The sequence below is a fragment of the Bordetella tumbae genome, assembly GCF_054780995.1.
The window spans coordinates 286413-342838 of sequence record NZ_BAAGVG010000002.1 but is presented as its reverse complement, the minus strand read 5'-3'; the positions used below and the strand labels follow the sequence as shown (position 1 = coordinate 342838).

The window sequence follows — 56426 nt, the reverse complement described above, 5'->3', positions numbered from 1 at the left end:
GCAATGCCAAAGCTCGCGCCGGCATAGTCGAAACTGCACTCGTCAAAAGTATAGGTGCCGATCAACAGCGGTGCCAGACGACTGCGTATTGCATTGGCTGTTCCGTCCGGATTTTCGGGTTCGGACGGGGCGGCCAAGCCGATCACGACGAATTCGTCTCCACCAAACCGGCCCAGCATATCGTTGGCACGCAGGCTGGCAGACATGCGGCGGCCGACCTCGATCAGGAATTTGTCGCCAACCTCGTGCCCGTAGGTGTCGTTGATCGTCTTGAACTCGTCCAGGTCTATAAACGCCACCAATACCCACGATTGCGTTTGCTTCGCCACGGCAAACAAACGGTCCAATTTAGCCACCACCGCGCGCCGATTCGGCAGGCCGGTCAATATGTCATAGTTGGCTGCATACCGTTCGTCCTGGCGGCGTATCAGCATCTGGCCGACCACATGGCTGGACAGCAGGAGCAGAGCCAGGCCGACCACCGCCACCAGCCCCGCCGTCCATGCGTGCCGCTTCCCCATGGGCACCAAGTCATCCAGCGACGCCAATGTGAGCAACTGATATTGGGTATTGGGCAGCGGCTGACTGCGCAGCAGATAGGGCTTGCCGTCGATGACCCATCCGCCGGTATGGCTCTGGAGGTCCATTGCATGTACGTCCATGGCATCACCCGACTCCTCGCCGTCGGCCGATGGTACCGTCGACCCCGGTGGCAGCAGCGCCGCTACGTTGCGTAGCATGAATGGCTCTGACGAGCTGGTGATGACACGCCCTTGGCGGTTTATGACCAGCGAAATATGCCGGCCTGTCAGATACAGCGCCATGTCTGACGCGTCGAACTTCACCGTGACGGACCCTAGCGGCCTGTCGTTTGCGTCATCAATCCGGCTGGACACGAAATAGGATGGCATTTTGAGCAGGCGGGCAATACCGAATGAACTGCCATTCCCTGTGCGCAAGGCGTCCATGAGGTAAATGCGGCCCGTGTAAATCATCCCCACGATACTGTCGGGCGAGGCCCAGTTGCTGGCCGTCACGGTGTCGTCCGACATATTGTTCATATAGATGCGGCCATAGCGCAGATCGCCGGACAGCGCATTCATATAGTCGCCAACCTTGCGCACCAACGGGTCACGCGTAAACTGCGCGGCGCGTTGCTGGTGCGTCAGCTCGGCAAAGCCGGGCGGATCCGTGCGATAGCGGGTGGCCAGCTCCACCACCTGGCTTTGGCGTGCCACCATATTGGTCACGCTAACCATTTCCGTAAATAGCCGCTGTATGACGCGTGCCGTGGTTGTGGTCTCGTATTCGGTGCTGGCTCCCACGCTGCTCAGCCACGTGTTCACAGCCCGCTGCGACATCCACCAGCCCGCGCCAGCCACTAGTCCCAGCCAAACCACGCTCAGGCCCAGCGTTACTCGGCGCACGATCGGCCGTATCTGCCGTCCCCGCAGGCGTTGCGCAGGCGTTTCATTGTTCCTGCCGCTACTCCCGGCGATGTCGTGATTCCAGACGGCTTCGTTCATTATTTGTGATCTTTGGGTGTAATCATCATGGGGTTGGCAGCATTATTTCGTTAATGTAGCAATTTTAAAAAATTCGAAATGTTAGGAAATTATAAGAGCGGTGCGTATTTGGCAACACAGTGAGTCCTGTCGTATGCCTACCGGCCAATTTCCTTGCTACCTACCATGACGACATGCGGCCTTTTGCCGCGTGGGCCCAGACGATTGGGCCACCACCTTCAGGAGGGTTCATCATGTTAAGCGTAGACACCACCGTGCAGTCAGGTCAGCAGCAGTTCGACGAACAAGTCCCTTCACGTTATGCATTGCGTATTGGCGAGATTGAAGCGCTGGTAATCAGCGATGGGGTGCTTTTGTTGCCCGCTGAGACCATGTCTACGAATGTCGATCCAGTCGACCGGGCGGTCTGGCTGGACGACATGTTTTTGCCGCCGGATGCGTTCGATTGGCCGTTGAACGTGATGATGGTGCGCCGCGGCGATCGGAATATTCTGATTGATAGCGGCCTGGGCGCAGAATACCCGGACTTCCCGCGCGCCGGGTTGCTGCCGCAGCGACTGGCCGCCGCTGGTATCGATCTCGCGGACCTGACCGACATCATCATCACTCACATGCATATGGATCATGTGGGCGGCTTGCTGGTCGAGGGGATCAAAGAACAATTGCGTCCCGATCTGCGGATTCACGTGGCGGCCTCGGAAGTCGAATTCTGGAAATCACCCGACTTCTCTCAGGCGTGCATGCCAGAGCCCATACCCACCGTGCTGTGCTCGGCCGCGACACGATTCTTGAACGAGTACGGCAGCTATCTGCAGACATTCGACGAGGAGTGTGAGGTCGCGCCGGGCGTCACCGTCCATCGCACCGGAGGCCACACCGCCGGGCACAGCGTGGTATGTCTGGAGTCTAGAGGTGATCGGCTGACGTTCGCAGGCGACGCCATATTTCCTGTCGGATTCGATCATCCTGATTGGCATAACGGTTTTGAGCATTACCCCGACGAGTCCGCCCGCGTCCGGGTCGAACTGTTGAAGAAAATCGCCGCCACCGGAGAACTATTGGTGGCGACGCACCTGCCGTTTCCGTCCGTGGGGCACGTGGCCATCGACGGCGACGGTTTTCGTTGGGTGCCGGTCATTTGGGACTTCTGATTCCTGAGGATCGACTCGTTACGCGCTGCGCCGCGTTTCACCATGCGGCGCAGGCGCGCTGGGATAGAGCTTGCCCGCATGCAGCAATTCCAGCACCAGATCCCGTTTTCGCTGCAAGTGCTCGAGCAGTATCGCGCGCATTCCTGCCGAGTCGCGCTCGGACAATGCCTGCATCATTTGCTCGTGCTCTTGGATGGCGTGTTTCCATTTGGCAGCATCCTGGTTGGTGCGATAACGCAGTGACTGCACGCGTGCGTTGATCGAGTGATAGGTGCTGGTCAGCACTGGATTGTGCGCGGCCGCGTTGATGGCGTTGTGGATCTTTGCGTTGAACTCGTAATAGCCGGGCAGATCGTCCCGCTCATAACAAGCCAGCATTTCGTAGTGCAGGGCGCGCAGTTCGGCGAGCTCTTCTTTCGAGATGCGTCGCGCGGCCAATTCGCCGGAGGTGGCTTCGAGCACGCCCAGCATTTCAAAGGTATGCAACACATCGGCTTCGGTCAGCCGGACCGCCACAGCCCCGCGATTGGGAATCAGGTCGACCAAGCCCTCGGCTGCCAGCAGTTTGATCGCTTCGCGTAATGGCGTGCGCGATACGCGCAACTGCTCGCACAACTCGCGTTCATTCAGCTTGGCACCCGGGGCAATACGGCCCTCGATCAGCAAGGTGCGTAATCGCGTGACGACTTGATCGTGCAGTGCCTGACGAGATATTTCGAGAACTTCGGCCATAGGGTGGTCCGGACGGCGGTCCAGCTGAATTGCGGGAGTAGTCGAATTATAAATACAAAAATTCTGGTGATTTCAGGGAAGTATAGGGTAAACCATGACGCAAAAATGTATTTTGAATGCAAAAATGGATAAAAGCGAATAGTCTCTGCCGGACATTCTCGCTATTCACCACCTTGATCATTCGGAGGGGCGCCCATGATCCCACTCGATTTCCATCCTACAGGCCGTCATTTTTTGCAGATCCCAGGCCCCAGCCCGGTGCCGGATCGTATCCTGCGCGCGATGAGCCTGCCGACGATTGACCATCGTGGTCCGGAATTCGGCGCGTTGGGCCTGAAGGTGCTCAACGGCATCAAGGATGTCTTTCAAACCAAGCATCCCGTCATCATCTATCCCGCCTCGGGCACGGGGGCCTGGGAGGCGGCTTTGTCCAATACGCTCAGCCCCGGCGATCTCGTCTTGATGTACGAGACCGGCCATTTCGCGACCTTGTGGAACCGGGTGGCGACGCGCTTGGGCCTATCTGTCGAGTTTTTGACCTGGCCGGGCGCGGATGCCGAACTACCGAACGCGGCGGGGTGGCGGCACGGTGTGCAGGCTGATCTGATCGAAGAACGCTTGCGCCAAGACACGCAGCATCAGATCAAAGCTGTCTGCGTCGTGCACAACGAGACCTCCACTGGCGTGACCTCGGATATCCCCGCCGTGCGTCGCGCCATCGATGCGGCCCAACATCCTGCGTTGTTGATGGTTGACTCTATCTCAGGCCTGGGCTGCGCGGAATTTCGTCATGATGAGTGGGGCGTGGACGCCACTGTCAGCGGTTCGCAAAAAGGCCTGATGCTGCCGCCAGGGATCAGCTTTAACGCCATCTCTCCACGCGCCTTGCAGGCCGCACAACGAGCGAAACTGCCGCGCTCGTTTTTTGCGTGGGACGAGATCATTGACATGAACGCCACCGGCTATTGGCCCTATACGCCCAATACGAATCTGCTGTATGGCTTGTCAGAGGCTCTGGACATGCTGCAGGACGAGGGGCTGACGAATGTGTTTGCACGCCACCAGCGCTGGGGCGAGGGCGTACGCGCCGCTGTCAACGCATGGGGGTTGCCGATCCAGTGTGCAGACCCTGAGGTGTATTCCCCTGTGTTGACTGGCGTGATTACGCCAGAGGGCATCAACGCCGATGATGTGCGCCGATTGATTCATGAACGCTTCGATCTGTCGTTGGGCACGGGCCTGGGCAAAGTCAAAGGCCGCATGTTCCGCATGGGGCATTTGGGCGACAGCAACGACCTGACGTTGCTGGCTATGGTGGCCGGTGTGGAAATGGGGCTGAAGCTTTCCGGCGTCAAGTTGCAGCAAAGCGGTATTCATGCTGCGATGGATTATTTCGCGGCGCATCCGGTCCAGCGGGCACTGAACCGGGCGGCTTAGGGGTTGTCCCTGACGGTGGACGTCAATCGGACGTCCGCTCCATGATCTTTCATTCACGCGGGTTCACCGTGACGGTGGAGGATCAACAAGGGCGACGGTCGGTGGATACGTACGAAGGTATCCCGGGAAGGCGCGTTCGCGTGTTGGATAGGTTAGGCCGAATTCGACGAACATGACGGTTCAAAAGGCTAACCGTGCAGGCCTCTCTGCAGGCTATGCAGGCGCAGCGCCACGTGCAGTTCCAGAAAACGCCCTTCACGACGCCATCCCGTGAGCAGGTCGTCGACGATTTCCAGGCGTTGCCGTAGCGTGTTCACGTGTATCTGCAGGGCATCGGCGGTTGATTTGGCGTTTTGCGCGTGTTCCAGGTAAATCAACAGCGTGTCGGCGAGATGCGTGTTGCGACGCTCGTCGTGAGACACGAGTTTGCCAATCGTCGCATGGATGAAACCCGAGACGTCTTCAGCTTGCCGTTGTTCGAACAGCAGCGAATACATGGATAGCGTCGCCTCTGGCGCCATTTCACGTGAGCGGCCGAGCGCACTGAGGATGTTGATGCCGCGTTTGAGCGATCGGAAACGGCTAGGCAGGGCCTCTACATTGGAAAGCGAATCCGAGGCCACCCCTAGCGTTGTCAGGCGCTCGTCTGTCAGCAGCGTCCCTTGAAGTACGCGCTCCAGAGAGGCAAACTGACCCGCGTCACAAATGGCGACGATGAAACCATCCACCGTTTCCAACAGAATTCCGCGAGCGATCTCTGTGCGTACCCGGCGCAACGCATATTCGATGTCTCGTTCCTCGACACGTAGAACGGCCAGGCGCAGGGGGCGGGTTAAATCAATGCCGAATGGCTTGGCTCTGGTTTGCAGGGCCGCGATACTTTCCTGCTGCCAACTCACCAATGCACGGATGGTCGCGGCGGATTCGTTGCTGACGACCAGTTCGCTGCGCTCTTGCGAGAGCAGTACGACACCGGCCACCAGGGCGCCACGTTCGAACGTTCGGATTCTGGTGGGACTCATGGGCTGATCAGACGCGATTAGCATGGCTCCGAGCAGACGGTCCGCACCCATCAGCGCTGCGATGCGAACATGGAGGCCTTTATCGCTCTCGACTGCTTGCGATCGGCCTGTCTTGCGGCATGCTGACAGGGCGAGGTGGACGGCATCCTGCATCTTCGTATGTTGCAGTCTGTCCGCCAATTGACGGCCAGCGGCCATGACTGCCCCATGTGCGTGCGCTTGTTGGACGATTTGTTCTGCCTCGTCCAACAGCATGACGTGTCCGTCGATCAACGATGCCACCATGCTCAGAAAATCCGGCATGGTGCAGCCACGAGCGACCAGCTTGGTCATCTGTTCCTGGGCTTCTGCTGCCGCCTCGATTTCTTCGGCTTGGCGATGCAAGGAGGCATTGGCTTCGCTGGCGCGCTGCAGCGCGACTTGGGCTTCCTGGAATAGGCGGGCGTTTTCGATGGCGATGGCCGCCTGTGCGGCCAGGGTGGACAGCATCGCGATTTCCCATGGCGCATGATGGCGCGGATGCCTGTCGCAGATACACAGCACGCCAATGCAATGATTGCCCACCATGAGTGGCGCGCCCAGCAGCGATTGGACGCCCTCGTCCCGGATCGCCAAATCGATTCCGCGGTCATGGACAAAGCCTTGATCGGTCTGGTAGTCCGTGCAGTGATAGGGGGTCTTGTGTTTCAGGACATAGCCGCAGATGCCGTGATCGATCGGCACCCGCACGTTCTTGAATCGCTCCGAGATCGCGCCGTCCGTCGCACGAATATAAAAGTCGTTTTGTATGCGGTCGAAGTTCGTCAGATATCCAATATCTGAGGCGAATATCTGTTTGGCGCGGCGAACGATAGCTCCCAGCACGAGTTCCAGGTCGCGGATCGCCGTCAGGTCGTTGGCGCTTTCGAGGACGACGAGCAGGTTTTTCTCTCTGCGTTGTTGCTGTGCATGTTCTTCTGAGATGGCAATGGCAGCCCGGATACTGCCGACAAGTAAAGCGCGCACGCTCGCATCCTGAATGGTGGACTCGACGCGGACCAGCATCTGGTTGTAGTCCTGGGTCGTAGCATTGCGCTGCAGCATTGTCAGCAGTTCGGATTGCAGCTCGCCTGGATCGAGGGAACTTGTCTCGGTATCCGTGTGCTTTCCCGGCTTGTCGATCATTATCTCTTGTGTGTTTGGCATGGGACGTCGCTTTCGTTCAGTCTGCAAGACGGTTTCAGTGAAAACCCTGAATGGAGGTGCTGTACGGTCTGGCTAATGTAGTTTGATCACATAAATAAAGTCTATTTATGTTTGCATGATCCATAGAGTTCGCGCCAGTTAACACGCATCATGCATTCACTACAACAGGATCAGTCACCAGGCTGAGGAGACAACAGATGAAATTGCTGGCCAGAATACTGGGCACGGGCTTGCTCGCCGTATCAGCGGTGTCGATGGCGCAACCGGACCGGCCTGCTGAAATCAAGCTCGGCATGAGCACCTTTATGACAGGCTCGGCCTCGGTGCTGGGCGCACCGGCGAAAGTAGCTGCCGAGATGTGGATAGAGAAATTCAACGCCGCCGGTGGCATTGATGGGGTCAAACTCAAACCGACGTGGATCGACGAGGGGCAGGGTGCGGAAAAGTTTCTGTCGGAGTACCGCCGCCTGGCCTCGGAGCCGGGCGAAAAACTGATGCTCTCGGCGATCTCCAGCGGCTATTGCAACGCCTTGGCGCCCGTCGCCGAGGAAATGAAGGTCATCAACATTCTGTGGGAATGCTCGAGTGAAAAAGTCCTGGAGGCTCAGCGCTATCGTTACGTATTTCGCACAGGTCCGAACGGCACCATGGAGATGGTGGCTGCCGTCCTGCACCTATTGCGCACCAAGCCTGATTTCAAGACCCTGGCCGTGGTCAATCAGGACTATGCCTGGGGGCGCGATTCATGGGAGATATTCCGCAATACCCTGCTGGCGTTGAAGCCGAACGTCAAGATCGTGGCAGAGCTCTTTCCCAAGTTCGGCGCTGCGGATTTTTCTAGCGAAGTGACGCGCTTGCAGGCATTGCATCCCGATGTAGTGCTGTCGACAGCGTGGGGCGGTGATCTGGATACCTTCTTGAGGCAGGCTTCACAGCGCGGGTTATTCAAGCGGTCGCAATTCGTCCTGCCGTTGGCGGATTCGTCGTTGGAGCGTTTGGGTAATGCTGTGCCGCCTGGCGTCATTATCGGTTTTGTCGGTGATGGTTATTTTGCTGATCCGGCTTTTGCTGACGATCCAGAAGTGCGGGATTTCGTCCAGGCGTTCAAACAGCGCACGGGGGCTTATCCCAATTTCGCTGTCTACCACATGATCCAGGCGCTGAAGGCCGCGACCGGAACCTATAAGAAAGCTATCGCGGACAATGGAGGAAAGTGGCCGACGACCGAGCAATTGGTGGATACCTTGCATCAATTCGAGTATCGCGGCTTGTCGCGTCCCATCCGTATGCGTGAGGATGGGCAAGCCTTGCAGGGGCAGCTCTTGGGAGTGACGCGTCACGACAGTTCACAACCCTTTCCTATCGTAGGCGATCTGACGTTTTATCCCGCGGATATTGTCGCGCCGCCCGTGGGCCAGGTATCGGCCGAATGGGTCAAGACGCTCAAGCCCGAGCTATTGCAGAGCCAGCAAATTCAGCACGTAGGTCAGGGGAAGTAGATGCCGCATCATGTGACGCAGTTGCCGTTAGGTGAGGGCCCGTTGCGGGGACTGGTGGTGATCGACGTAACTCGGGTCGTGGCGGGCCCGTATTGCACCATGATGCTCGCGGATCTGGGGGCGACGGTGATCAAGATCGAGAATCCGGCTGAACCCGATTATGTGAGGAGTTTTCCGCCGTTCGTACAGGGCTCCAACGGCCAGGCCAGCGCATTTTTCGCCCAATACAACCGCCACAAATTAGGGGTGAGCCTGGATTTGAAATCTGAACAAGGGAGGGCACTATTGCGTGACCTGGTCAGCAAGGCCGATCTGCTGGTGGAGAATTTTCGTCCTGGAACCATGGCAAAAATGGGGCTGGACTACGATACGTTAAAAGACATCAACCCGCGTTTGATCTATGTGTCGATCAGCGGTTTCGGTCAAACGGGTCCCAATGCACGCCGCCCTGCGTATGACAACAGCGCCCAGGCGACAGGGGGCTTGTGGTCCATGAATGGCGACAAGGGAAAACCCCCGCTGCGCGTGGGTACCATCATCGGAGACCTCTCGGCGTCGTTCTATGCCGCAATCGCCGCATTGGCGGCAGTCATCGACATGAAGCAAACCGGTAAAGGGCAATGGGTGGACGTGGCTCAGCAGGATTCTGTGGTGACCTTGACCGAGCACGCCGTGGTGAACTACACCGTCGATGGCGTTATTGCAGCGCCTTTGGGTAATGATCATCCCTTTGTTCGGCCTTATGGCCAATACGCGTGCAAAGACGGCTTCGTTTTTTTCGGCGCGTATACCGACAAGTTCTGGACCGAGGCATGCCGGCTCTTTGGCGAGCCCCAATGGCTCACCGATCCTGAAATCGATACGATGGCCAAGCGTTTTGATCCAGAAATCTATGCCAGGCGCGTTCAGCCTATCGTGCAGCGTTGGTGCGCGACGAGAACGAAGGCAGAGCTGGAGGCGTTGGCCAGTGACCTGATTCCGATGACACCCATCAAGACGATGGCCGAGGTGGTCGATGATCCCCATCTGCAGGCTCGGGACATGTTTGTGCCGGTGCAAGTGGACGGCGTCGAGGTAAAAGCCTTTGGCAGTCCGATGAAGCTGTCTCGCACTTCCGTTCATGTCCAGGGGGCGGCGCCGGGTTTCGGCGAGCACAACGAGGTCGTGCTCAAAGGGTGGCTCGGTATCGATGAGACTGACTACGCGCGTTACGTGGGGGAGGGTATCGTCTGATGAGCATTGCTTACGAGGTCAGGGATGCCATTGCTCATATTCGTTTCAATCGGCCCGAGAAACTCAACGCGCTCACTTTGGCGATGTACGAGGAATTGGGTGATGCATTTCGCCGGGCAAACGACGACTCGGCGGTGCGGGTCATCTTGTTGAGCGGTAATGGCGATCGTGCCTTTTGTGTCGGCGCCGATCTGGGGGAATCGATTCCCGCCTTGGCAGAGGGCCGTTTTGATATCTCGGAATGGGACGGCGCGCACATCAAGCAGCCAGGGTTCTATAAACCTGTTGTCGCGGCCATCAATGGCATGTGTATGGGCGGCGGCTTTGAAATCATGCTGGCTGCCGACATACGCGTTGCTGCGGATACGGCGGTGTTTGCGTTGCCGGAGGCGTCGTTGGGGTTCGTTCCCGCAGGTGGCACGCTGGTGCGATTGGTGCGTCAGATTCCATTTGCATGGGCGATGGAACTCATGCTGACGAGCGAGCGCTTTTCTGCCACGCGACTCGCTGAAATGGGATTGCTGAATCGGGTGGTTCCTTTTGATCAATTGGAATCGGTGGCGCTGGGTTATGCGCGCGCGATCGCAGAGAAAGGCCAAGTCGCCGTCTCGGTGATCAAGGAGGCAGCCTTGACGTTGGGACATTTGCCGTTGGACGAGGCGTTTCGCCGCGAGGCGATACTCGGGCAGCGCGCGTTTACGTGCGATGAAGCCAGAGAGGGACTGCAGCGGTTCATGGCTCGCAGGCCAACTCTGTGATCAAGGTGGACATCAGTTCTGCCGCCGGCAGCTCTCGTGCCAGCGGCGCACCTTGCCCCGCCCATTGCGCGGCGAATTCGTTGTTGCCTTGTTTGGCTGCGGCGGCATTCAATTGCTTTGCTGCGTCGTACGCATAGGGATATGCGGCGGGCCCTGGGCTGCCGGCGGCTTCGCCAAATTCGATGAGGCGATTGACCATGCCGCGGGCTGGCCGTCCCGACAACACAGGCGTCAGTCGCGTGGCGGCGGCACGCTCGCTTTTCAAATTCTCGCGATAGCTGGCGTTTGCAGCGGACTCCGGGCACAACACGAATGCGGTGCCGAGTTGTGCGGCGGCGGCGCCTAGATTCAATACTGATTTGATGCCTTGGCCGTCCATGATGCCGCCGGCGGCAATGATGGGCAATCGAGTGCGTTGCACCAGCAAGCGGACGAGCACCGAGGTGCTGAGCCGTTCATCGTTCGCCTCCGGGTCGAACATGCCACGATGGCCGCCTGCCTCGATACCCTGGGCCACGATGGCGTCAATGCCGGCTTGTTCAATCAGTGTGGCTTCGTGCAGATTCGTGGCGCTGGCGATGGTATAGATTCCCGCTTGGCGCAGGGCCTTGATATGCTCGGCCGTCGGCAGACCAAAATGGAAACTCACGGCTGCCGGACGCTGTTGCAGCAGCATCTCGAACACGGCGTCGTCTTGCAGGAAGCTCTTGTAAATTTCCTTGAGCGTGGTGGGCGGTGCAATTCCAGCTTCTGCAAACAGCGGGCTCAGATAACGCAGCCACGCGGTGTCGCGTGCAGCGTCATAGTTAGAGGGAGCATGGCAGAACACGTTGACGTTAAAGGGACCGTCCGTCAATCGGCGGGTGTCTTCGATCGCTAGTTGCGCCTGGTCGGCGGTGTTGGCGCCAATACCCAGCGACCCCAGGCCGCCGGCGTTGGATACCGCCGCTGCCAATTGGGGAGTAGAGGTGCCAGCCATCGGGGCTTGAATGATGGGATGCTTGATGCCGAGCCGGCTCAGAAATGATGCAGACGTGTTCATGTGAGAAGCCCTCGATGTTTTAGCAGAATGACGGTATGGCGGCGGACTTAGGAACGCCAGCCTAAGCAGGACGCAAATTCTTTAATTTCAGTATTGGGAATATAATACATAAAACGTTCTCTAATTGGGAATTTAATGGATTCGGAATCGCTCAAGATTTTTTGTTCGGTAGCCAGTGAGTTGAGCATCACCCAGGCCGCTGTTCGCCTGGGCCGTGCGCCATCGAACGTCACCACGCGCATCCAGCAATTAGAGGCCGACGTGGGAACGAATCTGTTCGTGCGCACGGGAAAACGCATGGCGCTGTCGGCAGCGGGCGAGCGCTTTCTGGATTATGCGAAACGCTTGCTGGCGCTCGAGGATGAGGCGCGTCATGTGGTGACTGGCGGGCGAGAGGGCGGTGCGCTGCGCATCGGTAGTATGGAGAGTACTGCCGCGAGCCGCTTGCCGGCATTGCTGGCGCGCTATCACGCCTCCTATCCGACCACGCGCCTGACGTTGAGCACGGGGCCATCGCGCGCATTATTGGAACAGGTGAGAACAGGGCGATTGGACTGCGCGTTCCTTGCGTTGCCGGCGTCGTTGCAAGACGCGGCCGCATTACAAGAGGCGGGCCTGAAAGCCCAGCCGGTATGGCGCGAGGATCTGGTGTTGTTGCTGCCTGCGAGCGAATCCCGTGCGCGTAAGCCCAGCGACGTGCAGGTCCGGGCCTTGGCGGCTTTTCCGCAAGGATGCACTTATCGCAGCATGGCCGAGGAGTTGCTGGGAATGAACGGCGCGGCCGATTGGACGGTGCTGGAAATGGCCTCATATCACGCCATGATTGCCTGCGTGGCGGCAGGGGCGTGTGCGACGTTGTTGCCCCAAAGTGTGCTGGCGCTCACGAGCGCACCGGATACGTTAAAGACGCTATCCGCGGGGCGGGCAGATACGGTGCTGGTATGGCACGAGGGGTTTGAAGCACCGGCGTTTCAGCATCTGCTGCAGTTGCTGGATTAAGCGAGGGTGATGATTTTAATAAGGGTTTATACCTAATTGTAAGATAAGCTGATAGCGACGTATGCTGTCCACTCAAGATGGCGGCGGGGCACTGATCGACGGTCAGTTCGCACGCTGCGATAACAACGAGAGACAAGCATGTCCCTGTCAGAGTCGAGTGATCGTCGATCCCGGTTGTTGCGGCCGGGTCACGAAATGGACAGTCAACAGCGGGCGGAGCGCACGAGCTATTACCCGGGCTTGGCCGGGAAAGTCGTAGTGTGCACAGGCGCCGCGGCCGGCATCGGGCTGGCCATGGTGCGTGCCTTTGCGCGGCATGAGGCGCATCTGGTTTTGCTGGATGTGAATCCGGATACTTTGGCTGCGGCGCAGGCCTCGATCAGGCAGCAACATCCGAGTATCAATGTCGACGCGATCTGTGTATCCGTCGTGGACAGCGAGGCGGTCGAACGCGCATTCCAGGATGTGGATGCTCGTCATGGCCGGGTCGATGTTCTATTGAATAACGCGGGCATTTCGATGAACCGGCCCACGCTGACGCTAGCGCCGGACGACTGGCGGCGAGCGGTCGATATCAATCTGAATGGCCTGTTCTATTGCTGCCAACAAGCGGCTCAGCGTATGACCCGCGATGGTAGTGGGGTGATCCTGAATACGGCATCGATGTACGGCATCGTGGCCGCACCCGAACGCGCTGCGTATTGCGCATCCAAGGCCGCCGTCGTGGCGCTGAGTAAATCACTGGCCTTGGAGTGGGCGCCGCATGGGGTGCGCGTCAATGCGATTTGTCCAGGCTATATCCGCACCGATTTGGTCAACGATCTGGTGGCGCGCGGCGCACTCGATGCGGACGTGCTGGTCGCTCATACGCCGATGCGGCGATTGGGTACCCCAGAGGAAATTGCCGAGGCAGCCTTGTTTCTGGCGTCGGATGGCGCCGCGTTTGTGACAGGCCACGCCTATGTTGCCGATGGCGGATGGACTGCCAACGGCTATCTTTGACTCAACACGACGACCACGATTATGTCTGAACTTTGCCGCTTGACCCCTCAGTCTCCCTGGTGGGAACTGACAACGACTGATCAGGATTGGGATGAGGCTGACCCGCAATTGCTGGGTACCTTGCTGGCGCATTGTGCGCTGATAAGAGGGTTCGAGGAAACCGTATTGGATCTGGCGGCACAAGGCCTGGTGCATGGCCCGGCCCATTCGAGCATCGGCCAAGAAGGCGGCGCCGCAGGATCCATCGCAGGCCTGAAAGCGAGCGACGGTGTCAACGGCTCGCATCGGGGGCATCACCAGTTCTTGTCGAAAGCGCTGGCGTATCTGCACCCGCGCGGGATCGATCCGAAAGCGGAAATCGATGAGGCAGTGCAGGGTCTGCTACAGAAAGCGTTGGCCGAGATTCTGGGCTTGGCACAGGGATACTGCCGCGGGCGTGGCGGGTCGATGCATTTGCGTTGGGCTGAGGCGGGTGCGCTGGGCACGAATGCGATTGTGGGCGGCGGGGTACCGATGGCCGCAGGTCAGGCCTGGGCGTATCGTCACGCGGGTACGGACGATGTCATGATTACGTACTTCGGTGACGGCGCTGTCAATATCGGGTCGGTGCTGGAGACGATGAATCTGGCAGCGGCGTGGAAACTGCCACTGTGCTTTTTTATTGAAAACAATCGCTATGCCGTCTCGACGGCGATCGAGGACAGCACTGCCGAGACGCGATTGTCGTCACGTGGATCGGCGTTCAATATCCCCAGCTGGAAGGTCGACGGCATGGACCCGCTGGCGGTGCACGCAGCCATGCAGCAGGCATTGACACACATGCGCTCGGGACAAGGGCCGACGATTATCGAGGCGGACGTATATCGGTTCTTTCATCAGAACGGCCCCTATGCAGGCAGTGCTTTTGGCTATCGCACAAAGGAAGAAGAAGCCGCGTGGCGTCAGCGCGATCCGTTGTTGCTGCTGGCCCGCCGCATGACGGCACGGGGACTGATGACGGAATTGGATGTGCAGGCCTTGCATGATCGTGTCAAGGCGGCGATGAATGCGGCGGTGCAAGCCTTGACGGTTGTAGAGGGCCGGGCTGCAGGGGACGATGAGGCGCCAAATGTCTCCGGTTCGAACAACACTGCCACGCGTCATGCGGGCAAGCGCCAGATACGCGCAGCGTTGTGGCCCAGCCCGGATTTTCGCGATGTGGGTATTCTGGGGGATCTCTCTGAAATGCAGGGAGCGCGCTATGCTGCCGAGCCGGATAGGGCAGAGGCGATGAGCGGCTCTCCGGGCAGAGTTGATGGATCGAACCATGTCGCGGTATCCGATCGTAAATTTATCGACGTAGTGGCCGACGTGATGGCGCGCCGTATGCAGCAGGACGCATCGGTGATTGTGATGGGTGAAGACGTCCATCGCCTGAAGGGCGGCACCAACGGTGCGACGCGTGGGTTGAGCCAGCTGTATCAGGATCGATGCCTGGGAACGCCTATCAGTGAGAATGCCTTTGTAGGCTTGGCAGGTGGCATGGCACTGGACGGACGCTATAAGCCAGTGGTCGAGTTCATGTACCCTGATTTCATGTGGGTCGCTGCCGATCAGGTCTTCAATCAGATCGGTAAAGTGCGTCATATGTTTGGCGGCGATAGCGATGTGCCCTTAGTGTTGCGCACCAAGGTAGCAATGGGAACGGGCTATGGCTCGCAGCATTCGATGGACCCTGCGGGTATCTTTGCTACCAGTCCTGGGTGGCGCATTGTTGCGCCTTCCACGCCGTTTGATTACGTCGGGTTGATGAATACGGCCCTGCGTTGCAAGGATCCGGTGCTGGTCATCGAGCATGTTGATCTGTACAACGCGACGGCCTTGGGGCCGGTAGATGATTACGACTATTGCTTGCCTGTGGGCCGAGCCTGCGTGCGTCGAAGCGGGACTGAGCTGACAGTCATCACGTATTTGTCCATGGTTCACCATGCCGCAGAGGCGCTGGACGAGACCGGCATATCGGCCGATTTGATCGATCTGCGCTGGCTGGACCGCGCCAGCCTGGATTGGGAGACGGTGGGGGAAAGTATTCGAAAGACAAACAATGTGCTCATCGTCGAGCAAGGCGCGCGCGGGACTTCATACGGCGGGTGGCTGTCCGATGAGATCCAGCGCCGTTTTTTTGATTGGCTGGATCAGCCCGTACAGCGTGTGACAGGGGGCGAGGCCGCACCCAGCATTTCCAAAGTGCTAGAGCGCGCCGCCGCCGCACGGACGGAAGAGGTGCTCGAGGGACTGCGTGAGGTCATGCAGCAAAAAGGAGCCGCATAATGGCCAGTATTGTTCGTATGCCCGAAATTGCCGCAAATGCCGAGTCAGCGACGCTGTTGTCTTGGGAGGTCGAGGGCGGTGCCACGGTACATGCAGGCGACACCTTGGCGTTGATAGAGACCGACAAGGCGACGGTAGACCTCGTGGCCGAGCATGATGGAACACTGTCGCACATCCTGGCACCGGCGGGACAAGAAGTCGCCGTGGGAGCTGCAGTTGCTGTGTTGTTGGAGAATGGTGAGTCGGAGGAAAAAGCACAGACGCTGCTGGCTTCTCTTTCGGCCGAGAATGTGTCGATTGCTGCAGAGACGCCGTCTCGTGCAGAGGCATCATGTGCGCAGCCAGCGGAGAGCCTTACCCATCGACAATTCGCGAGCCCGCTGGCGCGCCGTTTAGCGGCCGAGCGTGGCATTGACCTGCGTGGTGTGCAGGGGTCGGGCCCAAATGGGCGGGTAGTGAAACGTGATCTGCCACAGGCTGCATCCCAGCCCGCTGCGACAGCGGCTGAAAACATATCCGCAGGCAGCAGCGTACGAACCGGGGCAAACGAGCATGCCGCCGCTGTTCGCGATGCCATCATCCGAGTACCTCATTCCAAGATGCGCAAGACTATCGCGCGGCGTTTGTCGGAAAGCAAAGCCACGGTTCCGCATTTTTATCTCGATGCAGAATGCCGTGCCGGGGCATTGTTGACGTTGCGGGAACAAATCAACGGCTCGATCGACGGGAAAATTTCGATCAATGACCTGATCGTCAAGGCCGTGGCTTGCGCGCTGAGAGACCTGCCAGAGATGAATGTCACCTGGGCAGAGGAGGACATGCTGCATTATCGCGATGTCGATGTCAGTGTCGCGGTGTCAACCGATAAAGGACTGTATACGCCGGTGCTGCGGCAGGTAGAAAAAATGTCTCTGACCGAAATCAGCCACACCATGAATACCTTGGCGCAACGGGCGCGTGACGATCAGTTGTCACCCAACGAATACCAGGGCGGTGCGTTCAGTATCAGCAATCTGGGTATGTTTGGTGTATCGCGTTTCAGCGCCATCATCAATCCTCCTCAGTCCGCCATTCTCGCCGTCGGCGCGGTGCAACGTGTCCCGATCGTCGTGGATGACCAACTCGCCATCGAGTCCGTGGTGAAATGCACCCTGTCTGTCGATCACCGTGCGATTGATGGCGCGCTGGCGGCCCAGTGGTTGAGCCGTTATACACGCTACATCGAGCAACCTTGGGCCATGCTGGTCTGAGTACCAACAAGCGATTGCATCATGGCTATCTACGATTTTTCCGGACGTACATTGGTGGTGACGGGGGCGGCCGGTGGTATTGGGCGTGCCGTGGCAGAACGCTTTTTCCGTTCCGGCGCCAATGTGTTCTTGCTGGATCTGGATCAGGGCGTGCTAGACGCCTTTGCAGCAACTTTGCAGAGCGGCATTGATGTGGCGCATCCGCCGGCCATCGCCACCTTTGCTGCCGATTTATCTGATGCGCATGCGGCCGCCAGGGCGGTGGATCAGATTGAGCAAGCATTTGGCGGCGTTGATTTTCTGGTGTCGTGTGCAGGGATTTATCTCGCCGAGCCGTTGGCCCAGATGATGGACGAACAGTGGCGGCGCACGCTGGCGGTGAATCTGGACGGCGTGTTTTACTTGACCCGCAGGGTGTTGCCGTTACTGCGCGATAACAGCGCGATCGTGAACCTGAGCTCGATGGCGGCGCATCGAGGCGCGTTCTACAACGCACACTACAGCGCCTCAAAGGGGGCACTGTTGAGCTTTACGCGCAGCATCGCACGCGAGCTGGGGCCACGCACCCGTGTCAATGCGGTTTCGCCTGGTATCATCGAAACCCCGATGACCTCGGCATTGCTAAAGACCCGAGCGGCCGAGTCGATCGACCAATCCATCGCAAAGCGCCTGGGGCAAGCCCAAGAGGTTGCATCGGCGGTGGCATTCTTGTGCAGCGATGACGCCAGCTTTATTACCGCCGAGGTCTTGCACGTCAATGGTGGACTGTATGTCTCAGGATGATCCTGTGGTGTTGCCTGATCCGTTGCGAGAGAGCCTGATTCCTCGCCCGGCAACTTTGCCGAGCGAGGTCGCCGATCGTTTGCGCCAGGCGATTTTGCAGGGCGATATCGTCGATGAGAATCACAAATTGCCGTCTGAGGCGGCGTTGGCTGCTACCTATGGTGTGAGCCGGCCTGTGATACGCGAGGCTATCTTCATGCTGAAATCGGACGGCCTGATCATCTCTCAGCAAGGCAGGGGACAGTTCGTCAATCCGCACGGCAGCAATGTGTTCCGCCTGGATGCGAATATGGGCAACGGCGACGAGATCGATGCGTTGTTCGAGTTCTTGTTATCGGTGGAGGTCTCGGCGACGCGTCTGGCTGCGCAACGCCGTACTGCTGACGATCTGAAACGTATTCGCGCATGCTATCAGCGGCTGTACGATGCCACCCGGGGACTGGCCGACGGCACGGAGGAGGACGGGCAGTTTCACAAGTCTATTGTGCTGGCCAGTCACAATCAGCATTTCATCGCTTTTGCTGGATTTTTGGACGGGCAAGTCCGCAGGCTCATACGCACGGCGCGCAAAAACACCCGTAATCGTTCGCATGATTTGATGTGGCAGGTGCAGGCCGAGCACGAGGCGATCCTGAAGGCGATCGAGGCAGGCGATGCAGAGCAGGCCGCGCAGGCGGCCAGCGCGCATTTGCAAAACGCATCTGCGCGACTGGCGTCATATCGATCTTAGACCTCGGCCCCGCCGTTGTTGGCTGTGCGAGATATGGTTCTTGGATCGACACGGCGTGGCTCGCTGCAGTAACGGATTGCGTTACGTCATCAGCCATCCACCGGCCACATCGAGTACTTGGCCGGTGACGAATCGAGCCTGGTCGGAAGCAAAATACAGGCATGCATCGGCCACCTCCTGAGGGGTGCCCAGGCGGCCCAGGGCCGTGACCTTGACCACGGCATCATTCATTTCCTGAGAGACGGTTTTTAATAGTGGTGTGGCGATACGTCCCGGCGCCAGCGCGTTGACAGTGACCTGGTGCGGGCCTAACTCGGCCGCCCAATGGCGGGTGAGGCCAATCAGCGCGGCTTTGGTCGCGGCATAATGTGCCGCCACGATATCGCAATACGCCCGGCCTGCGACTGACGACATATTGATGATACGGCCGGTGTTTTGCTGCACCATGTGGGGCGTGGCCAGGCGCGTCATGTAGAACACGCTGTTGAGGTTCACATCTACGACCTTGTCCCATTCCTGCGGGGACATTTCCCAGACATTCAGCGCGCGGCCATTCGTTTTCGGAGAGATCCCGACATTGTTGACCAGAATCGTGGCCGGGCCGAGGGCTGTAGAAATGGCCTCATAAGCCGTCTGACATGATTCAAACTGCGAGACATCTGCCTGCACAAAATGGACGCGATGTCCTTGTTCGCGCAGAACCTTTGCGTATTCCTGGCCCGTCGACGCATTGGTGTCGATCAGGCCCACGTGCGCGCCCTCGGCCAGTAGCCCCTCGACGATGGCGCTGCCGATGCCGCCAGCGGCGCCGGTCACGATCGCGATTTGATCGCTAAAACGCATGATGGTCAGTCCTTGATCTTCAGCATGATCTTGCCGATATGTTTGCTGCTTTCCATGAGTTCGTGCGCCTGCACGGCTTGATCCAGCGTGAATACCTGATGGATCAATGGCAGGCAACGGCCCGATTCCATCAGGGGAAAGACGCGCTCCTGCAGTGCCTGGCCGATCGCCGCTTTGTCCTCGTCAGTTCTGGGGCGCAGTGTGGAGCCAGTGAACGACAGCCGCTTTAGCATGATAGGCATGGCGTCGATCTGTGCCTTGCTGCCCTCCAGAAAGGCGATCTGCACCAGGCGGCCGTTCAGCGCCAAGCTGCGCAGGTTCTTGTTGATATAGTCGCCGCCTACCATGTCCAGAATGACATCGACTCCCTTGCCTTGTGTGGCGTCGCCCAGCACTTTCTCAAAGTCCTGGTCACGATATTGAATCGTGTGATCGGCACCGGCCTTTGCGCAGGCCGCGGCCTTGTCGGCATTGCCGACCGTGGTCCATACGGTGGATCCCAAGGCATGAGCCAATTGGATTGCCGTCAGGCCAATGCCGCTGGAGCCGCCATGCACCAGCAATGTTTCTCCGGGCTTTAACGCCGCGCGTTCGAATACATTGGTCCATACGGTGAAGTAGTTTTCCGGAATCGCAGCCGCGTGCAACAAGTCCAGGCCCTTTGGTATGGGTAGGCATTGCCGTTCGTCGGTCAGGCAATATTGCGCGTAACCACCGCCGGGTGTCAGTGCACATACGACGTCGCCGACGCGCCGGTCACGGACGTCCGGGCCTATGGCAATGATGCGGCCAGAGACTTCCAGGCCCAGGTGAGGCGATGCGCCGGGAGGTGGGGGGTACGATCCGGCGCGTTGCAGGATATCCGGGCGGTTGACGCCGGCGTACGCAACTTCGATCAAGACCTGCCGTCCCTGAGGTTCCTCCATGGGACGGGTGGCTATTTGCATGCAGTCGGGCGTTCCGCCCTTGCCGTGGTCGATATAGGTGCAGTTCAGCGACATGACGCCGGTCCTTATAGGAAACAGATTGAAGGTCAGTGGCCCAGGTAGGCTTTCTTCACGTGAGGATTGACCAGCAGTTCTTCGCCCGTGCCAGAGAGGACGATGGCGCCGTTTTCCAGCACGTAGCCGCGATCTGCCAGGCGCAGGGTGCGAAATACATTTTGTTCGACCAGCAACACGGTCATGCCATGCGAGGTGACGTTGCGGATGGTGTCGAACATCTGCTGTACCAGTAGTGGCGACAGGCCGAGCGACGGCTCGTCAAACACCAGCAGTTTCGGGTCGGCCATCATGCCCCGTGCAATCGCGACCATCTGCTGTTCGCCGCCGGACAGCGAGCCGGCATATTGATTCAGCCGTTCCTTGACGCGGGGGAAAATGGTGAGGACTTCTTCCAGCTTGCGACTCACAATCGGCCGGGCCGCGCGTTTGTACGAACCCATCACGAGGTTGTCGCGCACGGTGAAATGAGGAAATAGCTGACGGCCCTCGGGGATCATGGTGATTCCCGCATCGACAATGTCGTAGGGTGTGAGGTTGGTGAGGTCTCTTCCCTCGAACTCGACTTTGCCTGCCGTGCTGCCAATGACGCCGCACAGAGTTTTCAAGGTCGTCGTCTTGCCTGCGCCATTCGCGCCGATCAGTGTGACGATTTCTCCGGCATGGACTTCAAAATCCAATCCGTTCAGGACCTGAGTCTTGCCATAGCCCGAGGTCAGGTTCGATATCTTAAGCATCTTGATACTCCTTGCCGAGATAGGCTTCAATCACCGCGGGATGCTCGACCACTTCTTTCGGGGAGCCCGTCACGAGTACGGCGCCTTCGTTGAGAACGATGATGCGATCGGACAGCGCCATCGTGGCCTGCATCATGTGCTCGATCAACAGCACCGATACGCCGGAATCGCGGATGCGCTTGATCATTTGAATGGCTTTTTCGATGTCGGTAGGATTGAGCCCAGCCATGACTTCATCCAGCAACAGTATCCGTGGCTGCGTGGCCAATGCGCGGGCGATTTCCAGGCGCTTCATGCCTCCCACGGTCAGGCTGCGCGCTTCCGTGTTCAGGTGCTTTAACAGATCCGTCTGTTCGGCGACGGACAAGGCGATCTGTTCGGCCTGCTCGCGATCACGGGTGTTGATGAACGCCCCTAACATGATGTTTTCCAGCACAGTCAGGCCGGTGAAGGGCTTGGCCGTCTGAAAGGTGCGGCCCAGGCCTTGGTGCGCAAAGGCGTCTGGCGTGTTGCACGATATCCAGTTGCCGTTCTTGTCGCGCAGTGTGACTGAGCCTTTGTCCGGCGACAAGAAGCCCGACAGTAAATTGAATACCGTGGTTTTCCCCGCGCCGTTCGGACCTATCATGCCCAGAATCTCGCGTTCGTTCAGCTGCAACGACACGTCGTTTGTCGCGCATAGGCCGCCAAAGCTCTTGAACAGATTCTCTGCACGTAGGACGGGTTCGCCGCGATGAGGCGTGTCGGTATGTGCCAGACCATGCCTCATCGGCGGTTTTGATTTCGGAGTGCCGAGATAGGGTAGCCGTGCCATCAGACGCCCCAGCGCGGGACCAAACGCGCCAGCCAAGCCGCGCGGAATCGTCAACACCACCGCGACCAGAATCAGGCCATAGATCAATCCGTGCATGCCGCTGCCGACACTGCTGAGCCAGCCGCGAGCCAGCTCTGCGATCGGCAATACGAGGAATGTGCCGGCAATGGGGCCGCCCACAGTACCTAGGCCGCCGATCAGGGCGAACATGGCGATCTGTATGGACAGATCCAGAGAGAACGCCGAGCTCGGATCCACAAAGGTCAGATAGGTAATGTGAAAAGTGCCGATCAAGCTGGTCAACATGGCGGAGACCACGGCAGCCAGGATCTTGACGCGTACGGTATGGATGCCGACTGCTAGAGCAGCGTCTTCGCGTTCGCGGATCGCAATGAGGTAATGGCCCATGCGAGATTTGCGGATGAACCAGGAGGCCCAGACGACAAAGAGAAACAGGGCAAACGCGATGATGACGTAATTGATTTTTTCGCGGAACACGATCCAGGTCCAGCCGATGTTCAACGGCAGGCTGATACCGCTCGATCCGCCGGTCCAGCTTTCCTCATGGATGACCAACAACCGCACGACCTCCAGGATCGCGATCGTCGCCAGGGCAAAGAATGGACCACGCAGACGCAGGGTAGGATAGGCGATCACGATGGCGACCACGCCGGAAATCACCGCACCGGTCAACATGCCGATCCATGGCGAAATGCCAAAATTCTGCGTCAGCAATGTGGCGGTATAACCGCCTATGCCATAGAACACGGCGTGGCCCAATGACAATTGGCCTGCGTAGCCGCCGACGATGTTCCAGGCCACGGACAACGAAGCGAACACAAATAGTAGGACAAACAGGTTGGTCCAGAATGGCGTACCCATGATGACGGGCACGAGGAACATCACCAGGAACAGGATGAGGCTGGTGTAAACCTTGGGATGACGGATATCGGGAAACACGGCAGGCTCCTTGTTATTCTGTGCCGATGCCAAACAGGCCGGTGGGACGCAGGACAAGGATCAGCAAGAAGATCCCGAAATACACGACCTCTTTCAGGTCGGGGGCGATGTAATAGCCTGCCAGCGTATCGACTACGCCCAGAATCATTGAGCCGGCAACCGCGCCATAGAGGCTGCCCAGTCCGCCCAGCACCACAATGACAAATGCCGTGAGCACAAAATAGGTGCCTACGGTGGGAAAGACGGGATACTGTGGCGCCAGCAGTCCGGCCGCGACCCCGACAAATGCGGTGCCCAGTCCAAACGCGATGGCATAGACGGTATGGACGTTGACGCCCATCAACATGGCGGCGTAACGATGTTGGGCGACGGCGCGCAGCGCCCGGCCCAGATAGGTGCGATGCATGAACAGATGCAGCAGCACGGCTAAAGTCAGGCCGATAATGAACGTGATCAACTGCCCCGTCACCACGGTGTACGTCCCGACGTTCATCGTGGAGGTACCGAGCTCTACAGGGGCACGATAGACATTGGCGCCAAAGATCACCAGGGCCAGGTTCAGCAGTATTGTCGATACGCCCACGGTGGCAAAGATCTGTATATGTTCATCGGCGTTGAGCAGAGGCTGAATAATGGCCTTCTGCGTCATTGCGCCTAGCGCAAACAGAATCACCGCAACCGGGATCAGGCCGGCATAAGGATGGACGCCGAAATGCGTGGCGATCAGATAGACCATGTACATGCCTATCATGAGGAATTCGCCGTGCGCGAAATTCACCACTCGCACCACACCGAATATCAACGTCAGCCCCAGACTGATGATGGTGTAGGCGCCACCTAGCAACAGGCCATTGATGACCAGTTGAACAAAAATGTCCATTGTGCAACCTCTGTGATGGGAAGCCTCCCGGTGTCCCGCGCGGACCGGGAGGCTTTTGAGGGGCAAGGAAACGTGAGGCGGTCCCGCATTTCCTTGAGAGCCGCGGGCCGTTTCTTTTGAACGGCGCTGCAGCGGCAAATCATTTACTTGTTAAAGATGGGCTTGCCTTGAGCGAGATTTGACGGCGCGATGGTGACGAGTTTGCCGTCTTGCCACTGCATGACGTAGAACGTGGATGCCTTGTTCTGGCCATCTTCGCCAAATTCAAAGCCCCAGCCATTGGCTGTTTGTCCTGCAGGTTTCTTATAGGCCAGCACAGCCTCGCGGATTTTTTCGGGGTCGGTGGATTTGGCGTTGCCGATGGCTTCGAAGAATGCCTTGGCACCTACGTAGTTGGTCAGGCTGTGGCCGGATTGCGGGTCGCTTTTATAGGTGGTTTTATAGGCCTGCAGGAACTTGTCCAACCCCGGAGCGCCCGCCGGATTGATCGAGGATTGCGGGAAATCCAGATCAAAAACGCCGTTCATATCGGCGCCCACGGCCTTTGCGGTGTCCGCCAGCGAATAGCCGCCGCCCGCGCCGATGACGACTTTGGGTTTGAACCCGCCAGCGCGTGCTTGGCTGAAATACAGGATAGCGTCGTTCTGATAAGCCGTCTGCAGCACCACGTCAACCTTGGCGCCTTTCAGGCGCAAGATCAACGACGACAGATCGACGGTCTTGGCCGAGTAGGGCAGGACTTCTGCCACGGTATAGCCCAGCTCCTGGGCACGTTTTTTCTCGGTGGCTGCGACGTCCGTGCCGTATGGGCCGTCTTCGTGAATGATCCCTATCCGGATTTCTTTGGGGTTCAGCCCCATGCCTGGCGCGACGATGTCATGCAAGGCATCGATCACTGCGGCCCCGTACAGCCCTGTATTCGGATTGCTGCGGAACAGGTACTTGTAGCCGCGGGTCGTGATTTTGTGCGCGGTCGCACCCAGTTCGAAATAGGGGATGCCGGCAAGTTCGGTCACGGGCGACGCGGCATAGGAAATGCCTGAGGCATAGCTGCCGAATACTGCTGCCACACCTGAGGAGACCAGGCGTTTGGTTTCGGACACGGCCTGGGTGGGATCAACTGCGTCGGCCTTGAGAATCTCGATCTTTTCGCCGTTGACGCCGCCTGCGGCATTGATTTCATTGACCGCCAGCTCCAGGCCTCGATAGCTCTCCTGGCCCAACAGCGCCAGGGCGCCGCTGAACGGAAACAGGGCGCCAACCTTGATATCTGCCCATGCGGTGGTGGCCGAAAGCGCGCTGCATAACCCTAGTGCCAATGTGAATTTTTTGATTTTGAACATTGTCTCGCTCCATGCGTTGATGTGGGAGTGCGTGGGACTTTTCAGAGAGTCCGTCTTGGTTTTTATAATATATGATATATGAAATTTTGGGCTAAAAACGCCCTGTTCGATTCTAGTTGCCGAGGGAATGAGACGAATCGGGGATTTCCCTAAATCCGCATAAGCATCGGATTTTGAAAGAATTTTTTTCGTTATCCATCAGGTTCCTGTTCAAACTGGGGCGGCGGACGACGAGTTTGGCGTTGCAAAAATTTTCTGAGCATGAAGTGAAATTATCATATATCGTATATCGAAAATAAAGCGAGACACGTATAACAATTCGGAGACTCAGGTATGTTCGAAGAGGTTAATTACGCAGGCAAAAAGGTGCTGATCACCGCGGGCGCGGATGGATTGGGCCTGGAGATGGCCAAGGTCTTTCACCATGCGGGCGCGACCGTGTTCATCTGCGATGTGAATGACACTCGGCTGGCTGAGGCGGCGAGCCAGCTACCAGGATTGCATGCGGCGCATGCGGACGTGTCCGATGAAGTCAGTGTCGAGCGGTTGTTTGCCCAGGTTCGCAACGAGTTGGGCGGACTGGATATCCTCGTCAACAATGCGGGCGTGGCTGGGCCGACGGGATTCGTAGAGACACTCAGCAAAGCCGACTGGGATCGCACGCTGGCGGTGAATATCACGGGGCAGTTCCTGTGTGCCAGGCAGGCGGTGCCGTTGCTAAAGCAGTCGCAAGCCGGTGTCATGATCAATCTGTCGTCGGCGGCAGGGCATTTGGGCTTTGCCGGGCGCTCTGCCTATTCCGCATCGAAATGGGCGGTGATCGGTTTTACCAAGACGCTGGCGATCGAATTGGGAGCTTATGGCATACGCGTGAACGCCATATTGCCCGGTGCGGTCGAGGGGCCGAGAATCCGGGCAGTGATCGAGGCCAAGGCCAAAACGCTGGGGCGTCCGGTCGCAGAAATCGCCGAGCAATACGAGAGTCAGGCAGCCTTGGGCCGTATGGTGAGCGCGCGCGATATCGCCAACATGGTGCTATTCAATGCCAGTGAGGCAGCGCGCAGCGTCAGTGGGCAGGCAATTGTGATCGATGGTTTTACGCAAAAGCTCTATTGATCGAGGATCTCTCATGCGTACTGTTGCCGTTATTGGCGCCGGCCTGATAGGCCAGGGTTGGGCCATTGTTTTTGCACGCCGCGGTTGGAATGTCAGGCTGTACGATGTGCAGACCCAGGGCTTGGGTCAGGCTCGCGAATTGATTGTGCAGCAATTGGCAGAACTGCAGCGCTATGGTTTGCTGGACGACGTACAGGCAGCTGCTGATCGCGTCAGTATTGCCGAGTCGTTGCAGGCTGCATTGTCGGGTGCGGATTATGTGCAGGAAAATTCGCCGGAACGGCTGGAAATCAAGCGCGCCGTCTTTGCCGAGCTGGACCAATATGCCGAACCCCACGCCGTAATCGGCAGCTCGACATCCAGCTTGCCGGCCAGTGAATATACGGAGTCGTTGGCCGGCAGGCATCGCTGCCTGGTAGTGCATCCCGTCAACCCGCCGTATTTGATTCCATTGGTCGAGTTGTGCGGCGCCCCGTGGACGTCACCGCAAACGATAGAAACCGCACGGCAGATCATGCAGGAACTGGGACAGAAGCCCATCACGGTCCGGCACGAGATCGAAGGCTTTGTGTTGAATCGTTTGCAGGGCGCGCTATTGCACGAGGCGTTTCGGCTGGCGGCAGCGGGGGTGGCCAGCGCCGAGGACATCGATACCACGATCAAAGACGGCCTGGGCCTGCGTTGGTCATTCATGGGGCCATTCGAGACCATAGATCTGAATGCGCCTGCAGGCCTGGCAGACTACTGCGCCCGTTATGGCGGCCTGTATCAGTCGATTGGTGCGACGCAGTCTCAATCCGTGCCGTGGGACGAGGCATTGGTGGGATCGCTGGAGCAGCAGCGCCGAGAGCAATTACCGGCGAGCCAATTGCAGGAACGCCGATTTTGGCGCGATGATCAGTTGATGAAATTGATGCGTCACAAGAACCAAACTGGAGACGAGCATGGCCAGAGCTAAACCGAAGATCGTTATCACGTGCGCCGTGACAGGCGCCATTCATACGCCCAGCATGTCGCCGCACCTGCCGGTGACCGCTGACGAGATTGCGGAGGCGGCGATTGGCGCAGCCGAGGCGGGCGCAGCAGTATTGCACTTGCATGCGCGCGATCCGCAGACTGGCAAGCCATCCCAGGATCCTGAATTGTTCCGGCCGTTCCTGCAGAAAATAAAGGAACGTACCAACGCCATCATCAACATCACGACGGGTGGCAGCCCGCATATGACGGTAGAGGAACGCATGCGTCCGGCGACGACGTTCAAGCCCGAACTGGCATCGCTGAACATGGGGTCGATGAACTTCGGGCTGTTTCCCATGCTGGACCGGTTCAAGGAGTTCAAGCACGACTGGGAGCGCGAGCATCTGGAAAACAGCCGTTCGCTGATTTTTCGCAATACGTATCAGGACATCGAGTCCATCCTGACCTTGGGCAATCAAAACGGCACGCGTTTTGAGTTCGAGTGCTATGACATCAGCCATTTGTATAACCTGGCCCATTTCGTCGACCGCGGCCTGGTCAAGTCGCCACCGTTCATTCAGTCGGTGTTTGGCATCCTGGGCGGCATCGGTCCCCATCCGGAAGACCTGATGCACATGAAGCGCACGGCGGACCGGCTATTCGGCAACGAATACGAATGGTCCATCCTGGGGGCGGGGCGCAATCAGATTCCGCTAGCGACTATCGGCGCCGCCATGGGATCGAACGTGCGTGTTGGGCTGGAGGACTCGCTATGGATCGGGCCGGGTCAACTCGCCGAGTCAAATCGTGTGCAGGTCGAACGGATTCGCACGATTGCAGAGGCGTTGAACCTCGATATCGCGACGCCCGATGAAGCGCGAGAAAAGTTGGGACTGAAAGGCGCAGACAACGTGGCGTTCTAACGTAGAGCACCACGAGACGCAGCGTCCTAACGCCGCCGCAGCGCGTCGACCAACTCTTGCTCGGTCAGCGTGCGATCGAAATTGGTCGCATGGCGCGCGGCCAATGTCAGCGTGGCGGCTTCGTGCAACACCGCATCGTCGATGGTGCCCGCCGCACCTAATTCGCTCAGTCGCGTTGGTAATCCTACCTGCGCATACCAAGCCAGTAGATCGTTCAGCATGGTGTCGGAACGATGCTCCAGATCCAATTGCACCAACAGTCCCACGGCGACTTGCAGGCCGTGCAGGGCCTGCCCTATGCCTGGAATACGTGGCAGGCCGCGAGTCAGCGCATGGGCGATCGACAGGCCGCCGCTCTCGAATCCGAGGCCGCTCATCAGAATCATGGCTTCAACGACCCGTTCGAACGCCGCTGTCGGGCGGCCGGTGCCTGCCGCGTCCAGTGCGGCCGCACCATCGGTCAGCAGCGTGCGCATGCAGCCCTCGGCAATCAACTGCGCCGTCAGTGTCGACGCCGCGTTGAACATGTTTTGTCCTTGATTGCGGAAACACTGTTCGGCTTCGAATTTTTTCGAGATGGCATCGCCCATGCCGGCACGGAAAAACAGGGCAGGGGCGGTGCTGATGACCTCGGTGTCCACCAACACAATGGTCGGATTGAACAGCATGTGTTCGACCGCCAGCAGATTGTGATGCGCGTCGTACAAGACGTAGTTTTTGCTGGTGGGGGCGTCGTTAGAGGCCACTGTCGGCACGGTGATCAAATGCTGGTGTTGGGCTTTGGCCACGGCTTTGCCCGCGTCCAGTGCCTTGCCTCCGCCCACCGCGATCACCATATCTACCGATTGCGCCTGCGCCTGGGCCCGCAGCGAGGCAATCGTATCGGGCGTCATTTCGCCCTCTACGATCAGGGGGATCAATTCCACGTTTGCGGGTTTGCAGAGATCGGCCAATCGCTCATGCAGTACGCCATAGACATAGCTGTCGATGACAAGTGCGGCGCGCCGTCCGAACAGGGCAGCCGATTCGCCAAGCGTGCGCAATGCCCCGGGGCCCTGGAAATAGCGGCCCGGACCTCCGAAAACCTTCAGCATGGTGTCTCCTTATTTACGTGGTGTCGTGCTGAGAAATTGTTGTTCTTTTTCTTTCTCGACCAACCAGTCGATCATGATCTGTCCGCCCCATACCAGGTCGGCCTGGATCGCTGTGCGGGCAGCCTCGGGATCACGGGCGATCAAGGCGGCCAGCACGGCCTCGTGGCGGTGTTCGTCGGTCGAATAGTCCAGCCCGGCGGTCTTGATATGAAAGACCTTCAGAATGGGGCCCGTGATCACCCAGAACGACTCCACGGTAGCGCGCAGGATCGGTTTGTTGCTGGCCTCGAGGATCGAGAAATGGAATTTGCGATTCAGGGCGCTGGCACGCTTGGGATCCGTCGAGGTGCAGGAAATGAATTCCTTTTGCAGCGCTATCAGGTTGTCCAGTTGTTTGCGGGTGATGTTTTTGGCTGCCTCGGCCGCGCCCATGCCCTCGAGGTGAAAGCGGATCTGCTGGATTTCCCGCAGCTTTTCCGAGTTCACATAGGGCACGTAGACCGCCGTTGCTGCCTGCATTTCCAGGCCTTGCTCGCTGATCAGCCGAAAGATGGCCTCGCGCACAGGCGTAATAGATACCCCCATTTCCGCGGCCAGCTCTCCAATGATCAGGCGCTCGCCAGGCTCGTATTGCCCATTGATCAAGGCATTACGGATCTCGTTATAGACCTTGACGGAGAGGTTTTCTTTTTTGACCGGTTTCAGGCTCGACATGACGTGACAGCGCTTGCAAGTGACGGGACGGTGAATTCTAGCTTGCCATAGCGTATTATCCGAATTTGAGTATATTATATATCATATATCTTGAATAGAAGAGGAGACAGGCATGGCATCGGATGAGCAGTGCCCCGTGGCGCAGCCCCCCACATCACAGCAAATTGCGCTGCTGCGCGACAAAGCACGCTATATACGACTGGAAACGATCCGACTGATCGAGATCGCAAAAGTCGGTCATTACAGTTCCGTGTTTTCCTGCGCCGAGATATTTGCCGCGCTGTACTACGACGTGATGCGCCTGCGTGCGGGTGAACCCGATTGGCCGGATCGCGATCGATTCCTGATGGGCAAGGGCCATGCGGCCGTCGGTCTGTTCCCCGTGCTGGCGGACCACGGATTCATCTCGCGCGAGTTGCTGGATGGTTATACGCGGCTGGGCAGCCCGTTGGGAGACCATCCGGACATGACCAAGGTGCCGGGCATTGATTTCAGTTCTGGCTCGATTGGGCACGCGCTGTCCAACGGTATCGGGATAGCATTGGGTGGGCGCATGAATCAGCGTCCCTATCATGTGTTCGTCATGCTGGGCGATGGCGAGATGCAAGAAGGCCAGGTATGGGAAGCCGCATTGTTCGCTGGCCATAACAAGCTCTCGCGATTGATCGCCATCATTGATCGCAATGGCTATCAACTGGACGGCAAGGTCGACGATGTCGTGGGGGTAGAGTCGTTGCGCGATAAATGGACCGCGTTTGGATGGGAGGTGCACGAGGTCGATGGTCATGACCTGAATGCCTTGACGCACACCTTGCGCAAACTCAAGGCCGATGGCACACGTCAAAAGCCAGCTTGCCTGATCGCCCGCACCGTCAAGGGCAGAGGCGTGTCGTTCATGGAAACCGAGCCCGGTTGGCATTTGGGGTATCTGGCGCCCGCCGACGCACAGATCGCCATTGACGAAATCCAATCGCAGGAGATCTGAACATGACACATACCCTGAGTCCAGAGTCTTGGCAGTATCGCGCACTGAATGCGATGAATCCCGGACTGAGCTATTTGTCCAACGCCCTCATTGAGTTGGCCCATGAGGGGCATCCCGTGGTAGCGGGGTCTGCCGACCTGCAGTATTCGAATGGCCTGAATCGTTTTGCCGCCGCCTATCCGGATCGCTATGTGCAGTTTGGCATTTCCGAGCAAAACATGGTGTCCGCCGCGGCAGGGCTGGCGACGACGGGGGTGATGCCGTTCGTGGCGACATTCGCGTCGTTTCTGGGATTGCTGTGCTGCGAGCAGATACGCATGGATGTCGCGTATACGAAACTGCCAGTGCGGCTGATCGGCCATCATACGGGGATCAGCCTGGGGTTCTACGGCACGTCGCATCACGCTACAGAGGATATTTCGACTATGCGCGCGATCGCCGGACTCACAGTGGTGTCGCCGGCGGATGGCGCGCAATTGGCGTCGGCCATCAAGGCCTCGGTCGATTGGCCCGAGCCGATTTACTTTCGGATCGGCCGTGGCCGAGATCCCGAGGTTTATCCAGATGGTGTTCCGTTTGAGTTCGGCCGTGCCATTGAGCATAGCCTGGGCAGTGATTTGAATATCATCGCATGTGGCATTACCGTCAGCGCGGCATTGCAGGCTGCGCAAGCGCTGCGGGATCAAGGCTATTCCGTGGGGGTGATAGATATGCCGACGATCAAGCCCCTGGATCGTGATGCCGTACTCAAAGCAACGGGCGCGTCGTCGCGTTTGTTGACGGTAGAGGAACACAATGTTTTGGGTGGCCTCGGATCGGCGGTAGCGGAAGTCCTGGCCGATATCGGCAGCGGGACGCGGCTGCGGCGGCACGGCATCTATGACGAATACAGCTTGATTGCGCCGCCGACCACCTTGTATGCCCATTACAAGCTGGACGCTGAGGGGGTAGCGGCCGTTGCGTTGGAGCAATTGCGGTCTTGAAGTTTCGATTTTGGTTGCGCCATGCGCGGTATCGCTGCATGGCGTGCGCTGGCATTGATAAGTGCACAAAGGAATGACAACGTGAAAGAAATCACTGGTACGACCCGCCTGTACGGCATTCTGGCCGATCCCATTCATCACGTAAAAACGCCTCAGCGGTTGAATGAGTATTTTGCGCAGATCGGTCACGATGGCGTGTGTGTGCCGTTTCACGCGACTCCGGACAGTTTGGCCACCGTCGTCGCGGGCTTGCGGCAATTGCGCAATCTGGGTGGATTCATTGTCACCGTGCCGCATAAGACTGCGATTTTGCAGCTGGTGGACGAGGCCTCCGATGCGACGACATTGATTGGTGCGGCCAATGTCGTGCGCCGCGAACCCGATGGGCGGCTGGTGGCGGACATGCTGGATGGCGAAGGCTTTGTGCGTGGCGTACTGGCCGCTGGTCATGAGCTGCGGGGCAAGACCGCCTATATGGCCGGAGCAGGCGGAGCGGCAAACGCGATTGCCTTTGCGTTGGTCAAAGCTGGCGTGGCCAATCTGACTATCGCAAATCGCACGAGTGCCAAGGCCGAGGATCTGAAGCAGCGTATTCTCACGCTGTATCCCGATGCACGGATTCATGTGGGCACACCCGACCCGTCAGGGCACGAGATCGTGGTCAACGCCACGTCGCTGGGTTTGGCCGAAGGCGATGCCTTGCCATTGGAGGTCAATCGCCTGACGCCGGACCAGCTCGTGTGCGAGATCATCATGCAGCCCAAGGACACGGCCTTGTTGCAGGCCGCACAGGTGCGAGGATGCCGTATTCATTATGGTGCCCCTATGTTGGCGTGCCAGATTCCGCTGATGGCTCAGGCCCTGGGCGTGCCGGGGGCAGGGCAGTGATGCATCAGTACGACTTCATCATCGTAGGGGGCGGGACGGCTGGCTGCATTCTGGCCAATCGATTGACGGCCGACGGCAAGTATCGCGTGCTGATGTTGGAGGCTGGCACGGATGCACGCAGCATGTGGATTTCGATTCCCGCCGGTTTTAGCAAGCTGTTAGTGAATCCGGTGTTCAACTGGCGGTTTCAGACTGAGCCGGAGGAAAACGTACTGGGTCGAACCATTGCGGTGCCGCGCGGCAAAGGACTGGGCGGTTCTACCTTGATCAATGGCATGATCTATGTGCGCGGCCAAGCCGGCGATTATGATGCCTGGCGTGATGATGGCGCGACCGGTTGGTCGGCGGCGGATGTCGCGCCGTATTTTCAGAAGATCGAGAACTATGCGCTGGGTGGTCCGAATCGCGGTACATCCGGGCCCATGCATATTGAGCAGGTTTCCGAGCGCTACCCAATCGCCGATGCCTTTCTGGCGGCGGCGCAAGAGGACGGTCAGCCCATCAATGCCGACTACAACGATGGCGATCAAGAGGGCTTTGGCTATTATCAGGTGGTGCAGCATCGCGGGCGTCGCTGGAGCGTGGTCGACGGCTATCTGAAACCCGCATTGGGACGCAAGAATCTGACAGTGATCAGCGGTGCGCACGTGTTGCGCTTGTTGTTTGAGGGGCAGCGTTGCGTGGGTGTGGTTTACCAAAAAGATGGCCAGCAACACACCGTGCGCTCGAGCCGCGAGACGCTGCTGTGCACGGGGGCGATTCAGACGCCTCAGGTGCTGGAGCTATCTGGTGTGGGTGATCCCGAGAGATTGCGAACGCTGGGTATCGACGTGGTGCATGCACAGCCCCGCGTCGGAGAGAACTATATCGATCATTTCGCCACGCGGATGAACTGGCGTGTGCGGGGCACGGTGACTCTGAACGAAATGTCCAGAGGATGGCGCCTGGCCAATCAGGTCTTGCGGTACTACGCGTCTCACAAAGGCATACTGACGCTGGGCACGGGCCTGGTGCATGGCTTTGTAAAGTCCGCGCCGGATCTGCCGAGCCCCGACGTGCAGTACTTTTTTGTGCATGCCAGCTATGCGAACGCGGCCGAGCGCATTCTGGATCACCATCCCGGCATGACCATAGGGGTCGCGCAACTGAGGCCCCAGTCTGTGGGCAGCATCCATATCAAAAGTGCTGATCCGTTCGATGCCCCCGCGATACGTCCCAACTTTTTGAGTGCAGAAGAGGATCGCGCGAGCTTGGTGGGAGGGATGCAGGTGGCGCGGCGTATTGTGGGGCAGCCCAGTATGCAGCGATATATCGAACAGGAAACCAGCCCGGGGGCGGCGGTGCGAACGGACGATGAATGGTTGGATTTTGCGCGCCGGAACGGACAAACCATTTATCACCCCATAGGCACATGCCGCATGGGGTCGGACGCCACCGCAGTGACGGATCCCCGTTTGCGCGTACGGGGGGTAGCCGGCCTGCGTGTGGTGGATGCGTCAGTGATGCCGCGTATGGTGTCGGGCAATACACAGGCCGCGGTGATGATGGTGGCGGAAAAGGCGGCGGATCTTATTTTGGAAGATGTGCGTGTGTCGGTGTGACGAATAGCATACGTGGGAAGGGGAGCAACGACGAGAATTACAGGGATATATCAGTCTAAACTGATGCCGCCCGCTGCCTGGCGACTTGGTTCAATTTCACCTGGAGTTCAGCGCATGCCTCCATCAGTTCGTGGAAGGGTAAAGCATGCCCTATCATCACGTCATCCGCGAGCATGGCGGCATAATCGTCCTCTAGGGCTGCTCGCGCTTCTCGCTCGGGGACGATCTTCAAATGTCCACCGGTTGCTGTACCGTAGTTGATGGCTTGGCCGCTCGGATCCTTTTCGATGAAGAAGCAGGATTTATGATGAGCGACGGTCTCCGCTACTGAATGATCAGCAACGACGCTTTCAAAATGAGGCCCGCTAGCTATCGCGACCAGATCGTGCCAATGCCGCGAGTAGCGTTCGCTGCGAATGCGGCCTTGCGCACAGAATACGTGGGCCGCCGTTGCTTTCTCCCAAAATGTGCGCGAGATGCTCATGACCAGTGGCGAGGAGGTGGGGAATGACACATCGGGCAAGAAAGCTGCGACATCGCAATTCACTGGGAAAACTTGGTGGGGCTCGCCTGTAGCGCGGCCACCGAACTCCAGAGTTACAACCGGCGCGACGTAGCCGGTGCCCAGCGTTAATGCGGGATATCGTAGGAATAGCTTGTCTTTTTCGTGGCCGCCCAGCTCAAGTTGGCCGGCCAGGTGTTCGCGCGCCAACGCTGCCTGAAGCACAGGTTGTATGTTTTCCATGATCCAGTTTGGCAGCCGATGGCGAACCGCTTGTGTCCACTTGGTTGCTTGACTGCGGCTTGCGGGCAGGCCGTTGCCTGAGCCGATTAAGTCCGGTATCAATCTGCGAATGTCATAGGTCAGGTCGATGTCTTCGGAAAATCGGTCGATAACTTTATAAACCTTTGATAGCGAAGTGCCGCCCTTGAATGTCAGGTGGGCTGAGAGGGGCGATTCAAATAGACAGCGAAGGGTCCATACAACCCATATGTCTTTTTCTAAGAGGTGTGCCGGGCGACTGCTATTGGCACGGGCATACTCCAGAGCTTCCCGTTGATCCTTTTTGCTTAGATCGAAGAAGTACTCAGTCACGGAATGCTTCTTTTCCAATCGCCTGCGCCATCCACGCTGGAAGGGTTGCACGTGCTGAGGTTAGCGCCTGCCATTCTGAGCGTGGAAGCGTGCGATGTAGTGAGGCTAACGACTCTCTCGCATGCGCTGGTCCGATCCAGGCTAGTGCACGTACAGCGGCTCCGGCCGGGCGTGAGCCTAGTGCCAACATCCAGCGCGGTGCGCGTTTTACCTGTATCTCAGATCGTCCTAGCTTCAGTGTGATGCTACGGCCCGACGTCAGGTAGACCTCACGAATTGGTACTTGTTGAGTCAGCCCTAAGGCATTGGCCGCGCTGGCACCATGCGGCATGACGATTTCGCCGCTGTGTTCGGCCAACGCCTGGACGACTTTTTCAGGCGACGGGGCACGCGAACCAAATCGACTGGAAACGGGGGAAGAGTAGAGGCCACGAGCGACGCGTAGTAGTTTGCCGGCCCTGCATAGCCGCGAGAATGCTTGATCCACCGCTGCCCGGCTGCCCAGATGCAAAAATTCCTTAGGCGAAAGTACCCCTCCCTCAGGAAGAGCCCGTGCTTGTCGAAGGATCGTTTCCGGTAGCGTGTCCATGAGATACTCTCATTTAATGTCAGAAACAGTATAACAGTTTCTGACATTGGCAATGTTGCAAATTCTGAGAAAACAGGCGGCTCGGTCGCCTGAGGCCATTCTTCTTAACAGGTGCTTGTCTGGGCGACCGCGCGACTATGTCGAAAGGCTTGCATGCATTGTGGCAAATCGACAGAGCAAAGCGTGGTGTTGACTAAACAGTCCCTCAGAATCGGACACATATCCAATCCCTGAGGCTGTTTGTCAGTATTTTTTCTAGTTCGTTAATGGGATGAGGTAGGCAGGGCCGTTCCGCCCGGCTTGTCATGCGTCGCGTATTTCTCGATCATCGTCGCGCTGGCGCGGTTCAGGCCTGTGACGGTCACTTCGATGCCATTGCGGCGGAATTTATGAACGATGCGATCCAGTGCCTCGATCGCGGTAATGTCCCAGAAATGGGCGTGCGATAGGTCCAGGTGTACGGACGAAATTGTTTCTTTGAAATCAAACTCCGACACCAGCGCCTCGGACGAAGCAAAGAAGACTTGGCCGCGTACCCGGTAGTGGCGCTCGCTCGTTTGTGAATCCAGCGTGGATTCGACCGTCAAAATGCGACGGGCTTTTTCGGTAAAGAAGATCGCGCTCAGCAACACGCCCAGGCCTACGCCAATGGCGAGATTATCGGTCGATACCACCGCAGCGACCGTGGCGACCATGACTACCGATGAGGTCTTGGGGTTGGTTTTCAAGCGGGTAATGGAGCGCCAGTCGAATGTACTGATCGACACCATGATCATCACGGCCACCAATGCGGCCATGGGGATCTGCTGGACCCAGGGGCCCAGGAATACAACAAGCACCAGCAAGAAAGCGCCCGCGATAAAGGTGGACAGACGACCGCGGCCACCGGATTTCAGGTTGATGACGGTCTGGCCGATCATGGCGCAGCCAGGCATCCCGCCTAAAAATCCCGCGACGATGTTGGCGCAGCCCTGGCCCCGGCATTCGCGGTTTTTGCTGCTGGGTGTGTCGGTGTAGTCATCGACAATGCTGGCCGTCATGAGCGATTCGAGTAGACCGACCAAAGCAATACTGACCGAATAAGGAAAGATGATGCGCAAGGTGTCCAGCGAGAACGGGACCTCGGGAAAGGCAAAGATCGGCAGCTCGTCCGGGAATGCACCCATGTCGCCGACGGTGGGCACATCCAGATGCAGCGTCATGGAAATGGCTGTCAGGACGATGATGCAGATGAGCGGCGAGGGCACGGCCTTGGTCAGGCGGGGCACGAGATAGATAATGGCCAGGCCGCCCGCGACCATGGCATAAACGTAGGGCGGGACGTTGTGCAGTTGAGGCAACTGAGCCAGAAAGATCAGAATGGCCAGCGCATTGACAAAGCCGGTGATGACGGAGCGGGACACGAAGCGCATCAGCGATCCCAGCCCCAGAAAGCCGGCGCCGATCTGCAGCAGTCCGGCCAGGATGCCGGCGGCCAACACATATTCCACACCGTGATTCTTGACCAGGGATCCGATCAGCAGCGCTACGGCGCCAGTTGCTGCAGAGATCATTCCCGGGCGGCCACCGGCGATCGCGGAGACGACGGCAATGCTGAACGCTGCATAAAGGCCGACTTTAGGCTCAACGCCTGCAATGATGGAAAAGGCGAGCGCCTCGGGAATAAGTGCCAGCGCGACCACAATGCCGGCCAGGATGTCGCCTCGAATGTTGGAGAACCATTCGTCGCGTAGAGAATGCGTGTGCATGAAAGGGCCTAAAGAGAAAATATGAAGCAGGCCGGCAGGAGGGCGTGATGGGACGTGAGTAGCGCAAACGAAGTGATTTCGTCACAGAAGGGGCAAACGACCCTGAAACTCATCAGATGCTGAGGGAGCGTCACGACGGCGCCGATGTAGGCGCACGCGAACCACGAACGTCCTGTCCGGTCAAGGAGATGACAGAAAAGGGTTCGTGGCGTAGTTACATGGGTAGAGGTGGCAGGCGGGTTGGATCGCACGCGGCGCAGTAAGCGCCAGCGTTTTCAAGTGGGCCGGATTTTAGGTGATTGTGTGCAATGCGTCCAATTCACGCCGGCGAGCAGAGGTAATCCGTCAGTCGAGACAGCATCAAATCGCAGGCCGCGATTTGCGAAACTTCCACGTATTCGTCGGCTTTATGTGCGACTTCGATGCTGCCGGGGCCGCAGACCAAGACGGGCGTCTGATCCCATTGTTGGCGAAACAGACCGCCCTCGGTGCCAAAGGCAACCTTGGTGCGCGCGGTGTCTGGAGGCAGCAGGGAGGTGAGCAAGCGGACTGCCGATGAGTCTTCGTCGGTGGAGAGGCCTGGATAGGCGTTGATCAGTCGAACATCGGGCGGGGCGGCATCGGGATGGGCGTTATTGGCCGTCATCCGTGCTCGCGTGACCTCCAGAATGTGGGCCAGGATTTGCGCGGGGTCGTCTTCTGAAACGTTGCGGATTTCAAAATCGAGTTCGCATTCTTCAGGAACAATATTCAGCGCACGTCCGCCGCGTATCGTGCCTACATGCACGGTCGAGTAGGGAATGGCATAGCCGTCTTCTTGAGGGCCTGACTCGGCAAGTTCCTGCTGGACTTCGCGCAACGCGGTGATGAGATCAGTTGCGGTATGAATGGCGTTGACGAATCGCGGCGCCAAGCCGGAGTGGCCAGCTTGGCCGCAACACATTGCACGATAGGCGGCTTTGCCCTTGTGGCCTGTACCGATTTTCATGAGTGTCGGTTCGCCGACGATGCACAGCGAGGGCGCGGGTAGCTTACCCTCCAGTGCGCGCAAGAGATGGCGTACGCCTACGCAGCCGATTTCCTCGTCAAAGGACAGCGCCAGCAATAACGGGCGTTTCAGGGGTTGACGCGCCGCGTTGATCATGGCGACGACGGCACAGGCGACAAAGCCTTTCATGTCCGAACTGCCCCGTCCATAAATGCGGCCATCGCGTTCGGTAGCCTCGAAGGGCGGAAAGGTCCAGGGCTGGCCTTTTGCCGGGACGACGTCGGTATGGCCTGACAGCAGGACCCCGGGGGTGTCCTGCGGACCGACGCTGGCGAATAAATTGCAGCGCGAGGCGTCTTGCGGATCCGATACCAGCGTTGACGCGATGCCGGCCTCGCTCAATAACGCCTGTACGCGTGCCATCAGATCCGCATTCGGAGTCAAGGATACTGAGGGAAAGGCAATCAGTTCGCGCAGCAAGTCAAGGCTGCTCAAGGACGAAGTGTTGTTCATAGAGGGGCGCGTAAAGGAGGATAGGACGTCAAGAATGCTGTGATGATAGATCAGGATTTTTTGCTTTCGGTCCTGTTGGATAAATGGGGGTCGAAGAAACTCGCCGCGCTCATCCCAGGAATGTATTGATCGGAGATATAGGCGCGGCAGCGTTGCATGAAGGCTTGTGTCAGTCGGGATGGCTTCATCGGCTTGTATGTGGCCAGGCCGAGCAACATTGGTCGTTGTTCGCCCACCAGGCGCAGGCGTACGAGCCGTTTTCCATCTAGAGATTGCGTGGATTTGGGGCGTACGTTGAACAAGGCGTAGCCGATGCCATTGGCGACCATGGATCGGACAACGTCCTCCGAGCGGGAGCGTGCGACGATATTGGGCTCGACGCCGGCCTTGGAGTAGAGCGATGTGAAATACTCCTTGCTCATGGGCAGGTCCAACAGCACCATGGGTTGCGGGGCCAATTCCTCAAGCGTGACCGCCAGTTGTTGCGCCAGCGGATGCAGTTCGCTAACCAGCACGTGCGGCGGCAGACGTGCCAGCGTCTCAAAGCCAATTTCTTCGCCCAATTGCAGGTCATAGGTGAGGGCGATGTCGATTTCCAGCGTGTGCAGCTTCTGAATCAGGTCTTGCTGATTGCCTTCGGCCATATGCAATTCGACCGTGTCAAAGGCACGCGAAAAGCCAAAAATGACTTCCGGCGCAATCATGGCCGCCAGTGACTGAAAGCATCCCACGCGAAGTACGCCGCGCAGGGTATCGCTGGAATCCGAAGCGATTTCGTACAGGCGGGAGGCGCGCTCCAGCAGGTCTTCGCATTCCTGCATCACTTGAGTGCCGACTGTCGTCAGCGCCAGGCCCTTGGACGGATGCCGTACAAATAGTTGCGTGCCCAATTCGGTTTCTATGTGCGCAATGGCGGCCGAAATAGAGGGCGGTGAAATATGGATCTGGGCGGAGGCCGAGGCGATGCTGCCGTGTTTGGCAGTGGCCACAAAGTACTCCATCTGACGCAGAGAAATGCGATTAAGCATGATGGCAACGGAATGGAAGCGAGTGCAGTGGATGGGGGCGGTACGTGCGCCGTGGCTGAGATGTCGTCAGCGTTGACGCCGGGCGCCGGCGGCTGTGATACCGCAGTGTATCCACTCTGCTTGGTCCGAGGCGATGGCGCATTTCAAGGGTGCCCATGCCCTGCAGGCTCTGCGCGCAATCAGAGGTCGCCGGGAACGCCAAAGCTCGGCGCTGCGCGTGGGTCCCGTGCTCGCGTGATGTAGTCCTGTACCTGCGGCTCATAGATCTTCCAGGTCGCATAAAGCGCCTGGACAGGATCTGCATCGAGCCAGTCCAGGCGCAGGTCGATCATGGGCCAATCCAGTTCTCCATAGACTAATAGTCCGGCGGAATGGACGGGGCCTTCTTCCCCTCCAGCCTCCTGTCCGGCCAGCATCGCCTGCATCAGCCGCTCGGCCAACGAACCCTGTGCGCTCTCGAAAGCCGACAGCATGACGGCGGGCACGTCCAGCGACGCCAGCATGTTGCCCGCGCAAGCTGCGTGTTCGCCCGCTGCGCTGGCCAATGTTCCGAGGGCGCTTTCACCCGTAAAAATCGCCGGCGGGTGAGTGGCGTTGATGGCCATCAGTTGGCGGTAGGCGATGAAAGGGCGCTGTTGCAACGCTTCGAGCGCTTGCTCAGGAGTATTTCCAGCAGCCAGTAAGTCCAGGACCATAGGTCCCAGGCCCGGATCGGTAATGTTTTGACTGACTGCGGCACCCACACCTGGCCGGGCGCGAATGCAGCGTGACGCGACGGCAGGGGAAGAGGAAGCGACGGCTGCGCCGAATTGGCCCGTAGCGGGGCAGCGCGCAATGATCGAGAAAGTCATGGTCAGCGCCTGGTAGGGGTTAATCCGGAATGACGGCAGTAGCGTCGATTTCCACCAGCCATTCCGGGCGGGCCAGGGCGGAGACCACGATCCCCGTGGATACCGGAAAGACGCCTTTGAGCCAGCGTCCGACAACACGATATACCGCTTCCCGATAGCGAGGGTCAATGAGGTAGATGGTGATCTTGCACACGTGTTCGAGTTCGCCGCCGGCTTCTTTGAGCAGCATGGCGATGTTTGCCATTGCTTGCTCCGCCTGGCCTGCGGCATCGCCGATGCATACGCTTTCCGAGGTTTCCAGGTTCTGCCCTATCTGGCCGCGCAGGAAGACCGTGCTGCCGCGTGCGACCACGGCCTGGCAGAGGTCGTTGTCCAGATTCTGTTCGGGATAGGTGGCCTTGGTATTAAAGCTGCGTATGCGGGTGTGTTTCATGGTCGTCCACCGTGAGTGAATGCGTGCGATGCGCGTTGTGAGGCTGGTGTGCCGCTGAGGCGAGGCCCTTCATAGTCAGCTCAGGAGTGGATCACGCCAATTTGTTTTTTCCGGTGGGTGGTCTCGGAATTTCCGACCGTGAACGCGGCGGGCCAGCCGAAGGCCGCGTCAGGAAAGGCGAGTCATTCCTAAGGAAATCGCGAATTGGCCCGGTGGGCGGCGGCTCTCATACTTGTTTGCGTCTGAGGGGAAGCCACCTGATCACAAGAGGAATTTAATGATTCAAGAACACACAATGCCGGGATTTCGCTATGACGGTGCAGGGAGTATGACCCGTATTGGATTGATTTACATCGCCTCTAGCGTGGTCATGGAAGAAGAAATGTGGGCCATGTCTGCACCTGGGGTTTCTACCCATACCGCCAGAATCAAATTGCCGAAGGTCACGGTGCAGGGCATTGAGGAAATGATGAGCGCGCCGGAATTGGAGCAAGCCGCTCGCCTGGTAGGGTCTGCACCTATTGATGTGCTGCTATTCGGCGGAACCAGTGCGTCTTTCCTGCATGGCACAGCTTATGACCATGCGCTGATCGAAAAACTGCGTCAATGGGTACCGGGGATTCAGGTCACGACAGCCTCTACGGCAACACTGGCGGCGCTGAAAAAGGTCAAGGCCGGCAAAGTGGCGCTGGCGACTCCGTATCTGCCGGAGATTCACGAGCGCGCTATCCGATTTCTCTCGGAAAATGGCCACGAGGTGGTGAAGAGCTCCTATCTAGGCATTTCCGATGATCACGCGCTGGCCGAAGTGCCTCTGGAAAAAGTGTATGAGCATGTGTTGTCGGTCGATCATCCCGATGCTTCCGCAATTTTCGTCTCGTGCACCAATTTCAGAACGGTAGGCGCCATCGAGGCACTGGAGCAACGCTTGGGAAAACCGGTGATTTCTGCGATCCAGGCTTCGTTCTGGCATTGCCTGGCATTGATGAATGCTGCTGGCGCGAAGCCCGGTTATGGCGAGTTGTTTACTGACAGCCTCGCCCAAGAAAACAGGAACTGAGCGAGGCTTGCCCCTCATTCTGTTTGAGGGCTGATTGATCATCCAACGTCAATAACGCAAGGGGAAGTCAAGATGCGTAGAGGTCAAGTTTTCTTTTCAATGGCAGCAATCGTCGCGGCATGGTCGGTAGGGGCAATGTCGCCAGTGTCAGCGGAAAAACTGGTGCTGGGCAATGAGGGTAGTTATCCGCCGTTCAGCATGGTCGCTGCTTCCGGCCAGCTCACCGGGTTCGAGCCCGATCTTGCACGGGAAATGTGTAAACGCATGAATGTGCAGTGTGAAATCGTCGTGATGGATTTCAAGGGGTTGATTCCCGCGTTGTTGCAGAAAAAGCTGGATGCGGTGGCGACACAGACCAAGCCACTGCCCGAGCGCAAAGCCAAAGTGCTGTTCGGCAGGCCCGTGCTGTTCAATCCGGACTCTTATGTGGTCCCCGCGGACAAGGACTATGCGTTTACGAAAGAGGGACTGAAAGGCGTGCGTATCGGGTTGCAGCGTGGGTCTGCACAGGCCAAGTATGTGACTGAAACCTTCGGGGATGCGGTGCAGGTCGTGTTCTACGACAATCCAGATCAGATCCGCCTGGATCTCGCCAGCGGCCGCCTGGATATGAGCTTGGGGCCAAAGATCAGCTGGACGAATGAATTCTTGTCCAAGCCCGCCGGGAAAAACTGGAAATTCGCTGGTGGCGATTTATGGACAGGGGGCGGCGAGGCCGGTTCCAGTTGGATCGCACGCAAGGATAGCCAGGCTTTGCTCGACAGGATGAACCAGTCTATCGACAGCATTATTCGCGATTGCACGTTCACGAAACTGCGCAAGCAGTACATGGAAGTGGAGCTGTTGCCGGAAGAGGCGGCCTGCCGGTAGGTGCCATAGATGCAGACCATCACATGCGCCAGCGTGCGATGGTCCCGGCAGGTTTTAGGGCCTGTACGGCTCAAGGTCTCCATGTTCACAAGGATACTCCCATGCCATTGTTGGGATTTGTGCAACAAATGGGTATTGGTGCGCTGATGACCATTCAGGTCGCGGTGTGCGCCTATTTGCTTGCGCTCGCCATCGGAATACTGTTTGCGCTGGCGACGCTGAAGCCCAAGAATTTGATGAGAATCGTCTGGGTGCCGTATGTCTCGGTTTTCACGGGCGTTCCGTCGTTGCTGATTGCCTTTCTTTTCTTTTACGCCGGGTCAGGCATGCTGAACCAACTGGGTGCGTTGGTCGGGATGGACCTACAGATCGAAATCACGCCCTTTATGGCGGCGGTCACGGCATTGGGCATGGTGTACGGCGCCTATTTGACCGACCTGATTCGCAGCGCCATCCAGAATGTGCCGCGAGGGCAGTTCGAGGCCTCGGACGTGTTGCTGGTGCCGCGGCCGGTGACCTGGGTCAAAGTCATTTTGCCGCAGGTATTGCGCCTGGCGCTGCCAGGGATGACCAATATGTGGATCGTGGTGTTGAAGGACACCGCATTGGTCTCGTTGATCGGGCTTAAAGAGATCATGGCCTATGCGAAACTGGCGTCGGGCGTGACGAAAGAGCCGTTTGTCTATTATCTGTTGGCGTCGGTCTTTTTTCTGGGCATGACCTGGTTGACCTACTTTGTGGCCAGGCGGGTAGAAAAATGGACGGAATGCGGCTTTCGGCCCGTGGTGACCAAAGGACGCGCTCATGCACTTTGATGTCGAAATCGCGTGGGAGAGCCTGCCCGCTTTGTTGAACGGCCTGGGAACGACATTGACTGTGTTGATCCCGGTGCTGATTCTGGGTCTGCTGTTTGCATTGCCTGTCGCGCTGGCGCGTCTGCAACCCGGACCCAGATCGACTGTTGCCGCCATGTATATCGGGTTTTTTCGTGGTGTGCCGAGTCTGGTCTTGCTATACCTGATCTATAGCGGGCTGCCTCAACTGACAATCGTGCGCGATACCTTTTTATGGCAGTTTTTCTCGAATGCCTATGTCTGTGCCTGGTTGGGGCTGGCGTTGACGCATTCGGGATTCATGGCGGAGATCATCCGGGGAGGGCTGGCAGCGATCCCGGCAGGGACCGTTGAGGCGGCGGCCACGCTCGGGCTGACTCCCCGGCAGATTTTGTTTCGACTGCGTCTGCCGATGGCTGCGCGCTACGTGCTCAAGGCGTATCAGAACGAACTGCTCATCATGGTCAAGAGCACGGCGGCGGTGAGCGCGATTACGCTGGTGGATCTGACATCCGCAGCCAATACGGTGTTCGATTACACCTACGATCCGTTTACGCCATTGATGACGGCGGCAGCGATTTATTGGTGTCTCATCAACATGCTGCGTTTCGGTTTTGCCACGGCGGATAGGAAGCTTAACCGTCATCTAGTCAAGTCCTGAGCCCGAAAGGGAGCGTCGAGCGGTCACGTCCGTCGTCTTGGCGACACGATGCGCCGAGGAATGGGATTTTTCTTCACTACTTCTGTCTAGGCACATTGACATGCAAGCTGGAATGAATACTTCCGTGCGGATTGAGGCTATCAATCCGAGGGTACCGAGCACACCTGCTGATGCGCAGGCTGCGATATCCATCAAAGATCTGAATAAGTTCTATGGGTCGTTCCAAGCGCTGCGTCAGATTAATTTGGAGATTGCCAACGGCGAAATTGTCGTGTTGTGCGGGCCGTCGGGCTCTGGGAAATCTACGCTCATTCGCTGCGTCAATCATCTGGAGCCGCATGACTCCGGCCAGATTCACGTCAACGGGGCGAGACTGACGCCGCGGACGGCGGATATCGAACATGTCCGTCGTCAACTGGGGATGGTCTTCCAGAGTTTTAATCTCTTTCCGCACATGACGGTGTTGGAAAATTGTACGTTTGCACTCAGATTGGCATTGAAGATGCCGGTGAAGGACGCGGAGTCAGTCGCCTGCGGCTACCTGGAGCAGGTCAACGTACTCGAACAAGCAGACAAGTATCCGATTCAATTGTCAGGGGGACAGCAGCAGCGCGTGGCAATCGCGAGGGCGCTTTGCCTGAAGCCCCGCATCATGCTTTTCGATGAGCCGACCTCCGCGTTGGATCCGGAGTCTGTTGGATCGGTCTTGCGCATTATGGAAGATCTGGCTGCGACGGGGATCACCATGGTATGCGTGACGCACGAGATGGGTTTTGCTCGACGCGTGGCGGATCGCTGTGTATTCATGGAGCGGGGAGAAATCATTGAGCAGGCCGAGTCGGAATGCTTTTTCAGGACGCCCCGAAGCGAACGATTGAAACACTTTCTCGACCAGGTGCTGTGAGCCAGGCCGGCACCAGGGGCGTCAGGAAAGGTGAGCCATTGCTAAGGAAAAGGCGAATTGGCCCACTAGCGTGTCTCTCGCATTATTGGTGCTGCTCCACTCGGAAATTCTGGCGCATCTATACACACTACAAGGGGTATGCAATGATTCAAAAAATCTTGACGGCTGGGGTTTTATCCAGCGTATTGTTTGCGGGCGCCGTACAGGCCGAGGATGCATTGGTGATCAGCACCTGGGGCGGCAGCTTTCGGGATCTGATAGACGAGAACATCGGCAAGGAGTTCACTCGCCAGACAGGTGTGCCGGTCAAATACATCACCGGCGGTACGATAGACCGGCTGAATAAAGCCAAGTTGGCCACTACCCCCGAGAGCGATCTGACGTTTACAACATCCCATATCGGCTGGCTATACGTCAATGGAGGGTTGTTTGAACAGCTGGACACAAGCAAGCTGACGAATTATTCGCATTTGGTCGACCGCGCCAAAATCAGTCCGTATCACATCGGCAGTTGGGCTTACGTATACACCATTGGTTATCGCCCTGATCTGGTGCCGTCGAGCATCACGTTCAATAGTTGGAATGACCTTTGGAATCCGGAACTAAAGGGGAAAATTGCTTCGCCTGATTTCGATCCCAGCCACATTATCGATATTGCTGCGATTCTGTCCAGCGGCGATGCCAGCACCTGGGAAAAGGGTCAGGACAAACTCAAGGCACTAAAACCTAATTTCAAGGCTTTTTACACCAACGATGCCAATAGCCAGCAGTTGATCTCCACCGGTGAAACGCCTGTGCAGATCCTGTTGTCGATGAATGCCTATCACATGGTAGGTCAAGGCGTACCTATCAAGGTAGTCATGCCCAAAGAGGGAGCGGTTCTGGGCGTGGATTCCATGGGCATCATGAAGGGGTCGAAAAAGGTCGACTTGGCCTACAAATTCATGGACATCGCGCTGTCGCCCGACGTGCAAGCCAAGATCGTGGCCTATAAAAAGGCCAGCCCTGTGGTGGATAACGCCAAGGTTTCATCCGAAGACGCGGCGTTGCCTGGCGTATTCACGACTAAAGAGCAGTGGGCAACTCAGGCCATCGTGATTGACGACAAATTGCGCGCCGAGAAAACGGCCGAATGGCGCAAGTGGTTTACCGAAAACATCATGAACTGATGGTGTCAGCGCATGAGATGATGCCCCGGCCGCCCAGTCGCCGGGGTATCTGCGTTCCGATATAGGACAACGTAGACGGAAGATCATTCGAGTTATGGACACACGTTCCGGACTAAGAGCATGGCTGGTGTCTCCGGCGGTTTTGGTGGCGTTTTGCATCTGCGTGGCGTTGGTGACGGTATTTCAGTACAGCCTGCGCACGTACGTGCCGGGCTCGCTGGATGTCGGTGGGCTGACGCTGGCCAATTTCACTGGGTTGAACAAACCGATTTATTTGGACGCCTTCTGGAATACGCTGCTGTTAAGTGCAGAGACGACGGTTTTATCGTTGCTGGTGGCGTATCCATTGGCTTATGCAATGGTCAGAGTGCGCAATCGTGCGCTGAAGTCTTTCATCCTCATTGTCTCGGTCACACCCTTGTTTCTGGGTGAGATCGTGCGCACGTATTCATGGATCATTGTGTTGGGGAACACTGGCTTTATTAATACGATGCTGCGAAAGTTGGGGTTGATTGAATGGCCGCTTGAGCTGATGTTTACGCACTTGGGCGTGCTGGTCGCGCTGGTGCATGTCACGATTCCCATTGTGGTGTTGATGCTGGCCACCGCGATTTCGCATATTGATCGCGATTACGAAAAGGCTGCTCAGAGTCTAGGGGCGGGGCCGATTCGGACTTTCCTGACGGTGACTTTGCCTTTGTCGATGCCGGGCATCCTGGCAAGTGTGACGACGGCGTTTGCATGGACGTTCAGCGCATTCGCCACGCCGCAAATGATAGGCGGCGGGCGCGTACCGACGGTGTCGACGCTGGTGTACCAACTTGGTTTTTCTTCGATGAATTTTCCGCTGGCTGCCAGTCTGAGTGTCGCTGGGCTGGCGTTGACGGCGGTGGCGCTATGGGGGCTTGGTCGAATGACACGACGGCTCAAGGCAGTGGGAGGTCATTAACCATGAAGATTCGAAGTTCTTTGCCGTTGCCGTTGCGCGTGGCGGCCCCGGCGCTTGTATGTCTGATACTGGCTTTTGTTTTATTGCCAGTGGTGGTGGTGACGATGGCGTCGTTCAACGACAAGGCGCTATTGACGTTTCCTCCGCAGACGTGGTCGTGGCGATGGTTCATCCGGGTATTTACGTACGCAGACTTTCAACACGGATTTCGTGCCAGCCTGATAGTCATGTTCTGGTCGTCACTGATTGCTTTGGTGATTGGAACCGGATTGGCGATTGCAGTGAAACGGATGGCGTTTCCGGGGAAAGATACCCTGCAAGCGATCTTGCTTTCGCCTTTGGTGATCCCTCACTTTACTCTCGGGTTGGGCCTGCTGATTCTGGTGGCGCAGTTCAGGGTGGATCGCGGCTATGCATTGGTGATCTTGTGCCATGTGATGCTGGTGCTGCCTTTTGTATTGCGTAGCGTTTACGTCTCGATGGAGAATCTGGATGAACGCCTGGAGCAGGCGGCGGCGAGTTTGGGGGCGTCGCCGCTCAAGGTGCTGTTGACGGTGACGATCCCCTTGCTGGCGCCCGGATTGTTTGGCGGCTGGCTGTTTGCCGCCATCATGTCTTTCAGTGAGTTCACGGCATCGCTGTTTGTGACGACGCAAAACACACAGACGCTCCCTGTGGCGATGTACAACTATGTGCGCGAGTTCGCAGACCCGACATTGGCCGCGTTATCGGTGGTCTACATTGCGGTGACTGCCAGTTTGCTGGCGTTTGCCAATTATTTTCTGGGCCTCGGCCGGGTGTTGAATATCGAGGACAATCAGTAGGGCAACATTCGAGAAAAAAGGAGGCGGAAGTTTCGCCTCCTTTTGGCCGCAGTTCATTCCGCAGTTCAGTAACCGCGTAATGGGTCGATCTGATTGTTGGGTTGTTCGCCTCTGGAGACCCTGAGGATATTTTCTGCGATCTGCGCGGCAGCAGATGAGGGAATGGCGACGGACGCGAGGTGCGGTGTGATCAGCACATTGTCCATGCGCCATAATGGGTGGTCCGCAGGCAGTGGTTCACGTGTAAAAACATCTAGCGTAGCCGCGCCAAGATGACCATTGTTCAGCAGGTCGGTCATTGCATCCTGATCGATCAGGGCGCCCCGAGCGACGTTGATCAGGGCGGCGCCTCTGGGAAGCCTCGTGAGTTTTTCGCGGCTGAGCAGGCCCTGCGTCTGCGGCGTCAGCGGCAACATGACGACCAGGATATCGGCCTGGGATAGAACCGTGTCGAGTGTTTCCAGGCCAGCAAAACACTGGATGCCGGCAAGCTGCCGAGGCTGTCTGGACCAGCCTAGCACCGTCAGCCCCTGGCGTTGCAGCTCATTGGCGGCATAGGCGCCCAACTCGCCCAGGCCCAGGACGGCGACGCGGATGTCTTCGGCAGACCGAGGGTGGCGATAGGCCCATTCGCCACGCCGCTGTGCTTGCTCAAAGTGAGGGATATCCCTGGCATAGCGTAGCGTGGCAAAGAGTACATAGCCCGCCATCATGCGAGCCATGTGAGGATCGGTGAGCCGCGTAATGGGTACACCAGCGGGTAAATCCCCGCGGCCGACGAGCGAGTCTACGCCTGCGCCCAGATTGATGATCAGACGCAGGCTGCTCATCTCGTCGAAAAAGCCCTCCGGCGGCTTCCACGCTAACGAGAAATGTACACGGGTCGGGTCGGTGATTTCACTGGCCTGCAGAATGCGCAGCGTGGGAAGTTGTGCCTGAAGGGCATTTTTCCAAACGATGAAGTCATCGAATTCACTGTAGAAAACAAGATCCCCCGACGGCATGGTCGCGGGGGCGAGGGGGGAGCGCTGGGGCATGATAATTGTCCTTCAGGCTGGGCGCTGGATGAGGCGCGCCATGGCTTCGAGAGCGAGTTCGTAGCCTTCGCCGCCGAGGCCGGCGATGACGCCATCGGCAGCCTTGGAAATATACGAGTGATGGCGAAAACTCTCGCGCCGCCAGATGTTGCTCATGTGGACTTCAATGATGCGGCCGGGAAAGGATAGCAGCGCGTCGAGAATGGGTATCGAGGAATAGGTCAGACCCGCCGCATTGATGATGATGCCTTGCGCCGTGCCGCGCGCTTGCTGGATCCAGTCGACCAATTGCCCTTCATGGTTGGACTGCACAAAGTGCAGCGCCATCTGCAGTGCCGCGGCTTTACGCTCGCATCGCTGCTGCAGGACGGGAAAACTCTCAGAGCCATAAACTTGATTCGTGTCCAGGCCATACAGATTGGCGTTGGGGCCGTTGAGAAACCAGACTGTGGTCTCGGTGGTGTCGGGTGAGGAGGGGGAAATCTGTGCAGGCGTATTCATGGGCTATTCCTCGGGGCCTCGGCATTGGGGGGGCGATGCGGTCATTGTCGTCAAGAGCAGGCGGTAGCTCGAGGCTAGCTGTCACGGGGGATGGTGGCGAGCATGGCAGGCAGGCTCTGAAAGGCCTCGTTCCAACGGCTGGCCTGTGGGCGGTCGGCACGCCAGTCGATCTCGGGAAAGCGAAAATCCAGATAGCCCAGAGCACATCCCAATGTGACTTCGCCGATGGTCGGGACGTCTATCGAGAGTGTGGATGCCTGTGCTTCGATATCGTTCAGGCAAGCGGTAACCTTGACCAGTTGGGCCTCGCGCCAGGCCGTCCATTGCTTTTCAACGGGGCGGGCGGTCAACTCGTAACGGGCCAGCAGGGCTGCATCCAACAAGCCATTGCCCAGTTCCTGGCGCATGAGCGCTGGCCATCGTTGGGAACTCTCATGGGGAAAGAGACGGGTATCGCCGGCCAGGTTAGCCAAGTATTCGCAGATGAGGCGGCTGTCATATAGTGACTGTCCATGGTCCAAGATCAATGTGGGAACCTTGGCCAAGGGGTTGTGCGTGGCAATGCGCGCATCGCGTTTGATGGGGTTGGCCGCGCTGTCGAGAAATTGGATTTGATCAGTCAGGCCCGTGAGGTGTGCGCAGACCATGACCTTGCGTACAAAGGGGGACGTGGGGGCATATAGGAGTTGCATCATAGGAGGAGCGCTCCAATCTGGCGGTGGTCTTGTCGAGGTGATGGTTGCAGGACAGAGACGAGACTATGGGACTAACACGACTTTGCCGAACACGTCGCCGTTTTCGAGCAGCTCATGCGAGCGGGCAGCCTCGGACAGCGGCAGGCTGGCGTGCACGCGTGGGAGGATTCGATGGTCAGCGATCAAGGGCAGGACCCGTTGGGCAATGATTCTGGCCATACGGGCTTTCTCGTCTGCGCTCTGAGGGCGCATGGTTGACGAATGCAGGCTTAATTGCTTTTGCATCAATGTGAGCAATTCGATTTGCACCGAGGAGCCTTGTAGAAACGACAGGCTGACATGGTGTCCGCCAAAAGCCAAGGTTTGTAGATTGCGCCGCACATAATCGCCGCCAACGACATCGAGCACCACATCGACGCCGCGCCTTTGGGTATGATCCAGGCAGGCTGCGACAAAGTCCGTGTCGCGGTAGCAGATGGTGTGGTCTGCACCGATCTTGTGCAGGGCAGGGGCGCGGTCGCTACGGCCCACGGTCGCAATGATCTTGGCGCCAGCTGCGCGGGCCATGCTGATGGCCAGGGTGCCGATGCCGCCGGCAGCGCCATGGATCAGTACGGTTTGGCCCATGGTCAATTGGCCGAGTTCGAACAGGTTGTGCCAGACGGTGAACAGGCCCTCTGGTAGTGCGCCGGCAGAAATATCGTCCAGGTTGTCGGGAACGGGCAGCGAATGGTCTACGCGCGCGACGCACCACGGCGCATACCCACCACCTGGCAGCAAGCTCATCAGCCGTTTACCGAGCAGATGTTGCGGGACGCCAGGCCCGCAGGCGATGACTTCGCCGCAGGCTTCCAGACCCAAGACGTCGGTGATACCCGGGGCGGGCTTGGAAAATCCCTGGCGCTGCATGATGTCGGGTCGATTGACTCCTGCTGCGAGTACGCGCAGCAGGACTTCGCCAGCAGCCGGCGTTGGCACGGGCCGTTCTGCCAGGGTGAGAACGCTGGCGTCTCCCGGCTCGCGGGCAACAACGGCGTGCATGGTGGTGGGAGGATTTTTCATGGCTTATCGCCCTGCTTGAAAGACACTGATGCCGTCGCTCGGCAGAGCGAGCCCGGCAACTGCGCCGATGGGCCATTGATGCATCGCGTCCAGGCCGGCGCTACGCACCATGACACGTTGACGACCCGCGACCGGCAGATCCACATCGAAGTAGGAGTCGATGTGATCCCCTTGGAAAACGTGGTTGACCACGGTGCCGCTGAGGACGGAGTCCGAGTGCAGGTTTTCCAGGCGGATCTGTTCTGGCCTGACATAAATATCCAGGCGTCCCCCTTCGTGCGACCCGCCGACCAGACGTTCCCGGCATACGCGCAGCAGCTTCGCACCCAGGCGCAGTTGCAGACCGCCAGCGTCTGAGCCATGGTAGTAAGCCGGCAGGATATTGACGTCACCCAGGAACGAGGCGACGAACGGATCCTGGGGATGGCGATAGAGCGTATCAGGCGCGGCGATTTGCCGGATGACGCCGCCGGACATGACGGCGATACGATCCGACATGCTCAGTGCCTCGCCCTGATCGTGCGTCACAAAGACGGTCGTGACGCCTAGTTTGCGTTGGATTTCTCGGATCTCGACTTGCATGGCGCCGCGCAGGCTTTTGTCCAAGGCGGAGAAAGGCTCGTCGAGCAGCAGTACCCTGGGATGAATGACCAGCGCGCGCGCGAGCGCGACACGCTGTTGTTGGCCTCCTGACAGCTCGCGCGGCTTGCGTTGACCCAGGCCATCCAGTTTGACCAGGGCCATGACCTCTTGTACGCGCTGGGTGATTTCCCCGGACGGAACGCGGCGCATGCGCAGGCCATAGCCGATGTTGCGCTCTACGGTCATATGCGGAAAGAGTGCATAGTTCTGAAAGACGATGCCGATTTCGCGGTTGTGCGGCGGTTGGTCGGTGATGACTTTGCCATCAATGAGAATCTCGCCATTATCGACGGGGACAAAGCCGGCAATGATGTTAAGCAAGGTGGTTTTGCCGCAGCCAGAGGGGCCCAGCAACGTCAAAAATTCGCCATGCCGGATCTTGAGCGAGATGTCATGCAGAACGGTCTGTTCGCGATATTTTTTCACCACGCCCTCTAGGCTGACAGCAATGGGCGACTCCTGGGATAAGGGACTGTTCTGCATGTGCAATCTGGCTCTCAAGGAAACGTTGCTTCGCCCCAGGCGGTCTCCTTCCGCTCGCGGATGAGATCTGCCGCCGGGACGATCAATGATCAGTGGCTGTGTTGCAGAATACGGGAAAAGCCCGGCGGGAATGCTTTGGGGATACTGATGCGGTTCATCGGAAAAACGAAACGTCTCCCAGGCCCGGTGATATCTGTCTGACGCCATTCGGCTATGACACGGCTGTGCAGCGAATGGTGCATGCGCATTGGCGCGAGGGGTATTTGCTTTTTCCTAAGCCCAGCGTCCGAAAAACGAAGTTATCAAAAAGCGGAAGTTTGATCACACTGCATTCCACCCGTGATCGAGTCTTTTTGTGCGACTTGAGTCATTGCCCGCGTTTTTCGTGTTGGGTTCGAGAGAGAGCTCTCGGTTCTATTTAGGAAATAAACAAATGTCAGTTGAAAAAATCAATACGCTGGTGATTGGAGCCGGTCAGGCTGGCGTCGCGATGAGCGAGCATCTCGGTTTATTGGGTATCCCTCACATTGTGCTGGAGCGCAAGCGTATTGCTGAGCGCTGGCGTTCAGAACGCTGGGATTCGTTGGTGGCCAACGGACCGGCCTGGCACGATCGTTTCCCGAGTTTGCAGTTCGACGATGTTGGCCCCGAGGTGTTTCCGCCCAAAGAGCGTATGGCACAGTATTTTGAAGACTACGCAAAAATGATCAAGGCGCCGATTCGCACCGGCGTAGAGGTGAAACACGTCAAGCGTAATGATGGTCGTCCGGGGTTTACGGTGACTACGACGGATGGCGTGATCGATGCGATGCATGTGGTCGTTGCGACGGGGCCGTTTCAGGTGCCGAGCTACCCCAGAATTATTCCTGACGGTACGGGTATTCAGCAACTTCATTCCTCGGCGTACAAGAACCCGGGGCAGTTAGAGGACGGCGCGGTCTTGGTGGTTGGCGCAGGCGCCTCTGGCTCTCAGATCGCGGAAGAGCTGCGCCAGGCAGGAAAAACGGTTTATCTGTCGGTCGGCGAGCATTATCGTCCTCCGCGGTCCTATCGTCAGCGTGACTATGTATGGTGGCTGGCCGCGCTAGGGATGTGGGATGAGGTGAAAACCAAGCCGAAACGAACCCATGTGGCTTTTGCGGTCAGTGGCTATGAGGGAGGGAAAACCGTTGATTTCCGTCGGCTGGCACAGATGGGTATCACTCTGGTCGGCATTACCAAAGGCTATGAGAATGGCATCGTGAGCTTTGAAGAAGGCCTGGGACGCAACATTGCACAAGGCGATGAGGATTATTTTGAAGTGTTGCGAGAGGCCGATGCGTTTATCGAACGCAATGGCCTGGATCTGCCTCCGGAGCCGGAGGCCTGGAAACTGTTGGAAGATCCAGAGTGCCTGAAGAACCCGTTGCTTGAATTGAACCTGGCTGAGGCGGGCATCAAGACCGTGCTTTGGGCGACGGGGTTCAAGTTTGATTTCAGTTGGCTGGAGGTCGATGCGTTTAATGACAAGGGCGAGCCTTTGCATAAGCGTGGCATCTCGGCAGAGACGGGTATTTACTTTTTGGGTTTGCCGAATCTCACCAACCGGTCTTCATCATTTATCTGGGGGGTTTGGCATGATGCCAAGTTTATTGCTGACCACATTTCGGTGCGTATGGAATATCTGGCGTATACAAAAGAGTAGGTTGGCTTGATCTGTAGGTTAAATAATCAGGGCTCCAAGTCGTGTGATTGGAGCCCTGATGGCGTGCGGCTTTGTCAACGCTAACCGTACATTCGCACGGCTTACGAGGATGCGAAGCCGCAGGAATTGCCCGTGTAAACCAAGGTTAAATCAGGCAAGTCTCAATCAGCCGTGATATTTGCGTCTTTAATGACCTTGGCCCATTTCGTGAATTCCCCATTCAGAAATTGACCAAATTGCTCGGATGTGCCGCCAACCGGCTCGACGCTTTGTGCTGCAAAGATTTTGCGTACGTCTTCTTCTTTCAGGATGGCATTCAATGTTGTGTTGAGTTTCTCGACAATCTCAACGGGTGTGCCAGAGCGCACGACCAGACCGTACCAAGCTGTCATGGCATAGCCCGGGACGCCTGCCTGTGCAACGGTGGGAACACCAGGCGCATAGGGCGAGGGTTCGGCGCTGGTGACCGCCAATGCACGCATCTTGCCCGACGTGACGTAGGGCATGAGGTTGGGCGTGTTATCGAACATGATGTCGACTTGGCCGCCCAACAGGTCGGTGGCCATCGGCGCACCGCCTTTATAGGGGATATGCACGAGATCTACTTTCGCCATGGATTTCAGCATTTCCATGGACAGGTGAGGTGACGAGCCGACGCCGGACGAGGCGTAGCTGAGCTTGCCTGGATGTTTGCGCACATAGTCCAGCACCTCTGCCAACGATTTGTACGGCGATGCGCTGTTGACGACGAGCAGGTTCGGCGTCTGGCCCAGGAAAATCAACGGCGTGAAATCACGGGCGGTATCGTAAGGCAGATTGCTACGCAGCGCGGGGTTGGTGCCATAGGCAAAGGAGACGACCAGAATGGTGTAGCCGTCCGCAGGCGATCGTGCTGCATTCGTGGTGCCTAGTTGAGAACCTGCGCCAGGTTGGTTTTCAACAAGCACGGGCTGCCCCATGGCGTCCGACATTTTCTTGGCGAGCAAACGGCCCACGGTATCGTTGAACCCGCCCGGCGGTTGCGGAACGATCATGCGGATGGGCTTGTCGGGGTAGGCTGCATGGGCGGCAGGGGCGGCACATATGCCAAGCAATGCAGCGGCCAGTCCCGTGGTTTGTGCGAGTTTGCGCGCGAATCCGGTTGCGCGTCCGACGAATGAATAAGGCATGTTGTCTCCTGAAAAATAGAGCCGGTCCGTGCGCATCTAGCGTGGCACTTGAGAAGTGGACGAGCCGGCGTTGTGTTTAATAAGCCGGGGCGGCAGCCTGCTTGGCTCGAGCCTGGTCCAATTGGGCGAATAATTGTTG

53 protein-coding genes (2 of these 53 cut by a window edge) are annotated in these 56426 nt (G+C 57.9%); 27 read left to right on the top strand and 26 right to left on the bottom strand.

Features of this window, described 5'->3' with window-relative positions; all coding sequences use genetic code 11:
* Positions 1-1526: the 5' portion of a GGDEF domain-containing protein gene (locus ACYVI2_RS01495; RefSeq protein WP_415817930.1), read on the bottom strand. Its footprint begins 103 nt before the window's first position; the window shows 1526 of its 1629 coding nt (coding positions 1-1526); its start codon is at positions 1524-1526; its stop codon lies off the left edge, out of view.
* 233 nt (positions 1527-1759) lie between these two features.
* Here ACYVI2_RS01495 and ACYVI2_RS01490 point away from each other — a divergent pair, with 233 nt between their 5' ends.
* The gene (locus ACYVI2_RS01490; RefSeq protein WP_415817932.1) at positions 1760-2677 is read left to right on the top strand and encodes an MBL fold metallo-hydrolase; all 918 of its coding nucleotides are present in this window, start codon (positions 1760-1762) and stop codon (positions 2675-2677) included.
* Positions 2678-2695: 18 nt separating this feature from the next.
* Here ACYVI2_RS01490 and ACYVI2_RS01485 read toward each other — a convergent pair whose 3' ends face one another.
* Entirely contained in the window at positions 2696-3409 is a 714-nt protein-coding gene (locus ACYVI2_RS01485) for a GntR family transcriptional regulator (RefSeq protein ID WP_415817933.1), read from the bottom strand.
* 195 nt (positions 3410-3604) lie between these two features.
* Here ACYVI2_RS01485 and ACYVI2_RS01480 point away from each other — a divergent pair, with 195 nt between their 5' ends.
* The gene (locus tag ACYVI2_RS01480) at positions 3605-4846 is read left to right on the top strand and encodes a pyridoxal-phosphate-dependent aminotransferase family protein (RefSeq protein ID WP_415817936.1); all 1242 of its coding nucleotides are present in this window, start codon (positions 3605-3607) and stop codon (positions 4844-4846) included.
* A gap of 188 nt (positions 4847-5034) precedes the next feature.
* Here ACYVI2_RS01480 and ACYVI2_RS01475 read toward each other — a convergent pair whose 3' ends face one another.
* Positions 5035-7053, bottom strand: a complete 2019-nt coding sequence (locus ACYVI2_RS01475; protein WP_415817938.1) for a helix-turn-helix domain-containing protein — start codon at positions 7051-7053, stop codon at positions 5035-5037.
* 197 nt (positions 7054-7250) lie between these two features.
* Here ACYVI2_RS01475 and ACYVI2_RS01470 point away from each other — a divergent pair, with 197 nt between their 5' ends.
* The 3 genes from ACYVI2_RS01470 to ACYVI2_RS01460 are packed head-to-tail and all read left to right on the top strand — an operon-like array spanning position 7251 to position 10543.
* On the top strand, positions 7251-8552 hold the full coding sequence (locus ACYVI2_RS01470; RefSeq protein ID WP_415817940.1) for an ABC transporter substrate-binding protein: 1302 nt from the start codon (positions 7251-7253) through the stop codon (positions 8550-8552).
* Entirely contained in the window at positions 8553-9785 is a 1233-nt protein-coding gene (locus tag ACYVI2_RS01465; protein WP_415817942.1) for a CaiB/BaiF CoA transferase family protein, read from the top strand.
* Positions 9785-10543, top strand: a complete 759-nt coding sequence (locus tag ACYVI2_RS01460; RefSeq protein WP_415817944.1) for an enoyl-CoA hydratase/isomerase family protein — start codon at positions 9785-9787, stop codon at positions 10541-10543. The genes ACYVI2_RS01465 and ACYVI2_RS01460 overlap by 1 nt, the downstream gene beginning before the upstream one ends.
* Here the strand turns inward: ACYVI2_RS01460 and ACYVI2_RS01455 are convergent.
* Complete coding sequence (locus ACYVI2_RS01455) at positions 10518-11585, bottom strand: NAD(P)H-dependent flavin oxidoreductase (RefSeq protein ID WP_415817946.1); 1068 nt, start codon at positions 11583-11585, stop codon at positions 10518-10520. The two genes, ACYVI2_RS01460 and ACYVI2_RS01455, sit on opposite strands and share 26 nt — an antisense overlap.
* Before the next feature lie 135 nt (positions 11586-11720).
* On the opposite strand from ACYVI2_RS01455, the gene ACYVI2_RS01450 reads away from it, so the two are divergent.
* The 6 genes from ACYVI2_RS01450 (at position 11721) to ACYVI2_RS01425 (ending at position 18659) form a co-directional block, all read left to right on the top strand.
* The gene (locus tag ACYVI2_RS01450; RefSeq protein WP_415817948.1) at positions 11721-12584 is read left to right on the top strand and encodes a LysR substrate-binding domain-containing protein; all 864 of its coding nucleotides are present in this window, start codon (positions 11721-11723) and stop codon (positions 12582-12584) included.
* Between the two features lie 138 nt (positions 12585-12722).
* Positions 12723-13586: an SDR family NAD(P)-dependent oxidoreductase gene (locus ACYVI2_RS01445; protein ID WP_415817950.1), complete on the top strand. Its 864-nt coding sequence runs from the start codon at positions 12723-12725 to the stop codon at positions 13584-13586.
* Between the two features lie 21 nt (positions 13587-13607).
* Positions 13608-15896: an alpha-ketoacid dehydrogenase subunit alpha/beta gene (locus ACYVI2_RS01440; protein WP_415817952.1), complete on the top strand. Its 2289-nt coding sequence runs from the start codon at positions 13608-13610 to the stop codon at positions 15894-15896.
* Complete coding sequence (locus tag ACYVI2_RS01435; RefSeq protein ID WP_415817955.1) at positions 15896-17146, top strand: dihydrolipoamide acetyltransferase family protein; 1251 nt, start codon at positions 15896-15898, stop codon at positions 17144-17146. The genes ACYVI2_RS01440 and ACYVI2_RS01435 overlap by 1 nt, the downstream gene beginning before the upstream one ends.
* Positions 17147-17167: 21 nt before the next feature.
* Positions 17168-17929: an SDR family NAD(P)-dependent oxidoreductase gene (locus tag ACYVI2_RS01430; RefSeq protein ID WP_415817957.1), complete on the top strand. Its 762-nt coding sequence runs from the start codon at positions 17168-17170 to the stop codon at positions 17927-17929.
* The gene (locus ACYVI2_RS01425) at positions 17916-18659 is read left to right on the top strand and encodes a FadR/GntR family transcriptional regulator (RefSeq protein ID WP_415817960.1); all 744 of its coding nucleotides are present in this window, start codon (positions 17916-17918) and stop codon (positions 18657-18659) included. The genes ACYVI2_RS01430 and ACYVI2_RS01425 overlap by 14 nt, the downstream gene beginning before the upstream one ends.
* 81 nt (positions 18660-18740) lie before the next feature.
* On the opposite strand, the gene ACYVI2_RS01420 is transcribed toward ACYVI2_RS01425, so the two are convergent.
* The 6 genes from ACYVI2_RS01420 to ACYVI2_RS01395 all read right to left on the bottom strand — a co-directional run bounded on the left by ACYVI2_RS01420 (position 18741) and on the right by ACYVI2_RS01395 (position 25237).
* On the bottom strand, positions 18741-19502 hold the full coding sequence (locus ACYVI2_RS01420) for an SDR family oxidoreductase (RefSeq protein WP_415817962.1): 762 nt from the start codon (positions 19500-19502) through the stop codon (positions 18741-18743).
* 5 nt (positions 19503-19507) lie between these two features.
* Positions 19508-20503 (bottom strand): NAD(P)H-quinone oxidoreductase, encoded by a 996-nt coding sequence (locus ACYVI2_RS01415; RefSeq protein ID WP_415817965.1) that lies wholly within the window; start codon positions 20501-20503, stop codon positions 19508-19510.
* A gap of 32 nt (positions 20504-20535) precedes the next feature.
* Entirely contained in the window at positions 20536-21240 is a 705-nt protein-coding gene (locus tag ACYVI2_RS01410) for an ABC transporter ATP-binding protein (protein WP_415817968.1), read from the bottom strand.
* Positions 21233-23014, bottom strand: a complete 1782-nt coding sequence (locus ACYVI2_RS01405) for a branched-chain amino acid ABC transporter ATP-binding protein/permease (RefSeq protein WP_415817971.1) — start codon at positions 23012-23014, stop codon at positions 21233-21235. The genes ACYVI2_RS01410 and ACYVI2_RS01405 overlap by 8 nt, the downstream gene beginning before the upstream one ends.
* Positions 23015-23027: 13 nt before the next feature.
* The gene (locus tag ACYVI2_RS01400; protein ID WP_415817973.1) at positions 23028-23894 is read right to left on the bottom strand and encodes a branched-chain amino acid ABC transporter permease; all 867 of its coding nucleotides are present in this window, start codon (positions 23892-23894) and stop codon (positions 23028-23030) included.
* A 143-nt stretch (positions 23895-24037) separates the two neighbouring features.
* Entirely contained in the window at positions 24038-25237 is a 1200-nt protein-coding gene (locus ACYVI2_RS01395; protein WP_415817975.1) for an ABC transporter substrate-binding protein, read from the bottom strand.
* A gap of 333 nt (positions 25238-25570) precedes the next feature.
* Between ACYVI2_RS01395 and ACYVI2_RS01390 the strand changes: the two genes are divergently transcribed.
* Genes ACYVI2_RS01390 through ACYVI2_RS01380 form a run of 3 tightly spaced genes read left to right on the top strand, consistent with a single transcriptional unit; the run spans position 25571 to position 28233 of the window.
* Positions 25571-26353: an SDR family oxidoreductase gene (locus ACYVI2_RS01390; RefSeq protein ID WP_415817976.1), complete on the top strand. Its 783-nt coding sequence runs from the start codon at positions 25571-25573 to the stop codon at positions 26351-26353.
* Between the two features lie 13 nt (positions 26354-26366).
* Positions 26367-27311, top strand: a complete 945-nt coding sequence (locus ACYVI2_RS01385; protein WP_415817978.1) for a 3-hydroxyacyl-CoA dehydrogenase — start codon at positions 26367-26369, stop codon at positions 27309-27311.
* Positions 27298-28233 carry a beta-keto acid cleavage family enzyme gene (locus ACYVI2_RS01380; protein ID WP_415817980.1) on the top strand — a complete coding sequence of 312 codons (936 nt, stop codon included), beginning with the start codon at positions 27298-27300 and terminating at the stop codon, positions 28231-28233. Before ACYVI2_RS01385 ends, ACYVI2_RS01380 begins: the two co-directional genes overlap by 14 nt.
* Positions 28234-28259: 26 nt before the next feature.
* On the opposite strand, the gene ACYVI2_RS01375 is transcribed toward ACYVI2_RS01380, so the two are convergent.
* Together ACYVI2_RS01375 and ACYVI2_RS01370 are read right to left on the bottom strand one after the other, a co-directional pair.
* Entirely contained in the window at positions 28260-29327 is a 1068-nt protein-coding gene (locus tag ACYVI2_RS01375) for a glycerol dehydrogenase (RefSeq protein ID WP_415817983.1), read from the bottom strand.
* Between the two features lie 9 nt (positions 29328-29336).
* On the bottom strand, positions 29337-30041 hold the full coding sequence (locus tag ACYVI2_RS01370) for a GntR family transcriptional regulator (RefSeq protein ID WP_415817985.1): 705 nt from the start codon (positions 30039-30041) through the stop codon (positions 29337-29339).
* A gap of 112 nt (positions 30042-30153) precedes the next feature.
* On the opposite strand from ACYVI2_RS01370, the gene ACYVI2_RS01365 reads away from it, so the two are divergent.
* The 4 genes from ACYVI2_RS01365 (at position 30154) to ACYVI2_RS01350 (ending at position 34498) form a co-directional block, all read left to right on the top strand.
* Entirely contained in the window at positions 30154-31026 is an 873-nt protein-coding gene (locus ACYVI2_RS01365; RefSeq protein WP_415817987.1) for a transketolase, read from the top strand.
* Positions 31027-31028: 2 nt separating this feature from the next.
* Positions 31029-32009 carry a transketolase family protein gene (locus ACYVI2_RS01360; RefSeq protein WP_415817989.1) on the top strand — a complete coding sequence of 327 codons (981 nt, stop codon included), beginning with the start codon at positions 31029-31031 and terminating at the stop codon, positions 32007-32009.
* 81 nt (positions 32010-32090) lie between these two features.
* Positions 32091-32897: a shikimate dehydrogenase family protein gene (locus ACYVI2_RS01355; protein ID WP_415817992.1), complete on the top strand. Its 807-nt coding sequence runs from the start codon at positions 32091-32093 to the stop codon at positions 32895-32897.
* Entirely contained in the window at positions 32897-34498 is a 1602-nt protein-coding gene (locus ACYVI2_RS01350; protein WP_415817994.1) for a GMC family oxidoreductase, read from the top strand. The genes ACYVI2_RS01355 and ACYVI2_RS01350 overlap by 1 nt, the downstream gene beginning before the upstream one ends.
* A 55-nt stretch (positions 34499-34553) precedes the next feature.
* On the opposite strand, the gene ACYVI2_RS01345 is transcribed toward ACYVI2_RS01350, so the two are convergent.
* The 7 genes from ACYVI2_RS01345 to ACYVI2_RS01315 all read right to left on the bottom strand — a co-directional run bounded on the left by ACYVI2_RS01345 (position 34554) and on the right by ACYVI2_RS01315 (position 41744).
* Complete coding sequence (locus ACYVI2_RS01345) at positions 34554-35612, bottom strand: nucleotidyl transferase AbiEii/AbiGii toxin family protein (RefSeq protein ID WP_460490251.1); 1059 nt, start codon at positions 35610-35612, stop codon at positions 34554-34556.
* Positions 35587-36183: a DUF6088 family protein gene (locus ACYVI2_RS01340; protein WP_415817997.1), complete on the bottom strand. Its 597-nt coding sequence runs from the start codon at positions 36181-36183 to the stop codon at positions 35587-35589. Before ACYVI2_RS01340 ends, ACYVI2_RS01345 begins: the two co-directional genes overlap by 26 nt.
* A gap of 263 nt (positions 36184-36446) precedes the next feature.
* Positions 36447-37931 (bottom strand): SulP family inorganic anion transporter, encoded by a 1485-nt coding sequence (locus tag ACYVI2_RS01335; protein ID WP_415817999.1) that lies wholly within the window; start codon positions 37929-37931, stop codon positions 36447-36449.
* Between the two features lie 319 nt (positions 37932-38250).
* On the bottom strand, positions 38251-39432 hold the full coding sequence (argE, locus tag ACYVI2_RS01330) for an acetylornithine deacetylase (RefSeq protein WP_415818002.1): 1182 nt from the start codon (positions 39430-39432) through the stop codon (positions 38251-38253).
* Positions 39433-39482: 50 nt separating this feature from the next.
* On the bottom strand, positions 39483-40460 hold the full coding sequence (locus ACYVI2_RS01325) for a LysR substrate-binding domain-containing protein (protein WP_415818004.1): 978 nt from the start codon (positions 40458-40460) through the stop codon (positions 39483-39485).
* Between the two features lie 179 nt (positions 40461-40639).
* Complete coding sequence (locus ACYVI2_RS01320) at positions 40640-41311, bottom strand: DUF1028 domain-containing protein (protein ID WP_415818006.1); 672 nt, start codon at positions 41309-41311, stop codon at positions 40640-40642.
* A 19-nt stretch (positions 41312-41330) separates the two neighbouring features.
* Positions 41331-41744 carry a RidA family protein gene (locus tag ACYVI2_RS01315; RefSeq protein ID WP_415818009.1) on the bottom strand — a complete coding sequence of 138 codons (414 nt, stop codon included), beginning with the start codon at positions 41742-41744 and terminating at the stop codon, positions 41331-41333.
* Positions 41745-42021: 277 nt separating this feature from the next.
* On the opposite strand from ACYVI2_RS01315, the gene ACYVI2_RS01310 reads away from it, so the two are divergent.
* The 8 genes from ACYVI2_RS01310 to ACYVI2_RS01275 all read left to right on the top strand — a co-directional run bounded on the left by ACYVI2_RS01310 (position 42022) and on the right by ACYVI2_RS01275 (position 49014).
* A complete protein-coding gene (locus ACYVI2_RS01310) occupies positions 42022-42804 on the top strand; it encodes a maleate cis-trans isomerase family protein (RefSeq protein ID WP_415818011.1) in 783 nt (260 codons plus the stop codon).
* Positions 42805-42876: 72 nt separating this feature from the next.
* Positions 42877-43674: a transporter substrate-binding domain-containing protein gene (locus ACYVI2_RS01305; RefSeq protein WP_415818013.1), complete on the top strand. Its 798-nt coding sequence runs from the start codon at positions 42877-42879 to the stop codon at positions 43672-43674.
* A 101-nt stretch (positions 43675-43775) separates the two neighbouring features.
* Positions 43776-44489 carry an ABC transporter permease gene (locus tag ACYVI2_RS01300; protein ID WP_415818016.1) on the top strand — a complete coding sequence of 238 codons (714 nt, stop codon included), beginning with the start codon at positions 43776-43778 and terminating at the stop codon, positions 44487-44489.
* Positions 44479-45168 carry an ABC transporter permease gene (locus tag ACYVI2_RS01295; protein WP_415818019.1) on the top strand — a complete coding sequence of 230 codons (690 nt, stop codon included), beginning with the start codon at positions 44479-44481 and terminating at the stop codon, positions 45166-45168. The genes ACYVI2_RS01300 and ACYVI2_RS01295 overlap by 11 nt, the downstream gene beginning before the upstream one ends.
* A gap of 112 nt (positions 45169-45280) precedes the next feature.
* On the top strand, positions 45281-46072 hold the full coding sequence (locus ACYVI2_RS01290; RefSeq protein ID WP_415818022.1) for an amino acid ABC transporter ATP-binding protein: 792 nt from the start codon (positions 45281-45283) through the stop codon (positions 46070-46072).
* Positions 46073-46215: 143 nt separating this feature from the next.
* The gene (locus tag ACYVI2_RS01285) at positions 46216-47241 is read left to right on the top strand and encodes an ABC transporter substrate-binding protein (protein WP_415818025.1); all 1026 of its coding nucleotides are present in this window, start codon (positions 46216-46218) and stop codon (positions 47239-47241) included.
* Between the two features lie 94 nt (positions 47242-47335).
* On the top strand, positions 47336-48190 hold the full coding sequence (locus ACYVI2_RS01280) for an ABC transporter permease (protein WP_415818027.1): 855 nt from the start codon (positions 47336-47338) through the stop codon (positions 48188-48190).
* A 2-nt stretch (positions 48191-48192) separates the two neighbouring features.
* Positions 48193-49014 carry an ABC transporter permease gene (locus tag ACYVI2_RS01275; protein WP_415818029.1) on the top strand — a complete coding sequence of 274 codons (822 nt, stop codon included), beginning with the start codon at positions 48193-48195 and terminating at the stop codon, positions 49012-49014.
* 65 nt (positions 49015-49079) lie between these two features.
* Here ACYVI2_RS01275 and ACYVI2_RS01270 read toward each other — a convergent pair whose 3' ends face one another.
* The 5 genes from ACYVI2_RS01270 to ACYVI2_RS01250 form a co-directional block, all read right to left on the bottom strand.
* Positions 49080-50051, bottom strand: a complete 972-nt coding sequence (locus ACYVI2_RS01270) for a 2-hydroxyacid dehydrogenase (RefSeq protein WP_415818031.1) — start codon at positions 50049-50051, stop codon at positions 49080-49082.
* Between the two features lie 12 nt (positions 50052-50063).
* Positions 50064-50552 carry a type II 3-dehydroquinate dehydratase gene (locus ACYVI2_RS01265; RefSeq protein ID WP_415818033.1) on the bottom strand — a complete coding sequence of 163 codons (489 nt, stop codon included), beginning with the start codon at positions 50550-50552 and terminating at the stop codon, positions 50064-50066.
* 74 nt (positions 50553-50626) lie between these two features.
* A complete protein-coding gene (locus ACYVI2_RS01260; RefSeq protein ID WP_415818209.1) occupies positions 50627-51244 on the bottom strand; it encodes a glutathione S-transferase in 618 nt (205 codons plus the stop codon).
* 66 nt (positions 51245-51310) lie between these two features.
* Positions 51311-52309, bottom strand: coding sequence for an NAD(P)H-quinone oxidoreductase (locus ACYVI2_RS01255; protein ID WP_415818035.1), 999 nt, complete (start codon positions 52307-52309; stop codon positions 51311-51313).
* A 3-nt stretch (positions 52310-52312) separates the two neighbouring features.
* A complete protein-coding gene (locus ACYVI2_RS01250) occupies positions 52313-53434 on the bottom strand; it encodes an ABC transporter ATP-binding protein (protein WP_415818037.1) in 1122 nt (373 codons plus the stop codon).
* A 433-nt stretch (positions 53435-53867) separates the two neighbouring features.
* Here ACYVI2_RS01250 and ACYVI2_RS01245 point away from each other — a divergent pair, with 433 nt between their 5' ends.
* Positions 53868-55118 (top strand): flavin-containing monooxygenase, encoded by a 1251-nt coding sequence (locus ACYVI2_RS01245; RefSeq protein ID WP_415818039.1) that lies wholly within the window; start codon positions 53868-53870, stop codon positions 55116-55118.
* Positions 55119-55279: 161 nt separating this feature from the next.
* Here the strand turns inward: ACYVI2_RS01245 and ACYVI2_RS01240 are convergent, their stop codons facing one another.
* Together ACYVI2_RS01240 and ACYVI2_RS01235 are read right to left on the bottom strand one after the other, a co-directional pair.
* Positions 55280-56287, bottom strand: a complete 1008-nt coding sequence (locus tag ACYVI2_RS01240; protein ID WP_415818041.1) for a tripartite tricarboxylate transporter substrate binding protein — start codon at positions 56285-56287, stop codon at positions 55280-55282.
* A 76-nt stretch (positions 56288-56363) separates the two neighbouring features.
* Positions 56364-56426, bottom strand: partial view of an HpcH/HpaI aldolase family protein gene (locus ACYVI2_RS01235; protein ID WP_415818043.1) — the final stretch only. Its footprint extends 729 nt past the window's final position; only the last 63 of its 792 coding nucleotides appear in the window; its start codon lies off the right edge, out of view; it ends in the stop codon at positions 56364-56366.

Excerpts from the sequence above, each read along its gene's own strand:
- ACYVI2_RS01295 (WP_415818019.1), top strand. The coding sequence starts at position 44,479 with ATGCACTTTGATGTCGAAATCGCGTGGGAGAGCCTGCCCGCTTTGTTG.
- ACYVI2_RS01475 (WP_415817938.1), bottom strand. The coding sequence starts at position 7,053 with ATGCCAAACACACAAGAGATAATGATCGACAAGCCGGGAAAGCACACG.
- ACYVI2_RS01450 (WP_415817948.1), top strand. The coding sequence starts at position 11,721 with ATGGATTCGGAATCGCTCAAGATTTTTTGTTCGGTAGCCAGTGAGTTG.
- ACYVI2_RS01285 (WP_415818025.1), top strand. The coding sequence starts at position 46,216 with ATGATTCAAAAAATCTTGACGGCTGGGGTTTTATCCAGCGTATTGTTT.
- ACYVI2_RS01415 (WP_415817965.1), bottom strand. The coding sequence starts at position 20,503 with ATGTCGCTGAACTGCACCTATATCGACCACGGCAAGGGCGGAACGCCC.
- ACYVI2_RS01470 (WP_415817940.1), top strand. The coding sequence starts at position 7,251 with ATGAAATTGCTGGCCAGAATACTGGGCACGGGCTTGCTCGCCGTATCA.
- ACYVI2_RS01480 (WP_415817936.1), top strand. The coding sequence starts at position 3,605 with ATGATCCCACTCGATTTCCATCCTACAGGCCGTCATTTTTTGCAGATC.
- ACYVI2_RS01440 (WP_415817952.1), top strand. The coding sequence starts at position 13,608 with ATGTCTGAACTTTGCCGCTTGACCCCTCAGTCTCCCTGGTGGGAACTG.
- ACYVI2_RS01485 (WP_415817933.1), bottom strand. The coding sequence starts at position 3,409 with ATGGCCGAAGTTCTCGAAATATCTCGTCAGGCACTGCACGATCAAGTC.
- ACYVI2_RS01270 (WP_415818031.1), bottom strand. The coding sequence starts at position 50,051 with ATGCCCCAGCGCTCCCCCCTCGCCCCCGCGACCATGCCGTCGGGGGAT.
- ACYVI2_RS01380 (WP_415817980.1), top strand. The coding sequence starts at position 27,298 with ATGGCCAGAGCTAAACCGAAGATCGTTATCACGTGCGCCGTGACAGGC.
- ACYVI2_RS01375 (WP_415817983.1), bottom strand. The coding sequence starts at position 29,327 with ATGCTGAAGGTTTTCGGAGGTCCGGGCCGCTATTTCCAGGGCCCCGGG.
- ACYVI2_RS01315 (WP_415818009.1), bottom strand. The coding sequence starts at position 41,744 with ATGAAACACACCCGCATACGCAGCTTTAATACCAAGGCCACCTATCCC.
- ACYVI2_RS01290 (WP_415818022.1), top strand. The coding sequence starts at position 45,281 with ATGAATACTTCCGTGCGGATTGAGGCTATCAATCCGAGGGTACCGAGC.
- ACYVI2_RS01385 (WP_415817978.1), top strand. The coding sequence starts at position 26,367 with ATGCGTACTGTTGCCGTTATTGGCGCCGGCCTGATAGGCCAGGGTTGG.
- ACYVI2_RS01455 (WP_415817946.1), bottom strand. The coding sequence starts at position 11,585 with ATGAACACGTCTGCATCATTTCTGAGCCGGCTCGGCATCAAGCATCCC.
- ACYVI2_RS01435 (WP_415817955.1), top strand. The coding sequence starts at position 15,896 with ATGGCCAGTATTGTTCGTATGCCCGAAATTGCCGCAAATGCCGAGTCA.
- ACYVI2_RS01310 (WP_415818011.1), top strand. The coding sequence starts at position 42,022 with ATGATTCAAGAACACACAATGCCGGGATTTCGCTATGACGGTGCAGGG.
- ACYVI2_RS01250 (WP_415818037.1), bottom strand. The coding sequence starts at position 53,434 with ATGCAGAACAGTCCCTTATCCCAGGAGTCGCCCATTGCTGTCAGCCTA.
- ACYVI2_RS01340 (WP_415817997.1), bottom strand. The coding sequence starts at position 36,183 with ATGGACACGCTACCGGAAACGATCCTTCGACAAGCACGGGCTCTTCCT.
- ACYVI2_RS01305 (WP_415818013.1), top strand. The coding sequence starts at position 42,877 with ATGCGTAGAGGTCAAGTTTTCTTTTCAATGGCAGCAATCGTCGCGGCA.
- ACYVI2_RS01445 (WP_415817950.1), top strand. The coding sequence starts at position 12,723 with ATGTCCCTGTCAGAGTCGAGTGATCGTCGATCCCGGTTGTTGCGGCCG.
- ACYVI2_RS01400 (WP_415817973.1), bottom strand. The coding sequence starts at position 23,894 with ATGGACATTTTTGTTCAACTGGTCATCAATGGCCTGTTGCTAGGTGGC.
- ACYVI2_RS01460 (WP_415817944.1), top strand. The coding sequence starts at position 9,785 with ATGAGCATTGCTTACGAGGTCAGGGATGCCATTGCTCATATTCGTTTC.
- ACYVI2_RS01335 (WP_415817999.1), bottom strand. The coding sequence starts at position 37,931 with ATGCACACGCATTCTCTACGCGACGAATGGTTCTCCAACATTCGAGGC.
- ACYVI2_RS01490 (WP_415817932.1), top strand. The coding sequence starts at position 1,760 with ATGTTAAGCGTAGACACCACCGTGCAGTCAGGTCAGCAGCAGTTCGAC.
- ACYVI2_RS01260 (WP_415818209.1), bottom strand. The coding sequence starts at position 51,244 with ATGCAACTCCTATATGCCCCCACGTCCCCCTTTGTACGCAAGGTCATG.
- ACYVI2_RS01350 (WP_415817994.1), top strand. The coding sequence starts at position 32,897 with ATGCATCAGTACGACTTCATCATCGTAGGGGGCGGGACGGCTGGCTGC.
- ACYVI2_RS01410 (WP_415817968.1), bottom strand. The coding sequence starts at position 21,240 with ATGCTTAAGATATCGAACCTGACCTCGGGCTATGGCAAGACTCAGGTC.
- ACYVI2_RS01420 (WP_415817962.1), bottom strand. The coding sequence starts at position 19,502 with ATGCGTTTTAGCGATCAAATCGCGATCGTGACCGGCGCCGCTGGCGGC.
- ACYVI2_RS01360 (WP_415817989.1), top strand. The coding sequence starts at position 31,029 with ATGACACATACCCTGAGTCCAGAGTCTTGGCAGTATCGCGCACTGAAT.
- ACYVI2_RS01425 (WP_415817960.1), top strand. The coding sequence starts at position 17,916 with ATGTCTCAGGATGATCCTGTGGTGTTGCCTGATCCGTTGCGAGAGAGC.
- argE (WP_415818002.1), bottom strand. The coding sequence starts at position 39,432 with ATGAACAACACTTCGTCCTTGAGCAGCCTTGACTTGCTGCGCGAACTG.
- ACYVI2_RS01240 (WP_415818041.1), bottom strand. The coding sequence starts at position 56,287 with ATGCCTTATTCATTCGTCGGACGCGCAACCGGATTCGCGCGCAAACTC.
- ACYVI2_RS01390 (WP_415817976.1), top strand. The coding sequence starts at position 25,571 with ATGTTCGAAGAGGTTAATTACGCAGGCAAAAAGGTGCTGATCACCGCG.
- ACYVI2_RS01395 (WP_415817975.1), bottom strand. The coding sequence starts at position 25,237 with ATGTTCAAAATCAAAAAATTCACATTGGCACTAGGGTTATGCAGCGCG.
- ACYVI2_RS01280 (WP_415818027.1), top strand. The coding sequence starts at position 47,336 with ATGGACACACGTTCCGGACTAAGAGCATGGCTGGTGTCTCCGGCGGTT.
- ACYVI2_RS01370 (WP_415817985.1), bottom strand. The coding sequence starts at position 30,041 with ATGTCGAGCCTGAAACCGGTCAAAAAAGAAAACCTCTCCGTCAAGGTC.
- ACYVI2_RS01430 (WP_415817957.1), top strand. The coding sequence starts at position 17,168 with ATGGCTATCTACGATTTTTCCGGACGTACATTGGTGGTGACGGGGGCG.
- ACYVI2_RS01325 (WP_415818004.1), bottom strand. The coding sequence starts at position 40,460 with ATGCTTAATCGCATTTCTCTGCGTCAGATGGAGTACTTTGTGGCCACT.
- ACYVI2_RS01265 (WP_415818033.1), bottom strand. The coding sequence starts at position 50,552 with ATGAATACGCCTGCACAGATTTCCCCCTCCTCACCCGACACCACCGAG.
- ACYVI2_RS01465 (WP_415817942.1), top strand. The coding sequence starts at position 8,553 with ATGCCGCATCATGTGACGCAGTTGCCGTTAGGTGAGGGCCCGTTGCGG.
- ACYVI2_RS01300 (WP_415818016.1), top strand. The coding sequence starts at position 43,776 with ATGCCATTGTTGGGATTTGTGCAACAAATGGGTATTGGTGCGCTGATG.
- ACYVI2_RS01255 (WP_415818035.1), bottom strand. The coding sequence starts at position 52,309 with ATGAAAAATCCTCCCACCACCATGCACGCCGTTGTTGCCCGCGAGCCG.
- ACYVI2_RS01245 (WP_415818039.1), top strand. The coding sequence starts at position 53,868 with ATGTCAGTTGAAAAAATCAATACGCTGGTGATTGGAGCCGGTCAGGCT.
- ACYVI2_RS01275 (WP_415818029.1), top strand. The coding sequence starts at position 48,193 with ATGAAGATTCGAAGTTCTTTGCCGTTGCCGTTGCGCGTGGCGGCCCCG.
- ACYVI2_RS01320 (WP_415818006.1), bottom strand. The coding sequence starts at position 41,311 with ATGACTTTCTCGATCATTGCGCGCTGCCCCGCTACGGGCCAATTCGGC.
- ACYVI2_RS01365 (WP_415817987.1), top strand. The coding sequence starts at position 30,154 with ATGGCATCGGATGAGCAGTGCCCCGTGGCGCAGCCCCCCACATCACAG.